This is a genomic window from uncultured Ramlibacter sp. (genome assembly GCF_936925435.1).
GTDB lineage: Bacteria > Pseudomonadota > Gammaproteobacteria > Burkholderiales > Burkholderiaceae_C > Ramlibacter.
The window spans coordinates 1-55,484 of the sequence record NZ_CAKZHQ010000050.1; the positions used below are offsets into that span (position 1 = coordinate 1).

54 protein-coding genes (1 of these 54 running past the window's edge) are annotated in these 55,484 nt (G+C 66.8%); 27 read left to right on the forward strand and 27 right to left on the reverse strand.

Going from position 1 to position 55,484, the window contains the following annotated elements; genetic code table 11:
* Nucleotides 1–268 precede the first annotated feature (268 nt).
* From Q0632_RS20290 to Q0632_RS20305, 4 genes are read right to left on the reverse strand one after another with little or no spacing between them, the layout of a single operon-like run.
* Nucleotides 269–1,309, reverse strand: coding sequence for a VWA domain-containing protein (locus tag Q0632_RS20290; RefSeq protein WP_298933867.1), 1,041 nt, complete (start codon nt 1,307–1,309; stop codon nt 269–271).
* 21 nt (nt 1,310–1,330) lie between these two features.
* Nucleotides 1,331–2,332 carry a DUF58 domain-containing protein gene (locus tag Q0632_RS20295; RefSeq protein WP_298933627.1) on the reverse strand — a complete coding sequence of 334 codons (1,002 nt, stop codon included), beginning with the start codon at nt 2,330–2,332 and terminating at the stop codon, nt 1,331–1,333.
* A complete protein-coding gene (locus Q0632_RS20300; protein WP_298933629.1) occupies nt 2,313–3,320 on the reverse strand; it encodes a MoxR family ATPase in 1,008 nt (335 codons plus the stop codon). The genes Q0632_RS20295 and Q0632_RS20300 overlap by 20 nt, the downstream gene beginning before the upstream one ends.
* Nucleotides 3,321–3,344: 24 nt before the next feature.
* Nucleotides 3,345–4,343: a trypsin-like peptidase domain-containing protein gene (locus Q0632_RS20305; protein WP_298933631.1), complete on the reverse strand. Its 999-nt coding sequence runs from the start codon at nt 4,341–4,343 to the stop codon at nt 3,345–3,347.
* Between the two features lie 98 nt (nt 4,344–4,441).
* Between Q0632_RS20305 and Q0632_RS20310 the strand changes: the two genes are divergently transcribed.
* Complete coding sequence (locus tag Q0632_RS20310) at nt 4,442–5,263, forward strand: TatD family hydrolase (protein WP_298933634.1); 822 nt, start codon at nt 4,442–4,444, stop codon at nt 5,261–5,263.
* Here Q0632_RS20310 and Q0632_RS20315 read toward each other — a convergent pair.
* Nucleotides 5,260–6,075 carry a mechanosensitive ion channel family protein gene (locus tag Q0632_RS20315; RefSeq protein WP_298933636.1) on the reverse strand — a complete coding sequence of 272 codons (816 nt, stop codon included), beginning with the start codon at nt 6,073–6,075 and terminating at the stop codon, nt 5,260–5,262. The genes Q0632_RS20310 and Q0632_RS20315 overlap by 4 nt on opposite strands.
* Nucleotides 6,076–6,150: 75 nt before the next feature.
* Here Q0632_RS20315 and Q0632_RS20320 point away from each other — a divergent pair, with 75 nt between their 5' ends.
* From Q0632_RS20320 to Q0632_RS20340, 5 genes are all read left to right on the forward strand, one after another.
* A complete protein-coding gene (locus tag Q0632_RS20320; protein WP_298933638.1) occupies nt 6,151–6,924 on the forward strand; it encodes a spermidine synthase in 774 nt (257 codons plus the stop codon).
* Nucleotides 6,924–8,723, forward strand: coding sequence for a GspE/PulE family protein (locus Q0632_RS20325; protein ID WP_298933640.1), 1,800 nt, complete (start codon nt 6,924–6,926; stop codon nt 8,721–8,723). Before Q0632_RS20320 ends, Q0632_RS20325 begins: the two co-directional genes overlap by 1 nt.
* A gap of 135 nt (nt 8,724–8,858) precedes the next feature.
* Nucleotides 8,859–9,347 carry a tripartite tricarboxylate transporter TctB family protein gene (locus Q0632_RS20330; RefSeq protein ID WP_298933642.1) on the forward strand — a complete coding sequence of 163 codons (489 nt, stop codon included), beginning with the start codon at nt 8,859–8,861 and terminating at the stop codon, nt 9,345–9,347.
* 13 nt (nt 9,348–9,360) lie between these two features.
* Complete coding sequence (locus tag Q0632_RS20335; protein ID WP_298933644.1) at nt 9,361–10,875, forward strand: tripartite tricarboxylate transporter permease; 1,515 nt, start codon at nt 9,361–9,363, stop codon at nt 10,873–10,875.
* Nucleotides 10,876–10,946: 71 nt separating this feature from the next.
* A complete protein-coding gene (locus tag Q0632_RS20340; protein ID WP_298933646.1) occupies nt 10,947–11,846 on the forward strand; it encodes a DMT family transporter in 900 nt (299 codons plus the stop codon).
* A 3-nt stretch (nt 11,847–11,849) separates the two neighbouring features.
* Here Q0632_RS20340 and Q0632_RS20345 read toward each other — a convergent pair whose 3' ends face one another.
* Together Q0632_RS20345 and Q0632_RS20350 are read right to left on the reverse strand one after the other, a co-directional pair.
* Nucleotides 11,850–12,770 (reverse strand): M48 family metalloprotease, encoded by a 921-nt coding sequence (locus tag Q0632_RS20345; protein WP_298933648.1) that lies wholly within the window; start codon nt 12,768–12,770, stop codon nt 11,850–11,852.
* Nucleotides 12,767–13,360, reverse strand: coding sequence for an SH3 domain-containing protein (locus tag Q0632_RS20350; protein ID WP_298933650.1), 594 nt, complete (start codon nt 13,358–13,360; stop codon nt 12,767–12,769). The genes Q0632_RS20345 and Q0632_RS20350 overlap by 4 nt, the downstream gene beginning before the upstream one ends.
* 48 nt (nt 13,361–13,408) lie before the next feature.
* Between Q0632_RS20350 and Q0632_RS20355 the strand changes: the two genes are divergently transcribed.
* Nucleotides 13,409–14,206, forward strand: a complete 798-nt coding sequence (locus Q0632_RS20355; RefSeq protein ID WP_298933652.1) for an SDR family oxidoreductase — start codon at nt 13,409–13,411, stop codon at nt 14,204–14,206.
* On the opposite strand, the gene Q0632_RS20360 is transcribed toward Q0632_RS20355, so the two are convergent.
* Nucleotides 14,200–15,105, reverse strand: coding sequence for a DMT family transporter (locus Q0632_RS20360; RefSeq protein ID WP_298933654.1), 906 nt, complete (start codon nt 15,103–15,105; stop codon nt 14,200–14,202). The genes Q0632_RS20355 and Q0632_RS20360 overlap by 7 nt on opposite strands.
* 99 nt (nt 15,106–15,204) lie before the next feature.
* On the opposite strand from Q0632_RS20360, the gene Q0632_RS20365 reads away from it, so the two are divergent.
* The 3 genes from Q0632_RS20365 (at nt 15,205) to Q0632_RS20375 (ending at nt 17,471) form a co-directional block, all read left to right on the forward strand.
* Nucleotides 15,205–16,188 (forward strand): quinone oxidoreductase, encoded by a 984-nt coding sequence (locus Q0632_RS20365; protein WP_298933656.1) that lies wholly within the window; start codon nt 15,205–15,207, stop codon nt 16,186–16,188.
* Nucleotides 16,185–16,997, forward strand: coding sequence for an NUDIX domain-containing protein (locus tag Q0632_RS20370; RefSeq protein WP_298933658.1), 813 nt, complete (start codon nt 16,185–16,187; stop codon nt 16,995–16,997). The genes Q0632_RS20365 and Q0632_RS20370 overlap by 4 nt, the downstream gene beginning before the upstream one ends.
* Before the next feature lie 93 nt (nt 16,998–17,090).
* A complete protein-coding gene (locus tag Q0632_RS20375) occupies nt 17,091–17,471 on the forward strand; it encodes a response regulator (protein WP_298933660.1) in 381 nt (126 codons plus the stop codon).
* A 12-nt stretch (nt 17,472–17,483) separates the two neighbouring features.
* Here Q0632_RS20375 and Q0632_RS20380 read toward each other — a convergent pair whose 3' ends face one another.
* The 4 genes from Q0632_RS20380 to Q0632_RS20395 form a co-directional block, all read right to left on the reverse strand.
* Nucleotides 17,484–19,142 (reverse strand): Na/Pi cotransporter family protein, encoded by a 1,659-nt coding sequence (locus Q0632_RS20380; protein ID WP_298933662.1) that lies wholly within the window; start codon nt 19,140–19,142, stop codon nt 17,484–17,486.
* A gap of 33 nt (nt 19,143–19,175) precedes the next feature.
* Entirely contained in the window at nt 19,176–19,679 is a 504-nt protein-coding gene (gene lspA, locus Q0632_RS20385) for a signal peptidase II (protein ID WP_298933664.1), read from the reverse strand.
* On the reverse strand, nt 19,679–22,528 hold the full coding sequence (gene ileS / locus Q0632_RS20390; RefSeq protein WP_298933666.1) for an isoleucine--tRNA ligase: 2,850 nt from the start codon (nt 22,526–22,528) through the stop codon (nt 19,679–19,681). Before ileS ends, lspA begins: the two co-directional genes overlap by 1 nt.
* 120 nt (nt 22,529–22,648) lie before the next feature.
* Nucleotides 22,649–23,647, reverse strand: a complete 999-nt coding sequence (locus Q0632_RS20395; protein WP_298933668.1) for a bifunctional riboflavin kinase/FAD synthetase — start codon at nt 23,645–23,647, stop codon at nt 22,649–22,651.
* 139 nt (nt 23,648–23,786) lie between these two features.
* Here Q0632_RS20395 and Q0632_RS20400 point away from each other — a divergent pair, with 139 nt between their 5' ends.
* Complete coding sequence (locus Q0632_RS20400) at nt 23,787–24,344, forward strand: HNH endonuclease (RefSeq protein ID WP_298933670.1); 558 nt, start codon at nt 23,787–23,789, stop codon at nt 24,342–24,344.
* A gap of 62 nt (nt 24,345–24,406) precedes the next feature.
* Here Q0632_RS20400 and Q0632_RS20405 read toward each other — a convergent pair whose 3' ends face one another.
* From Q0632_RS20405 to Q0632_RS20420, 4 genes are all read right to left on the reverse strand, one after another.
* Nucleotides 24,407–25,792, reverse strand: coding sequence for an alpha/beta fold hydrolase (locus tag Q0632_RS20405; RefSeq protein WP_298933673.1), 1,386 nt, complete (start codon nt 25,790–25,792; stop codon nt 24,407–24,409).
* 75 nt (nt 25,793–25,867) lie between these two features.
* Nucleotides 25,868–26,983, reverse strand: a complete 1,116-nt coding sequence (locus Q0632_RS20410) for an acyl-CoA dehydrogenase family protein (protein ID WP_298933676.1) — start codon at nt 26,981–26,983, stop codon at nt 25,868–25,870.
* A 22-nt stretch (nt 26,984–27,005) separates the two neighbouring features.
* A complete protein-coding gene (locus Q0632_RS20415; RefSeq protein ID WP_298933678.1) occupies nt 27,006–28,187 on the reverse strand; it encodes an acyl-CoA dehydrogenase family protein in 1,182 nt (393 codons plus the stop codon).
* 41 nt (nt 28,188–28,228) lie between these two features.
* On the reverse strand, nt 28,229–28,894 hold the full coding sequence (locus Q0632_RS20420) for a YceH family protein (protein WP_298933680.1): 666 nt from the start codon (nt 28,892–28,894) through the stop codon (nt 28,229–28,231).
* Nucleotides 28,895–28,911: 17 nt separating this feature from the next.
* Here Q0632_RS20420 and purN point away from each other — a divergent pair, with 17 nt between their 5' ends.
* The gene (gene purN / locus Q0632_RS20425; protein WP_298933682.1) at nt 28,912–29,493 is read left to right on the forward strand and encodes a phosphoribosylglycinamide formyltransferase; all 582 of its coding nucleotides are present in this window, start codon (nt 28,912–28,914) and stop codon (nt 29,491–29,493) included.
* A gap of 36 nt (nt 29,494–29,529) precedes the next feature.
* Here the strand turns inward: purN and Q0632_RS20430 are convergent, their stop codons facing one another.
* Complete coding sequence (locus Q0632_RS20430) at nt 29,530–29,769, reverse strand: DUF1653 domain-containing protein (protein WP_298933684.1); 240 nt, start codon at nt 29,767–29,769, stop codon at nt 29,530–29,532.
* A 42-nt stretch (nt 29,770–29,811) separates the two neighbouring features.
* Here Q0632_RS20430 and Q0632_RS20435 point away from each other — a divergent pair, with 42 nt between their 5' ends.
* Together Q0632_RS20435 and Q0632_RS20440 are read left to right on the forward strand one after the other, a co-directional pair.
* On the forward strand, nt 29,812–31,083 hold the full coding sequence (locus tag Q0632_RS20435; RefSeq protein ID WP_298933686.1) for an RsmB/NOP family class I SAM-dependent RNA methyltransferase: 1,272 nt from the start codon (nt 29,812–29,814) through the stop codon (nt 31,081–31,083).
* Between the two features lie 133 nt (nt 31,084–31,216).
* On the forward strand, nt 31,217–32,431 hold the full coding sequence (locus tag Q0632_RS20440; RefSeq protein WP_298933688.1) for a fatty acid desaturase: 1,215 nt from the start codon (nt 31,217–31,219) through the stop codon (nt 32,429–32,431).
* A gap of 73 nt (nt 32,432–32,504) precedes the next feature.
* Here Q0632_RS20440 and rpmG read toward each other — a convergent pair whose 3' ends face one another.
* The 3 genes from rpmG to trxB all read right to left on the reverse strand — a co-directional run bounded on the left by rpmG (nt 32,505) and on the right by trxB (nt 34,118).
* Nucleotides 32,505–32,675, reverse strand: a complete 171-nt coding sequence (gene rpmG / locus Q0632_RS20445; RefSeq protein WP_141510265.1) for a 50S ribosomal protein L33 — start codon at nt 32,673–32,675, stop codon at nt 32,505–32,507.
* An 11-nt stretch (nt 32,676–32,686) separates the two neighbouring features.
* On the reverse strand, nt 32,687–32,920 hold the full coding sequence (gene rpmB, locus Q0632_RS20450; protein ID WP_298933695.1) for a 50S ribosomal protein L28: 234 nt from the start codon (nt 32,918–32,920) through the stop codon (nt 32,687–32,689).
* Between the two features lie 250 nt (nt 32,921–33,170).
* The gene (gene trxB / locus Q0632_RS20455; RefSeq protein ID WP_298933699.1) at nt 33,171–34,118 is read right to left on the reverse strand and encodes a thioredoxin-disulfide reductase; all 948 of its coding nucleotides are present in this window, start codon (nt 34,116–34,118) and stop codon (nt 33,171–33,173) included.
* 174 nt (nt 34,119–34,292) lie between these two features.
* Here trxB and Q0632_RS20460 point away from each other — a divergent pair, with 174 nt between their 5' ends.
* The 3 genes from Q0632_RS20460 (at nt 34,293) to lolA (ending at nt 38,031) form a co-directional block, all read left to right on the forward strand.
* Nucleotides 34,293–34,967, forward strand: a complete 675-nt coding sequence (locus Q0632_RS20460; protein WP_298933701.1) for a Crp/Fnr family transcriptional regulator — start codon at nt 34,293–34,295, stop codon at nt 34,965–34,967.
* A gap of 39 nt (nt 34,968–35,006) precedes the next feature.
* On the forward strand, nt 35,007–37,337 hold the full coding sequence (locus Q0632_RS20465) for a DNA translocase FtsK (RefSeq protein ID WP_298933704.1): 2,331 nt from the start codon (nt 35,007–35,009) through the stop codon (nt 37,335–37,337).
* A gap of 61 nt (nt 37,338–37,398) precedes the next feature.
* The gene (lolA, locus tag Q0632_RS20470; protein ID WP_298933706.1) at nt 37,399–38,031 is read left to right on the forward strand and encodes an outer membrane lipoprotein chaperone LolA; all 633 of its coding nucleotides are present in this window, start codon (nt 37,399–37,401) and stop codon (nt 38,029–38,031) included.
* Here lolA and Q0632_RS20475 read toward each other — a convergent pair whose 3' ends face one another.
* A complete protein-coding gene (locus tag Q0632_RS20475) occupies nt 38,032–38,877 on the reverse strand; it encodes a GNAT family N-acetyltransferase (RefSeq protein WP_298933707.1) in 846 nt (281 codons plus the stop codon).
* 1 nt (nt 38,878) lies between these two features.
* Nucleotides 38,879–39,238: a hypothetical protein gene (locus Q0632_RS20480; protein WP_298933709.1), complete on the reverse strand. Its 360-nt coding sequence runs from the start codon at nt 39,236–39,238 to the stop codon at nt 38,879–38,881.
* Nucleotides 39,239–39,263: 25 nt separating this feature from the next.
* On the opposite strand from Q0632_RS20480, the gene Q0632_RS20485 reads away from it, so the two are divergent.
* The 5 genes from Q0632_RS20485 to Q0632_RS20505 all read left to right on the forward strand — a co-directional run bounded on the left by Q0632_RS20485 (nt 39,264) and on the right by Q0632_RS20505 (nt 44,403).
* The gene (locus Q0632_RS20485; protein ID WP_298933711.1) at nt 39,264–40,571 is read left to right on the forward strand and encodes a replication-associated recombination protein A; all 1,308 of its coding nucleotides are present in this window, start codon (nt 39,264–39,266) and stop codon (nt 40,569–40,571) included.
* Nucleotides 40,572–40,808: 237 nt separating this feature from the next.
* Complete coding sequence (locus Q0632_RS20490; RefSeq protein WP_298933713.1) at nt 40,809–41,738, forward strand: branched-chain amino acid ABC transporter permease; 930 nt, start codon at nt 40,809–40,811, stop codon at nt 41,736–41,738.
* Nucleotides 41,739–41,751: 13 nt separating this feature from the next.
* Nucleotides 41,752–42,855: an ABC transporter ATP-binding protein gene (locus Q0632_RS20495; RefSeq protein ID WP_298933715.1), complete on the forward strand. Its 1,104-nt coding sequence runs from the start codon at nt 41,752–41,754 to the stop codon at nt 42,853–42,855.
* A gap of 10 nt (nt 42,856–42,865) precedes the next feature.
* Nucleotides 42,866–43,690, forward strand: a complete 825-nt coding sequence (locus Q0632_RS20500) for an ABC transporter ATP-binding protein (protein WP_298933718.1) — start codon at nt 42,866–42,868, stop codon at nt 43,688–43,690.
* Complete coding sequence (locus Q0632_RS20505) at nt 43,687–44,403, forward strand: ABC transporter ATP-binding protein (RefSeq protein WP_298933720.1); 717 nt, start codon at nt 43,687–43,689, stop codon at nt 44,401–44,403. Before Q0632_RS20500 ends, Q0632_RS20505 begins: the two co-directional genes overlap by 4 nt.
* Nucleotides 44,404–44,408: 5 nt before the next feature.
* On the opposite strand, the gene Q0632_RS20510 is transcribed toward Q0632_RS20505, so the two are convergent.
* From Q0632_RS20510 to Q0632_RS20525, 4 genes are all read right to left on the reverse strand, one after another.
* Nucleotides 44,409–44,996, reverse strand: coding sequence for an outer membrane beta-barrel protein (locus Q0632_RS20510; protein WP_298933722.1), 588 nt, complete (start codon nt 44,994–44,996; stop codon nt 44,409–44,411).
* Nucleotides 44,997–45,164: 168 nt separating this feature from the next.
* Nucleotides 45,165–46,448: a glutamate carboxypeptidase gene (locus Q0632_RS20515; RefSeq protein ID WP_298933724.1), complete on the reverse strand. Its 1,284-nt coding sequence runs from the start codon at nt 46,446–46,448 to the stop codon at nt 45,165–45,167.
* Nucleotides 46,449–46,458: 10 nt separating this feature from the next.
* Nucleotides 46,459–47,430 carry a tripartite tricarboxylate transporter substrate binding protein gene (locus tag Q0632_RS20520; protein ID WP_298933726.1) on the reverse strand — a complete coding sequence of 324 codons (972 nt, stop codon included), beginning with the start codon at nt 47,428–47,430 and terminating at the stop codon, nt 46,459–46,461.
* 62 nt (nt 47,431–47,492) lie between these two features.
* Nucleotides 47,493–48,575, reverse strand: a complete 1,083-nt coding sequence (locus Q0632_RS20525; protein WP_298933727.1) for a CDP-6-deoxy-delta-3,4-glucoseen reductase — start codon at nt 48,573–48,575, stop codon at nt 47,493–47,495.
* Between the two features lie 49 nt (nt 48,576–48,624).
* Here Q0632_RS20525 and Q0632_RS20530 point away from each other — a divergent pair, with 49 nt between their 5' ends.
* Nucleotides 48,625–49,557: an SDR family oxidoreductase gene (locus Q0632_RS20530; RefSeq protein ID WP_298933728.1), complete on the forward strand. Its 933-nt coding sequence runs from the start codon at nt 48,625–48,627 to the stop codon at nt 49,555–49,557.
* A gap of 52 nt (nt 49,558–49,609) precedes the next feature.
* Here the strand turns inward: Q0632_RS20530 and Q0632_RS20535 are convergent, their stop codons facing one another.
* Complete coding sequence (locus tag Q0632_RS20535) at nt 49,610–50,626, reverse strand: S1C family serine protease (RefSeq protein ID WP_298933730.1); 1,017 nt, start codon at nt 50,624–50,626, stop codon at nt 49,610–49,612.
* A gap of 99 nt (nt 50,627–50,725) precedes the next feature.
* On the opposite strand from Q0632_RS20535, the gene Q0632_RS20540 reads away from it, so the two are divergent.
* The 4 genes from Q0632_RS20540 to Q0632_RS20555 all read left to right on the forward strand — a co-directional run.
* Nucleotides 50,726–51,949, forward strand: a complete 1,224-nt coding sequence (locus Q0632_RS20540) for a glycosyltransferase (RefSeq protein WP_298933732.1) — start codon at nt 50,726–50,728, stop codon at nt 51,947–51,949.
* Nucleotides 51,950–52,551: 602 nt separating this feature from the next.
* Nucleotides 52,552–53,256: a sugar transferase gene (locus Q0632_RS20545; RefSeq protein ID WP_298933734.1), complete on the forward strand. Its 705-nt coding sequence runs from the start codon at nt 52,552–52,554 to the stop codon at nt 53,254–53,256.
* Nucleotides 53,257–53,355: 99 nt separating this feature from the next.
* The gene (locus tag Q0632_RS20550; RefSeq protein ID WP_298933736.1) at nt 53,356–54,720 is read left to right on the forward strand and encodes a UDP-glucose/GDP-mannose dehydrogenase family protein; all 1,365 of its coding nucleotides are present in this window, start codon (nt 53,356–53,358) and stop codon (nt 54,718–54,720) included.
* A 158-nt stretch (nt 54,721–54,878) separates the two neighbouring features.
* Nucleotides 54,879–55,484: the 5' portion of a glycosyltransferase gene (locus Q0632_RS20555; protein ID WP_298933738.1), read on the forward strand. The gene runs 294 nt beyond the window's last position; only the first 606 of its 900 coding nucleotides appear in the window; it begins with the start codon at nt 54,879–54,881; its stop codon lies beyond the right edge, outside the window.

The following is a 55,484-nucleotide window of genomic DNA, read 5'->3' on the forward strand; positions in this document are numbered from 1 at the left end:
TCGTGCTCTGACTCACGGCGCTTGCTCGAACAGAGCGGCCTTAGGCGCTCTGTGAGTTGCGCCGTGCGGCCGGACTACCGTGCCAGCCCAGGGAAGCCGGGAGCAGAGCGCAGCGAGCGAGTGGCCGCCACACCAGCGCTCCGCAGCCCGCCCGCATGCGGCTGGGAGCGCGCCACGATGGATCCCGGATCAAGTCCGGGATGACAGAGATGGGCGAATTCGGAAGCCCTGGATCCCCGCCTTCGCGGGGATGACAAGGTGGGCCCGCTCAGAGGATGCGGTTGAACCAGAGCAGCGAGAGGCCGGCCGAGAGCAGGGCCAGGGCGGCGGCGGCCATGGCCAGCAGGGCGGAGACTTCGGTTTCCTTTTTCTCCACCGTCAGCCTGGAGCTGAGCGTCTCGTAGACCTTCTTCAGGTCGGCCGCGGTGCCGGCGTAGAAGTACTCGGCGGCGGTTTTGCTGGCCACGGCCTTGAGCGTCTCTTCGTCCAGGCGCACGCGCATGGACCAGCCCTCGAAGCCAATCGTCTCGCCGTCCACCGTGCCTATGCCCACGGTGTAGACGCGCACGCCGCGCTCGGCCGCCAGCTTGGCTGCCTCCAGCGGGTCGACACCGGTGGTGCGCTGGCCGTCGGTCAGCATGATGATGGCGGCCGAGGTGTAGGAGCCCGGCGGCACCGGCTTGAACTCTTTGAGCTCTTTCTTCTCGCCGTCGATGGCGAAGCCGCGCTGGCGGTCACGACCGCCTTGCAGCTGCTGCAGGTCGATGCCCGCGTCCGGGAACAGCGTGGCCAGCGAGATCACGATGGCGTTGCCCGTGGCCGTGGCGCGCTGCATCTGGAAGCGGTCGATGGCGGTGACCAGGTCTTCGCGGTTCACCGTGGGCAGCTGCGCCACCTGGGCCGAGCCGGCAAAGGCCACGATACCCACTTTCACATGGCGCGGCAGCTCGGTCAGGAAGGACTTGGCAGCGTTCTGCGCGGCGACCATGCGGTTGGGCTGCACGTCGGTGGCGCGCATGCTGCCCGAGACGTCCATCGCCAGGATGATGGTCTGCTGGGTGGAGGGCAGGGTGACCACCGCCACCGGCCGCGCCGCCGCCAGCAGCATGGCCACCAGGGCCAGCAGGAAGAGCACGGGCGGGATGTGGCGGCGCACAGACTGGCCCGGGCCCATGGCCTCGCGCACGATGGACAGCGAGGCAAAGCGCACCGCCATCTTCTTCTTGCGCCGCAGCAGCCAGACATAGAGCAGGACCAGCAGCGGCAGGGCCGCCATCAGCCACAGGGATTCGGGCCAGAGGAAGTGCATGGGCATGGTCGTTGTCCTTGGCTAGGCCGCCCGCAGGTGGGCCGGCAGGCCGCCGGCGCCCATGCGCGTGCGGCGCTTGCGCATCTCGGTGAAACGGACGATGGCTTCGACCAGGTCGCCATCGGTGGACAGCTCCAGCGTGTCGACGCCGGCGCGCACCAGGGCCTCGCGCAGTTCCGCTTCGCGCTGGGCGGCGATGCGGCTGAAGCGCTTGCGAAAGCCCGGGTCACCGGTGTCCACCAGCACCTGCTCGCCCGTCTCCGCATCGCGCAAGGTCAGCAGGCCCAGGTCGGGCAGCTGCAGCTCCAGCGGATCGAGCAGGCGCACGGCCACCACCTCGTGGCGCTGCGCCAGCAGGCCCAGCGACTTTTCCCAGCCGGGCTCGGTGATGAAGTCCGACACCACGAAGATGGTGGAGCGGCGCTTGACCAGATTGGCGGCCGAATCGAGCAGGTCGCGCAGGCGCGTGGTCTGGCCTTCCACGTGGGCGGGACGCGCCTGCATGCTGTGCAAGACGTGCAGCACATGGCGGCGGCCGCCGCGCGTGGGGATGACCGTGTCCACACCGGCGCCGTAGAGCATGGCGCCGATGCGGTTGCCGTGGCGGGTCAGCAGGCGGGCCAGCACGGCGGTGAACTCGGCCGAGACCGTGCGCTTGCGCTGCTCGCCCGAGCCGAAGTCCACCGAGGGGCTCAGGTCCAACAGGAACCAGGCCGCCATCTCGCGGTCTTCCGTGAAGACGCGCACATGGGGAATGTTCTGCCGCGCCGTGACGTTCCAGTCGATGTGGCGCACGTCGTCATGGTGCTGGTACTCGCGCAGGTCGGCCAGGTCCAGGCCGGCGCCGCGCAGCAGGGTGCGGTAGTCGCCCTGCAGCAGGCCGTCCAGGCGGCGGATGACAGTCCACTCCAGGCGGCGCAACACGCTCTCGGCCGCCGCAGCGGGAACCGGCAGCGGGATGGCCTGCGCCGGGCTGGCGGCTTCGCCGCCGCCGGCGCCGAATTTACGCAGCCAGTTTTTCATGTTCCAGCGGGCGCGCCGGCGCAGGGATCTTGGCCATGATCTTGCCGATCAGCGCGTCCGCGCTCAGGCCCTCGGACAGCGCTTCATAAGACAGCACCAGGCGATGGCGCAGCACGTCGGGCACCAGGTCGGTCATGTCTTCCGGCAGCGCATAGGTGCGGCCGCGCAGCATGGCCAGGGCGCGCGCGCCTTCCACCAGGTTGATGGTGGCGCGCGGGCTGGCGCCGAAGGTGATGTACTTGCCCATGTCCTTGATGCCGTGCTTTTCCGGCGTGCGCGTGGCCGAGACCAGCTTGACGGCGTACTGCGCCAGGGAGGGATCGACATAGACGCGGCGGCATTCCATCTGCAGGGCAGCCAACTGCTCGGTGGTGGCCACCGCTGACACGTGGACGGCCGGGCCGGTGACGCGCTCGACGATGACGTATTCCTCTTCGTCGGTCGGGTAGTCGACCAGCACCTTCATCATGAAGCGGTCGACCTGGGCTTCGGGCAGGGGGTAGGTGCCCTCCGTTTCGATCGGGTTTTGCGTGGCCATCACCAGGAAGGGACTGGGCACCTTGTGGGTCTCGCCGGCGATGGTCACCTGGCGTTCCTGCATCACCTCCAGCAGGGCGCTCTGCACCTTGGCCGGTGCGCGGTTGATTTCGTCGGCCAGCAGCAGGTTGGTGAACACCGGACCCAGCGAGGTGCTGAACTCGCCGTTCTTCTGGTTGTAGATGCGCGTGCCCACCAGGTCGGCCGGCACCAGGTCGGGCGTGAACTGGATGCGCTTGAACTGGCCGCGGATGGTGTTTGCCAGGGTCTTGACGGTCAGGGTCTTGGCCAGGCCGGGCACGCCTTCGACCAGCAGGTGGCCCTGCGCCAGGATGGCAACCATCACGCGCTCGAGAAAACGGTCCTGGCCGACCACCACGCGCTTGACCTCGTAGAGGATCTGTTCCATCAGCTTGGCGGTGTCACTGTCCTGGCGGGTGGTCTGGTCCATGGTGTCCTGTGGGGAGGTGGGGGTTTAGAAAGGCGGCAGGCCTGCCGCGGACGCGGCGTTCTCGATGGGCACGGCAAAGCCTATGCCCAGGAAGGTGCGGGCCGAGGTGGGGTTGAGGATGGCGGTGACGATGCCCACCACCTCGCCGTCCATGGTGACCAGAGGGCCGCCGGAGTTGCCGGGGTTGGCGGCGGCGTCGAACTGGATCAGGTTCTTCATCTCCTGCTTGCCCTCGGGTGAGCGGAACACGCGCTTGAGGCCCGAGACAATGCCGGCTGAAGCGGAGGGCCCGATGCCGAAGGGAAAGCCCACGGCCAGCACCTTGTCGCCGGGCGCCAGATCGCTGGTCGAGCGCATGGTGGCGGCGATCATGTCGTCGGGAATCTTCTGGGCCTGCAGCACGGCCAGGTCGTTCTCGGGCTGGGCGCCGGTGATGGTGGCCGTGGCCTCCAGGCCGTCGTGGAAGATGACCTTGATGCGGTCGGCGCCGGACACCACGTGCAGGTTGGTCAGGATCACGCCCTTGTCGATGATGACCACGCCCGTGCCCACGCCGTGCTCGACCTCGTCGTCCTCGCCGGCCTTGGCCACCTCCTGTGCTTCGGTCGGCTTGGGCTTGGCGCCGCCCTTGGGCAGGCCGGCCGCCTTCTCGGCCTCCTTGAGCCGGCTCTTCTTGACGTAGCTGATGACCCGCACCACCGAGGGCCGGATGTTCTCGTAGGCCCGCGCGTACTCCGAGGGCATGACCTGGGTTTCCATGGTCTTGAGAACGGCGGCGTTGATGTCGTCCTGGGTCAGCTTGCGCTGGCCCGTGCGCAGGCCCAGCGCAACGCTCACGGCCAGCAAGATGGCCAGCAGGGCGATGGCCGACCACAGAAGGCCGGGGCTGTTGGGGGAGATGCGGGGCAGGAAGCGCCAGCGGCGGGCCGGCGCGGCCGTGGTGGGACCGGGGTCTGCTGCCTGAGGGGGGGCCTCGGCCGCAGGGCCCGGGCGGCTGGAGCTGTAGAGGGCTGGCCTGCGCATCCGTTCACCTTGAAAAACTGCGGGGAAACAAGGGAAAGCGAAAGCGCACGGTAGCACGGTTTTCGCGGCCCTGCACGTCCTTGCGGCATCATCGCCGCATGACAGCCTGGATCGACACCCACTGCCACCTGGACGCGCCGGAATTCGACGCCGACAGGGCGGCTGTGCGCCACGCGGCGGCCGCCGCCGGTGTGGTCCATTGCGTGCTCCCGGCAGTGAATGCCGGCAATTTCGACGTGGTGCGGGAATTGGCCCACCAGAGCGACTACAGCTACGCGCTGGGCATCCACCCGCTGTGCACCGGCACGGCGCAGGAGTCAGATCTGGCGGTTCTCGATGGTCTGCTGGCCCGGCACAGGGACGACCCGCGCCTGGTGGCGGTGGGCGAGATCGGGCTGGACTACTTCGTGGCCGGCCTGGATGCCCAGCGCCAGGAACTTTTTTACCGCGAGCAACTGCTGCTGGCGCAGCGCCATGGCCTGCCGGTGATCCTGCATGTGCGGCGCTCGGCCGACCGCCTGCTCAAGCAGCTGCGCCAGATCCCGGTGACCGGCATCGCCCACGCCTTCAACGGCAGCGAGCAGCAGGCGCAGGAGTTCTTGCGGCTGGGCTTCAAGCTGGGCTTTGGCGGCACGGTGACCTATGAGCGCTCGCTGCAGATCCGCCGGCTGGCGTCCAGCCTGCCGCTGGACGCCATCGTGATGGAAACCGACGCGCCCGACATCCCGCCGCACTGGCTGTACCGCACGGCGCAGGAACGCGAGGCAGGCCGGCCCCAGGGCCGCAACGCACCCTCGGAGCTGCCTGCCATCGGCGCCGTGCTGGCCCAGCTGCGCGGCATCAGCGCCGGTGAGCTGGCGCAGGCCACCACCCGCAACGCGCTGGAAGCGCTGCCGCGCCTGCGCGCGCTGCTGGCCTAACGCTCCATGGAGCGCTGCACCGTCGGCGTTTCCGGCGTCGGGTAGCCGGCCGCGCCGAAGGTGTCGACGATGGCCTTGTGGGTGTCGAAATACACCTGCCAGTAGTGGCTGGTGTGGGTGTAGGGCCGCACGGCCAGCAGCGGCCCTTCCGGCGTGAACTGCAGGATCTCGATGTCCGGCGCGGGCGTCGCGGCCACGTTGGGGATCTTGGTGATGGCGCCCCGCAGCCGGGCCATGGCGTCATGCACATCGACGCCATTGGCCACCTTGGCCGTGGTGTCGACCCGGCGCGCCGGCAGGGTGCTGTAGTTCTGGATGTTGTCGGACCGCACCTTGTTGTTGGCCACCAGTACCGTCACGCCGTCGCCCGTCACCAAGGTGGTGCCGAACAGGCCCAGCTCGGTGACCTGGCCGCTGGTGCCGCCCACCATCACGATGTCGCCCACCTTGTAGGGCCGCAGCACCTGCAGGAAGACGCCGGCGGCAAAGTGGGTCAGCAGGCCGCCCCAGGCCGTGCCGATGGCCAGGCCGGCGCCGGCCAGCAGGGCCGCGAACGAGGTGGTCTTGACGCCGAAGATGTCCAGCAGGGCCAGCACCAGCAGCACGTTCAGGCCGATGCTGATGATGGACGCCAGGTAGATGATCAGCGTCTCGTCCAGCTTCTTGCCGCGCCGCATCCCCGCCTTGAGCAGCCGGCCGGCCAGGCCGATCGCCCAGCGGCCGACGATCCAGACGGCCAGCGCGCCCAGCACCTTGAGGCCGAAATCCACCCCTTGCGTGCTCAGGAAGGTCCAGACAACTTCGGTGTTCACAGCGTGCTCCGGGCAATGCAAAGGGCCGATTCTGCAGCAGGGGTCGGCCCGGCGCTGGCTACACTTTGCACATCCATGGCCCACAAATCCGCAAGCGCGCAGCGCCCGTCCCCGCTGCCCGAAGTCAATTTCTCGGACTATGGCGACATCCGCTACCTGCACCTGGGCACAGAATGGGTGCAGGGCTCGATGCTGCTGGATGCGCCTTATGACATCGAGCTCGAATACGTCCAGCGCATGATGGCCTGGCTGCTGTTCACCGAGCCGGCCGGCGTCGCCAAGCGGCATTCCATGCAGCTGGGCCTGGGCGCCGCATCCCTGACCAAGTTCTGCCGCAAGAAGCTGCGCATGAAGACCACCGCCATCGAACTCAATCCGCAGGTGGTGGCGGCCTGCAGGCTGTGGTTCAAATTGCCGGCCGACGACACCCTGCTGTCGGTGGTGCTGGGCGACGCCGCCGAAGTGGCGGCGCACACGCACTGGCGCGGCGCCATCGATGCCCTGCAGGTCGACCTGTACGACCACGAGGCGGCCGCGCCGGTGCTCGACAGCGAGGCCTTCTATGCCGACTGCCGCAGCCTGCTGACCGAGGACGGCTGCATGACGGTCAATCTGTTCGGCCGCTCCTCCAGCTACAGCAAGAGCCTGGACAAGATCGCCGCGGCCTTCGGCGAGGCATCGGTCTGGGCCTTCAAGCCGACGCGCGAGGGCAACACCGTGGTGCTGGCACTGCGCACACCGCAGCGGCCCACGCGCACCGAACTTGCCGAACGGGCGCAAACCATCCAGACTCGCTGGGGCCTGCCGGCCCCCAAGTGGCTGCGGGTCTTCAAACCCATGCAATCCTGATGACCGCCGTCAGCCAGCCCAAACCCAGGCCAGGTGCCCACGCCCCCTACCAGGGGCTGCTGGACTGGCGCCTGATGGTCCAGTGGCTGGCCGAGGACGGCGTGATCTCGGCCGAGGAAGCCAGGCGCACGGTGGCGCGCTGCTCGCAGGGCGAGAGCGCCCAGCACCCGCTGGTGCGGCTGGCCTCGGTGGCCATGGAGCGCGCCAGCGATGGCAAGCCGCTGGACATCGAGGCCCTGACCCAGTACGTCGCCGGCCGCGCCGGCCTGGAGTACATGCGCATCGACCCGCTGCGGGTGGACGTGGGCAAGGTGGCCGACATCATGACCGCGGTTTATGCCGAGCGCCGCCGAGTGCTGCCGGTGCAGGTCACGGGCTCGCAGGCGGTGGTGGCCACGGCCGAACCCTTCATCACCGACTGGGTCAGCGAAGTGGAGCGCCAGTCCAAGCGCAGCGTGCGCCGCGTGGTGGCCAATCCGCTGGACATCCACCGCTTCACCGCCGAATTCTTCGCTCTGGCCAAGTCGGTCAAGGCGGCCCAGAAAGGCGGCGGCAACGCGGCTGCCGCCAGCTTCGAGCAGCTGGTCGAGCTGGGCAAGAACAAGCAGCTCGACGCCAACGACCAGGGTGTGGTCAAGGTGGTGGATTGGCTGTGGCAGTACGCCTTCGACTCGCGCGCCAGCGACATCCACCTGGAGCCGCGGCGCGAGCAGGGCGTGATCCGCTTTCGCATCGACGGCATCCTGCACCCGGTCTACCAGATGCCCATCGGCGTGATGACGGCGATGACGGCGCGCATCAAGCTGCTGGGCCGCATGGACATCATGGAAAAGCGCCGTCCGCAGGACGGCCGCATCAAGACGCGCAACCCGCGCGGCGACGAGATCGAGATGCGCCTGTCGACCCTGCCCACCGCCTTCGGCGAGAAGATGGTGATGCGCATCTTCGACCCCGACACCGCCGTCAAGGACCTGGACGCGCTGGGCTTCGCGCCGCACGACGCGCAGCGCTGGGAGGCGCTGGTCAAGCGCCCGCACGGCATCATCCTGGTGACCGGCCCGACAGGCTCGGGCAAGACCAGCACGCTGTATTCGACGCTCAAGCGGGTGGCGACCGAGGAGGTCAACGTCAGCACGGTCGAAGACCCGATCGAGATGATCCAGCCGGCCTTCAACCAGACCCAGGTGCAGCCGCAGCTGGACTTCAACTTCGCCGAAGGCCTGCGCGCCCTGATGCGCCAGGACCCCGACATCATCATGGTCGGCGAGATCCGCGACCTGGCCACCGCCGAGATGGCGGTGCAGGCGGCGCTGACCGGCCACCTGGTGTTCTCCACCCTGCACACCAACGACGCGCCCTCGGCCATCACCCGCCTGATGGAGCTGGGCATTCCGTCCTACCTGATCAACGCCACCGTGCTGGGCGTGCTGGCCCAGCGCCTGGTGCGCACCCTGTGCAAGCAGTGCCGCGAAAGCGACCCCGAGGCTTCGCGCGCGGAGCTCGACGAGATCGTCAAGCCCTGGAAGATCAGCGGCAGCTACCGGCCCTTCAAGCCGGTGGGTTGCGTGGACTGCCGCATGACCGGCTTCATGGGCCGCATGGGCCTGTACGAGCTGCTCACGGTGACCGAGGCCTTCAAGGGCCAGATCACCAAGGAGCCTTCGATCGAGGCCTTGCGCCGCCAGGCCGTGGCCGACGGCATGCGGCCGCTGCGGCTGGCCGGCGCGTTGCGCGTGGCCGAAGGCACGACCGTTCTGGAAGAAGTGCTGACGGCGACACCGCCGCTCGAGCAAACCTAGGGTTTCCACCCGTGGTTTCCACATGGCGCAGGTCAGGGGCTGGTCAGCGCTGCTGGAATAGGTGAAATCCACATCGGCCCGGTGCGGCATCCCCGTGACAATCGCCCGTCGAAATCCTTTTCGAGGAGATAACACGTGAAAATCAAGAGCCAAAAGGACTTCTTCGCCGGGCTCATGTTCATGGCCACCGGCGTCGCATTTGCCTGGGGCGCCACCAGCTACAACATCGGCGAGGGCGCCCGCATGGGCCCCGGCTACTTCCCGCTCGTCCTGGGCATCCTGCTGGGCATCCTGGGCCTGGCCATCGTCTTCGAGGCGATGGTGGTGGAGACCGAGGACGGCGAAAAAGTCGGCACCCTCGCCTGGAAGCCCTTGGGCTTCATCATCGGCGCCAACCTGGCCTTCGGCCTGCTGCTGGGCGGCCTGCCCAAGATCGGTTTCCCCGCCTTCGGCCTGATCGCCGCCATCTACGCCCTGGTTTTCATCGCCAGCCTGGCCGGCGACCACTTCAAGCCCAAGGAGGTCGCGGTCCTGGCCACCATCCTGGCGGTGTTCAGCTACTTCGCTTTCATCTGGCTGCTCAAGCTGCAGTTCCCGGTGTGGCCTACCTTCATCACCGGTTGAGAGTCGCACCACCATGGATCTGATCAACAACCTTTCTATCGGCTTCGGCGCGGCGTTCACGCTGCAGAACCTGCTGTACTGCTTCATCGGCTGCCTGCTGGGCACGCTGGTGGGCGTGCTGCCCGGCATCGGCCCGGTCGCCACCATCGCCATGCTGCTGCCGGCCACCTACGCGCTGCCGCCCGTGGCCGCGCTCATCATGCTGGCCGGCATCTACTACGGCTCGCAGTACGGCGGTTCCACCACCGCCATCCTGGTCAACCTGCCGGGTGAGTCTTCTTCGGTGGTGACCGTGATCGACGGCTACCAGATGGCCAGACAGGGCAGGGCGGGTCCCGCGCTGGCGGCTGCCGGCATCGGCTCCTTCTTCGCCGGCTGCGTGGGCACGCTGATCCTGGCGGCGTTTGCGCCGCCGCTGACCGAGCTGGCCTTCAAGTTCGGCCCGGCCGAGTACTTCTCGCTGATGGTGCTGGGCCTGATCGGCGCCGTGGTGCTGGCCTCGGGCTCGCTGCTCAAGGCCATCGCCATGATCGTGCTGGGTCTGCTGCTGGGCCTGGTGGGCACGGACGTCAACTCCGGCGTGGCGCGCTTCTCGTTCGACATCCCGGAACTGACCGACGGCATCGGCTTCATCGTCATCGCCATGGGCGTGTTCGGCTACGGCGAGATCATCCAGAACCTGTCCAAGCCCGAGAGCGAGCGCGAAGTCTTCACCGCCAAGGTCGCGGGCCTGTTCCCGACCAAGGAAGACTTCAAGCACATGCTGCCGGCCATGCTGCGCGGCACGGCGCTGGGCTCGGCCCTGGGCATCCTGCCCGGCGGCGGCGCCCTGCTGGCGGCCTTTGCCGCCTACACGGTGGAAAAGAAGGTCAAGCTCAAGCCCGGCGAGATCGCCTTCGGCAAGGGCAACATCCGCGGCGTGGCCGGTCCCGAGTCGGCCAACAACGCCGGCGCGCAGACCTCCTTCATCCCGCTGCTGACGCTGGGCATCCCGCCCAACGCCGTGATGGCGCTGATGGTGGGCGCGATGACCATCCACAACATCCAGCCGGGCCCGCAGGTGATGACCAGCAACCCCACGCTGTTCTGGGGCCTGATCGCCTCGATGTGGATCGGCAACCTGATGCTCATCGTGCTGAACCTGCCGCTGATCGGCATCTGGATCAAGTTCCTGACCATCCCCTACCGCTGGCTGTTCCCGGCCATCGTGCTGTTCTGCGCCATCGGCGTGTACTCCACAAACAACAACACCTGGGACATCTGGATGGTGGCGCTGTTCGGCGTGATCGGCTATGCCTTCATCAAGCTGGGCTGCGAGCCGGCGCCACTGCTGCTGGGCTTCATCCTGGGGCCGATGATGGAAGAGAACCTGCGGCGGGCCCTGCTGCTGTCGCGCGGCGACTGGAGCGTGTTCGTCACCCGTGGCCTGTCGGCCAGCCTGTTGGCGGCCGCCGCCGTGCTGGTGATCATCGTGCTGTTGCCTGCCGTCAAGAGCAAGCGCGAGAACGTCTTCCACGAAGAAGAGTGACCTCGCCAGACGGCATGGCCTTCAAGAGCGGCGCCCACGGGCGCCGTTTTCTTTTCCGGGACAATGCGGCGATGGACAATGACAAGGGACGCCGCGCCACCGGCCTGCTGCTGGCGGTGCTGGGCGCCATTGCCTTCAGCGGCAAGGCCATCATCGTCAAGCTGGCCTACCGCCACGGCGTGGATGCGGTCACGCTCATCATGTACCGCATGCTGTTCGCGCTGCCGCTGTTCGTGGCCATGGCCTGGTGGGCCGGCCGCGGAAAGCCACCGTTGACGGGCAAGGACTGGCTGGGCGTGGCCGGACTGGGTTTCAGCGGCTACTACCTGGCCAGCTTCCTGGACTTTGCCGGCCTGCAGTACATCAGCGCCTCGTTGGAGCGGCTGATCCTGTATCTCAACCCCACCCTGGTGATGCTGTTTGGCTGGTTCCTGTACCGCAAGACCTTCACTGCCATGCAGTTGGCCGGCATGGCCATCAGCTATGCCGGCGTGCTGCTCGTCTTCGGCCACGAGGTGGGGATGGTGGGGCCGGACACGGCCCTGGGCGCCTTGCTGGTGTTCGCCAGCGCGGTCAGCTACGCCGTCTACCTGGTCTACAGCGGCCAGATGGTGCAGCGCCTGGGCTCGCTGCGCCTGGTGGGCCTGGCCACCACCATCGCCTGCCTGTGCTGCCTGCTGCAGTTTGTGGTGCTGCGGCCCATCGGATCAGCCCTGGACGTGGCGCCCCAGGTGATCTGGCTGTCGGTGCTCAACGCCACGCTGTGCACCGCCGTGCCGGTGCTGGCGGTGATGATGGCCATCGAGCGCATCGGCCCCTCGCTGGCCGCGCAGACAGGCATGATCGGCCCGCTCTCGACCATCGCCATGGGTGCCATCCTCCTGGGCGAGCCCTTCACCGCCTGGATCGCGGCCGGGACGGTGCTGGTGATCGCGGGGATTTTTGTTTTTACCCGCGGGGGGAAGAAGTAGCGGCTAGCGCCGCTTTCCCTGCACCCGCTGCGCCACGCTGACCGAGGGTTTGCCGGACAGCGCATCCAGGCGGTTGCCCATCGCCTGCTCCAGCAAATCCAGCCGCTGCTGCGCCGGCGGATGGGTGGCCAGCGACAGGGTGAACAACGGGTTGTCGGGCGTGGCGGTGCGCAGCTGCTGCAGCACCGAGGCCAGGCCATAAGGGTCGAAGCCGGCGCGCGCGGCCAGGGCCACGCCGCGGCGGTCGGCGTCGAACTCGTCGTCCTGGTCCAGGCCGCTGGAATACAGGTTGCGGCCCAGCGACAGCATCTGCTGCGAGACAAAACCGCCCAGGTTGTTGCGCAGCTGCGAGCCGATCAACTGCGTGGCGATGCCGGCGCGGGCCTTGGCGCGCAGCGCGTTCAGGTGGTGCCGCTCAGTCACGTGGCTGATCTCGTGGGCCAGGATGCCGGCCAGCTCGGCCTCATCCACGCTGTCGACCAGGCCCTTGGTGACGAAGACATAGCCGCCCGGCGCGGCAAAGGCGTTGAAGCCCGGGTCGTCGATGACGGCAAAGCTCCAGGGCAGTTGCGGTCGGCTCGACTGCAGGCTGATCCAGCGACCCAGCTGGTTGACGTAGCGCTGCAGCGCCATGTCCGGTGACAGCGGCTTGCTGCCCAGCAGCACGGCGGCCAGCTGGCGGCCGATCTCGACCTCCTTGGCCTCCTCGATCTCGCCGCTGGCCTGCGACAGCAGGTCCAAAATGCTGTCGCCGCCGCTGCGCGGCGCGGCGGCCTGCGGCGCCAACAGCACGCCCAGCGGGCTCGCGCCCGGCTGGCCGCCGACCAGGGAGTTCAGCAGGTTCAGCGTCTTGTTCTGCGCCATGGCGCTTGGGGCCAGCAGGACCAGGCAGGCGCAAGCAAGCAGGGTGTTCAAGCGCTTCATGGCAGTTGCTCCGCATTGCGCGCCGCGCCGCCGGCCGGCCGCACCGGCGCCGGCAGGGGCTGCACATTCACCTGGGCCAGGGATGCGTCACGTGCGAACTCGCGGGCCTGGCCTTCGCTTTGCCGCAGGCCTTCCATCTGGGCCACGGCCGCCGCGTTGGGCTGGGCCTGGGCCAGATCTTCCGCGCCCAGGCCGCGGATGCCGATGGTCGATGTGGGGGTGGTGGCCGTGCGCTGCGTGCCGCCCTTGCTGAACAGGCTGGTGATGCCGCGCAGGGCGCCGGTGGCGGCATTGCCGCTGTTGCTGCCAGCGCCGCCGCTGGCCGGACCGACGTCGAACAGATGGACCCAGCCGGTGGCGCCGGCTTCGCTGCGCACCTGCACCCAGGGCCCCTGGCGGCCGCCCAGGCGGGTGATGGGCGCCTGGGCCGGCAACGCGGCCAGGCTGCGGCCGGTCTCGGCCGGCGTCTCGCGCAGGTCGGCGGCGCGCTTCATCACGGCTGCTTCTTCCGGTGTTTGTGCTTGTGCCTGGGCCGTGCCGCAGGCCAGCAGCGCCGCCAGCCAGAGCCCCCTCCAGGCCCGTAGTGCCATCCCTGCATTTATCATGGTCGCGATCTTTCAAGCAAGACTGGAAATTGTATGGACTTGGGCATTGCGGGCAAATGGGCTTTGGTGTGTGGGGCGAGCAAAGGGCTGGGCTTTGGCTGCGCCCAGGCCCTTGTCCGTGAAGGAGTTCACGTCATCCTGGTGGCGCGCGGCGCCGAGGCGCTGGAGGCTGCAGTGACCACGCTGCTGGCCGACCCGGCGCGTCCAGCCGACACGGCCGTGCAGCATGTGGCGGCCGACATCACCACCGAAGAGGGCCGCGCCGCGGTCTTTGCCAAGCGCACGGAGTTCGACATCGTCGTCACCAACGCCGGCGGCCCGCCGCCGGGCGACTTCCGCGACTGGGACCGCGAGGCCTGGATCAAGGCGGTGGACGGCAACATGCTCACGCCCATCGCGTTGATCAAGGCCACGGTCGACGGCATGGCGGCGCGCGGCTTCGGGCGCATCATCAACATCACCTCCAGCGCGGTGAAGGCGCCGATCGACATCCTGGGCCTGTCCAACGGCGCGCGCAGCGGCCTGACGGGCTTTGTCGCCGGCGTGGCGCGCACCAGCAAGCTGGCCTCGGCCAACGTCACCATCAACAACCTGCTGCCCGGCGCCTTCGACACCGACAGGCTCAAGGGCACGATGGCCGGCGCCGCCAAGAAGACCGGCAAGCCCATCGAGGAGATCATGGACGCGCGCCGCAAGACCATTCCGGCCCAGCGTTTCGGCACGCCCGAGGAGTTCGGCGCGGCCTGCGCCTTCCTGTGCAGCATGCACGCCGGCTACATCACCGGCCAGAACGTGCTGACCGACGGCGGCGCCTACCCCGGCACCTACTGACTCCGCCGCGAGGACACCACGATGCCGCCGACGATGAGCAGGAAGGCGACGGCGTGGTACAGGTGGGGCAGCTCGCCCAGGAAGGCCGCCGACAGGATGGCGGCGAACAGCGGCGTGAGGTTGGCAAAGAAGCCGGCCACGGTGGGGCCGGCGCGTTGCACGCCCATGCCCCAGCAGCGGTAGGCCAGGATGGCCGGGCCCACGGCAAAGAACAGCAGGGCCGCGGCCAGCGGCCAGCCCCACTGGATGTGCGCATCGGTGAGCGCCCATTCGCCAGCGGCGAACAGGGCCGACCAGACCAGGCCCAGCACCACCTGGGCCAACAGGAAGGCCGCCCAGTCGCCGCGGATGCGCGGCGGGTCGTTGGGGTTGACCAGCAGCCAGCTGTAGACCGCCCAGGCGGCGGTGGCCAGCAGCACGTAGAAGTCACCGGCCACCAGGTGCACCTGCAGCAGGGCGGCCGGCTCGCCGCGCGAGAGCACCAGCAGCACGCCGGCGATGGACAACACGGCGCCGGCCAGCTGGCGGCCCGAGACGCGCTGGCCGAACCACAGGCGGCCCACGCCCAGCATCCAGGCCGGTGCGCTGGCCGCCACCAGGGTCACGTTCAGCGGGGTCGAGGTCTGCAGGGCCAGGTACTGCAAGGCGTTGTAGCAGCCCACACCCAGCAGGCCCAGCAGGGCAAAGCGCTTCCAGTGGGTCCACAGGCCGCTGCCCGGGCGCAGCACCCAGCCGGCCAGCGGCAGCAGCAGCGCGAAGGCCAGGCCCCAGCGCAGGAAGTTCAGCGTGATCGGCGGCACCAGGCCGCTGACGAGGCGGCCGGTGACGGCGTTGCCGGCCCACAGCAGGGGCGGCACGACCAGCAGGGCGGCCGTGGAGAGGGTCAGGCGTTGTTGCATGGGGAGGGCCAACTGTAGCGGCACGGGCAAAAGCCCGCGGCGGCGCGGCCCTGCGTTTCATGGCAGGATGCGCGCCTGATTCGCGTTGAGGAGAACACCATGAGCAGAGCCATCCAGATTGCCCGCAACGGCGGCCCCGAGGAACTCAAGATCGTCGACGTCAGCGTCGGCGCGCCCGGCCCGGGCGAGATCCGCATCCGCCACAAGGCCATCGGCCTGAACTTCATCGACGTCTACCACCGCACCGGCCTGTACAAGATGGCCATGCCGCTGCAGCTGGGCATGGAGGCCTCGGGCATCGTCGAGGCGGTGGGCGAGGGCGTGACGCACCTGAAGGCGGGCGACCGCGCCGCTTACGCCAGCCAGCCGCCCGGCAGCTACTGCGAGGAGCGCGTCATGCCGGCCAAGACGGTATGCAAGCTGCCCGACGCGATTGACTTCGAGACCGGTGCGGCCATGATGCTCAAGGGCCTGACGGCCCAGTACCTGCTCAAGCGCACCCTGCCGCAAGGCGGGCTCAAGGAGGGCGACTTCGTGCTGTTCCATGCCGCCGCCGGCGGCGTCGGCCTGATCGCCTGCCAGTGGGCCAAGGCCCTGGGCCTGCAATTGATCGGCACGGCCGGCTCGGACGCCAAGTGCGCGCTGGCCAGGGAGCATGGCGCGGCCCACGCCATCAACTACAGCACCGAGGACTTCCAGGCCCGCGTCAAGGAGATCACCGGCGGCCGCGGCGTCAAGGTGGTCTACGACTCGGTCGGCAAGGACACCTGGGACAAGTCGCTGGACTGCCTGCAGCCCTTTGGCCTGATGGCCAGCTTCGGCGCCGCCTCCGGCCCGCCGGAGCCCTTCTCGGCCGGCATCCTGGCGACCAAGGGCTCGATCTACGTGACGCGCCAGACCCTGTTCACCCACATCGCCACGCGCGAGGTCTGCCAGGAGATGGCCGACGACCTGTTTGCCGCCGTCACCAGTGGCAAGGTCAAGATCCGCATCGACCAGCGCTACCCGCTGGCCGACGTGCAGCAGGCCCACCGCGACCTGGAAGCGCGCAAGACCACCGGCTGCACCATCATCACGTTGTGAGCTTGCTGGCGGGCCATGGCGATTGGCTGGCGGCGCTGCGTGCCGGCGCCGACCAGCCGCCGCGCCGGCCGCGCCTGCCGCTGTGGTGGCAGGACCATGCCATTGGCACGGTGGAACCCGGTTTTCTCGATCAAATCGGGCTGTACCCCCCGTCCAATGGACCTGAGGCGCTACAAAAAGCAGAGCGAAACGGGCTCTCAGGCTGGCTGCTGCAAGGCGATTTGACGGCCAGCCTCGGCCAATTGGCGCTGGCCCTGCGCGCCGCCGGTCTGGCCCACACCTGGCGCGACGAGCAGTTGGGCGTGCACGACGGCCAGGGCCGCATGCTGGGCACGGTGGAGCGCGCCGTCGTGCGCGTGCTGGGCATCAGCACCCATGCCGTCCACCTCATGGCTACGGCGCCCCATGGTGGCCACTGGCTGCAGCAGCGCGCTTTCAACAAGCCGAACGACCCGGGCCTGTGGGACACGCTGATGGGCGGCATGGTGCCGGCCAGCGACAGCCTGGCGCAGGCGCTGGAGCGCGAGACCTGGGAAGAGGCGGGCCTGCGGCCGGCCCAGCTGGACGGCCTGGTGCACGGCGGGCGCTTCCTCACGCGGCGGCCGGCCGGTGACGGCCAGGAGGCGGGCTATGTCGTCGAGTTCATCGACTGGTTTCGCTGTGAGCTGGCCGAGGGTGTGGTGCCGAGCAACCAGGACGGCGAGGTGCAGGAGTTCCGCCTGATGGCGCCCGCTGAGGTTGTGCAGCGCCTGCTGGCTGGGCAATTCACCACCGAAGCGGCGCTCATCCTGGCCGATTGCGGCCTGTAGCGGCCTCTCCTACAGTCCATCGGCTCACCCGCTTGCAAGGCCACGCTGCTGGCCGCACTAGGCTGAACGCAACAGAATCCTGGGAGACAGGCCATGACGTTCAGAGCCTACATCGTCGAAGACAGCGCAACCATCCGCGACAACCTCATTGAAACCCTGCAGGAGCTGGCCCTGGTGGAGGCCGTGGGCGTGGCCGAGACCGAACACGAGGGCAAGGCCTGGCTGTCGCAGAACGACGGCACCTGGGACCTGGCCATCATCGACCTGTTCCTGCGCGAGGGCAGCGGCCTGAACATCCTGGAGTCCTGCCGGCACCGCCGGCCCGGCCAGAAGATGATTGTGTTGAGCAACCACGCGACCAACGACGTGCGCTGGCGCTGTGCCCAGCTGGGCGCCGACGCGGTGTTCGACAAGTCCACCGAGATCGATGCGCTGGTGGACTACTGCGTCAAGGCCCGCTCGCAGCTGCACTGAGAGCGTGCTGCTTTAGCCCTGGTCGACGAGCGCCTGCTGGCGCAGGCGGCTGGGAGCCAGCGCACCGGCCGAATCCAGGATGGGATAGGCGATCGAGCAGATGTGCGAGTTGATGCGCTTGAGGTCGCTGATCAGGTCGATGTGCAGCGAACTGGTTTCGATGCTCTGCACCGTGTTGTCGGTCAGGCGCACCAGGTGGGTGGCGGCGTAGGCGCGCTCCAGGTCGCGAAAGCGCGCCTTTTCTTCCAGCAGCTTTTGCGCGTCGCGCACGTTGCCGTTGAGGAAGACGCTCATGCCCAGGCGCAGGTTGTCGATCAGGCGGGCGTGCAGTTCGCAAATCTCGGCCATGCCGGCTTCGGAGAAGTTGCGGCCCTTCTTGATCTTCTTGTCCTCGATGTCGATCAGCACGCGCTCGACGATGTCGCCGATCTGTTCCATGTTGATGGTGAAGCTGATGATGTCGGTCCAGCGCCGGCTTTCCTCCTCGGCCAGGGCCTCGCGCGAGATCTTGGTCAGGTAGTACTTGATGGCCGAGTACAACTCGTCGACCGAGTCGTCGAGCTTGCGCAGGTCTTCGGCCAGCTTGAGGTCGTTGTTCTTGATCACCGCCAGCATGCCCACCATCATGTTCTCGACGATGTCGGCCTGGTGCAGGGCCTCGCGGGCCGCGCAGGAGATGGCCAGCGAGGGCGTGGCCAGGGCCGAGGGGTCCAGGTGGTGCGGGCGGCCCGCCACCATGCTCTTGTCGGCCTTGGGCAGCAGGCGCTCCACCCAGCCGGCCACCAGCCGGATCAGGAAAATGAAGATCAGGGCCACCACCACGTTGAAGCTCAGGTGGAACAGCACGACCAGGGTGGCTGCATCGGCCACATAGGGCTTGGCGTAGCGCAGCCATAGCGCCGCCAGCGGCGCGGCGATGAGCACGCCCAGCACCTTGAACACCAGGTTGCCCATGGGCACCTGGCGCACCTCGATGGACGACCTGGCGGTGGTCAACACGGCCAGCAGGCCGCTGCCCAGGTTGGCGCCCAGCACCAGGCCGATCGCCATGTCCAGCGAGACCACGCCGGAGGCGGCCAGGGTGGCGGTGAGCAGGACGATGGCCAGGCTGGAGTACGAGACCACGGCCAGCACGGCGCCGACGGTGATCTCCATCAGCATGTCGCTGCGGATCGAGTCCAGCAGGGCCTTGACCACGGGTGACTGGGTCAGCACGCCGGTCGACGCCGACACCAGGCGCAGCGCCAGCAGCATCAGGCCCAGGCCGATCAGCACGCGGCCGACGCGGCCCACCATGGTCTGCTGGCGTGAGATGAACAGCACCACGCCGACGAAAATGAACAGCGGCGACAGCCAGGACAGGTCGAAGGAGAACACCACGGCCATCAGGCTGGTGCCCACGTCGGCGCCCAGCATCACGGCCAGCGCCAGCGGCAGGCTCACCAGGCCCTGGCCGACGAAGGCCGAGACGATGAGGGCGGTGGCGGTGCTGGACTGGACCAGGGCGGTGACGCCCACGCCCGAGAGGGCGGCGGTGTAGCGGTTGCTGGTGCTGCGCGCCAGGATGTGCCGCAGGTTGGCACCGAACACCCGCAGGATGCCGGTACGAACGAGATGGGTGCCCCAGACGAGCAGCGCGATCGCTGCCAACAGATTCAACAGATGCTTCATGCTTGAAGCACCATGATAACCCCGGGTAAGGGGCTATTTCGTGCGGCGCACGCGCAAGAGTTCATCCAGGATCAGGCAGACCGCGCCGACGGTGATGGCGGCGTCGGCCACGTTGAAGGCCGGGAAGTACCAGCCGCCGTAGTGGAACTGCAGGAAGTCCACGACGTAGCCGTGCACCAGGCGATCGACCACGTTGCCCACCGCGCCTCCCAGGATGCAGGCCAGGGCGAAGGAGAACAGCTTCTGGCCGGCGTGCGAGCGCAGCATCCAGATGATGAAGACGGTGGCGGCCACGCCGATGGCGGTGAAGAACCAGCGCTGCCAGCCCGAGGCCCCGGCCAGGAAGGAGAAGGCCGCGCCGGTGTTGTGGGCCCGCACCAGGTTGAAGAAGCTGGTCACGTAGGTGCTGTCGCCCAGGCGGTAGGCGCCCAGCACCAGCACCTTGGTGAACTGGTCGGCGATCAGCAGGATCAGGGCCAAGCCCAGCCAGGGCAGCCAGCCGCTGGAGCCGCTGTTGGAGCCGTTGCGGCTGGCCATCAGGCCACCTTCCGGTCTTCGCCGGCGCCGTGCAGGTTGCTCACGCAGCGGCCGCAGATGGCCGGGTGGGCCGCGTCGCTGCCGACGTCGGCGCGCCAGTGCCAGCAGCGCTCGCACTTGGTGTCGGCCGAGGCCTGGACCTCGATCGCGAGCTCGCCAGTGCCGGTTTCCACCTGCGCCTTCGAGGTGATGAGAACGAACTTCAGGTCCTCGCCCAGCGCGCGCAGCAGGGCGGCGTCGTCCTCGCCCGCACGCAGGACCACGTTGGCCTGCAGCGAGGAGCCGACAGCGCCGGCGGTGCGCACGGCCTCTATGTCCTTGTTCACCAGGTCGCGGATCTCGCGGATGCGGTTCCACCTGGCCAGCAGCGCCTCATCGGGCCCGCCGATCTTGGCGTACTCCTCCAGGAAGATGGACTCGGAGTCGCCGAAGATGGCCCAGGCCTCCTCCGCCGTGAAGCTCAGGAAGGGCGCCATCCAGCGCAGCATGGCGTGGGTGATGTTCCACAGCGCGGTCTGGGCGCTGCGCCTGGCCAGCGACTTGGGCGCCGTGGTGTACAGGCGGTCCTTGAGAACGTCCAGGTAGAAGCCGCCCAGGTCCTCGGAGCAGTACAGCTGCAGCTTGGCCACCACCGGGTGGAACTCGTAGATCTCGTAATGGGCCAGCACCTCGGCCTGGAACTGGGCCGCCCGGCTCATGGCGTAGCGGTCGATTTCCAGCATGTCGGCCAGCGGCACGGCGTCCTTGGCCGGGTCGAAGTCGCTGATGTTGGCCAGCAGGAAGCGCAAGGTGTTGCGGATGCGGCGGTAGCCGTCGACCACGCGGGCCAGGATCTTCTCGTCGCCGGCGATGTCGCCGGAGTAGTCGGAGGCCGCCACCCACAGGCGGATGATCTCGGCGCCCAGCTTCTTGGACGTCTCCTGCGGGTCGACGCCGTTGCCCATGGACTTGCTCATCTTGCGGCCCTGGCTGTCCACCGTGAAGCCGTGGGTGAGCAGGCCGCGGTAGGGCGCGCGGCCATACATGGCGCAGGCCGTCAGCAGCGAGGAATGGAACCAGCCGCGGTGCTGATCATGGCCTTCCAGGTAGAGGTCGGCCTCGGGGCCGCTCTCGTGGGCGGCGCCGGCGTGCGACTTGCGCAGCACCGTGGTGTGGGTGGTGCCGGAGTCGAACCAGACTTCCAGGATGTCGCTGCTCTTTGTGTACTGCGGTGCATCGCCAGCCGCACCCACCTTGGCGAAGATGTCCTCGGTCGTGGCCTTGCTCCAGGCCTCGATGCCGCCCGCATCGACCATGTCGGCGGCGATGTCCAGGATCTCCATGGTGCGCGGATGCAGCTCGCCCGAGTCCTTGTGCAGGAACAGCGGCAGGGGCACGCCCCAGCTGCGCTGGCGGCTGATGCACCAGTCGGGCCGGCCGGCGATCATGTCGCGCAGCCGGGTCTTGCCGTTCTCCGGGAAGAAGCTGGTTTCCTCGATGGCGGCCAGGGCCAGGTTGCGCAGGGTGTCGGGCGCCTTGTCCTTGGTGAACACGCCTTCGCCTTCGTCCATGCGGATGAACCACTGGGCGGCGGCACGGAAGATCACCGGCGTCTTGTGGCGCCAGCAATGCGGATAGCTGTGCGTGATCGTTTCCGTGGCGAACAGGCGGCCGGCCTCGCGCAGCGTTTCGATGATGACTGGCGCGGCCTTCCAGATGTTCTGGCCGCCGAACAGCGGCAACTCGGGCGCGTAGCTGCCGTTGCCTTGCACCGGGTTGAGGATGTCGTCATAGGCCACGCCGTGGGCCACGCAGCTGTTGAAGTCGTCCACACCGTAGGCGGGCGAGGAATGGACCAGGCCGGTGCCGTCGTCGGCCGTGGCGTAGTCGGCCAGGTAGACCGGTGACAGGCGGCGGTAACCCGCATCCACGTCGTACAGCGGGTGGCGGAAGTTCAGGCCGTCCAGTTGCTTGCCGGCCACCGTGGCCAGCACCGTGCCCTTGAGGCCAAAGCGCTCCATGCACTTGTCGACCAGGGAGGCGGCCAGCACCAGCAGGCCGCGCTCGGTCTCGACCAGGGCGTAGTCCAGCTCGGGGTTCAGGTTGAGCGCCTGGTTGGCCGGGATGGTCCAGGCCGTCGTCGTCCAGATCACGGCGTAGGCTTTGAGGCCCACAGGCAGGGCGGCCAGGCCGAAGGCCTTGGCCAGCGCCAGCGTGTCGTCGGCCTCGAAGCCCACGTCCAGGGTCTGGCTCTTCTTGTCGGCGTATTCGATCTCGAATTCGGCCAGCGAGGAGCCGCAGTCGAAGCACCAGTAGACCGGCTTCAAGCCTCTGTAGACGAAGCCGCGCTCGACCACCCGCTTGAAGGCGCGGATTTCCTCGGCTTCGTTGACGAAGTCCATGGTGCGGTAGGGATGGTCCCAGTCGCCCAGCACGCCCAGGCGCTTGAAGTCCGCCATCTGCAGGCCGATCTGCTCGGTGGCGAAGGCCCGGCTCTTGGCCTGCATCTCATCGCGCGGCAGGCTGCGGCCGAACTTCTTCTCGATGGCGTTCTCGATCGGCAGGCCGTGGCAGTCCCAGCCGGGGATGTAGGCGGCGTCCAGACCCTTGAGTTGGCGCGCCTTGACGATCATGTCCTTGAGGATCTTGTTGACCGCGTGGCCCATGTGGATCTGGCCGTTGGCGTAGGGCGGGCCGTCGTGCAGCACGAACTTCTCGTGGCCGCAGCGGGCGGCGCGCAGCTTCTTGTACAAGCCTTCGTCCTCCCACTTCTTGACCCAGCCCGGCTCGCGCTTGGGCAGGTCGCCGCGCATGGGGAAGGGCGTGTCGGGCAGGTTGAGCGTGGCGCGGTAGTCGGTCTTGTCGGTCATGGAGATGCCTTGGGTGTCATTCCGGGCTTGACCCGGAATCCAGGATGTTTTGCCAGCAGGAGGTGCGGATTGCGGCGGATTCGAAGGACCCCTCCGGGATCGGTCCGCAATGACAGCCAGTCAAATTCGGTCGCGCGTGGTCTGGCGCCGGGTGGAGGCGAAGAACGCGCGGGCGTCATCGCAGTCTTTGCGGATGCCCTGGGTGAGGGCGTCCAGACTGTCGTATTTGAGCTCGTCGTGCAGTTTGTGCAGCAGGTCCACGCGGATGATTTTACCGTACGCCCCCTCGGCGCCCAGACTGTCGGGCCATTCCAGGCAGTGGGTTTCCAGCAGCACGCGGCCGCCGTTGATGTCCTGCGGGTCCAGCGAGGGCCGCACGCCCAGGTTGGCCACGCCGGGCAGGGGCGCAGCGGCCAGGCCATGGACCTGGACGGCAAAGATGCCGGATGCGGCCGGCTTCCAGTGGGCGAAGCGCAGATTGAGGGTCTTGAACCCGAGTTCGCGGCCCAGTTTGCGGCCATGGACCACGTGGCCGCTGATGCTGTAGGGCCGGCCCAGCAGGGCTGCGGCGGCTTCCATGTCGCCGCGGCCCAGGGCTTCGCGCACCGCCGAACTGGACACGCGCAGCTTGTGGACCTCGTAGCTGTTCATGCGGGCCACGTCGAAGCCCTGGGCCTGGCCGGCCGCGTCCAGCACGGCGTAGTCGCCGGAGCGCTTGGCGCCAAAGCGGAAGTCGTCGCCCACCAGCACGTACTTCGCGCCCAGGCCGTGCAGCAGCACCTGGTCGATGAAGTCCTGGGGGCTCTGGCCGGACAGGCTGGCATCGAAGGGCAGGACCACGCACTGGTCGACGCCGCAGCGGGCCAGCTCGGTGAGCTTGTCGCGCAAGGTGGCGATGCGCGCCGGCGCCAGTTCGGGCTTTTTGTGCAGGCCGGCGAAGTAGTCGCGCGGGTGCGGCTCGAAGCTCAGCACGCAGCTGGGCAGGCCGCGGTGCCGCGCCTCGTTGTTCAACAGCGCCAGCATGGCCTGGTGGCCGCGGTGCACGCCGTCGAAGTTGCCGATGGTCAGGGCACAGGCCGGCGCGATGTCGGGATGGTGGAAGCCTCGGAAGATCTGCATCGGCCTGGTCAGTTTTTGATAGCGTGTTGCCCCCGCCGCGCAAGGGCCACGGGGCGGGTCGTCACTGAAACAAGGTATATTGTGCTGTAGAGCGCGGAGGTTCCGTTCAGTGGTTCGCCATCGTTAAAGGAGGCGTGTCTTGAAGGTCTTGAAGCTGTCGGCCCAGGGGCTGCCCCAGTCGTGGATTTCGCTGGAGCAGGCCGTGCTGCATTACGCAGCGGACGAGGTGCGCTGGGAAGTGGGCGCCCAGGTGGCGCTGTTTCGCGGCGGCCACAACGCGCTGACGGGCGAGCAGTCGACCATCACGGTCAACAGCATCATCGGCACCAAGGGCGTGCCCAACATCAATCCCTTCGACCTGCGCCCCAGCCTGACCAACAGCAAGCTGTTCGCCCGCGACCGCAACGTCTGCGCCTACTGCGCCAACCGCTTCCACGAGGAAGAACTCACGCGCGAGCACATCATCCCCTTCGCCCAGAACGGCAAGGACCACTGGATGAACGTGGTCACCGCCTGCTGCGCCTGCAACCACCGCAAGAGCAGCCGGACGCCCGAGCAGGCCCGCATGCCGCTGATCTACGCGCCCTACATCCCCAGCCTGTGGGAAGACTTCATCCTGCGCAACCGGCGCATCCTGGCCGACCAGATGGAGTTCCTGATGGCCCATCTGCCGCGCAGCTCGCGACTGCATATCTAGCGCTGTTCGCGCCGCAAAACAAAAGGCCGTCGCGAGACGGCCTTTTTGCTTGGTAACGCGACTCAGTAGCTCAGTTCCAGGATGCTCAGGTGGTTGGACGCGGCCGGCCAGCTGCGGCCGGTGACGCGCTCTCCGTTGAACTGCGCCGTCAGGCTGCGCGGCGGGCCTTCGGGCTTGAGCCTGGAGCTGGCCACGCCGGCACCCGGCACGGTGCCCGGCGGCGGGCTCTTGCCGTCGAAGGCCATGGTGTCGCGGGTGGGGTCCAGGTAGCCGCGCGGCCGCGTCATGGTCACCACGGCCGGCGCGCCCTTGTCGGCGTCGGCAATGCGCTCAGCCCGCAGGTGGATGAGCTTGCTCGAGCGCGGGAAGGGGCTGCGGTAAATGTGGGTGATGGCGTAGCCCGGCGCGCTGACGACGAATTCATAGGGCGTGGCCGCTTGCGCGGTGAAGGGCCCCCACAGGCCGTCGGCAGCCACGGTTTTGGCATAGGCGGCCGCGCCACGGCGCTCGCCGGTGGCGGCATCGACGGCGTAGATCTCCAGCTGCGCGCCCGGCAGCGGCAGGTTGTTGCTGTAGTTGCCGCTGGCCGGGTCGGTCGGCGTCAAGCCCAGGCCGGTGACCTTGCCACGCAAGACGGCCGTCGACTCGGCCACCACGCCGCTGGTCTGCGGCGCCTTGCCGGTGATGAAGCGGTAGGCCGCCTCGAAGGCGGCCGGCGCGAAGGCCGTTTCGCGGTGGTCGATGCGCGGGATCACCAGGTTGGTCGCGCCCTTGAGCTCGGGGCCGGCAAACGTGACGTTGGTGGCCGTGCCCTTGGCGCCTATCCACAGGCCGTCGGGCTGGGCGTACTTGTCGTTGTTGTCCGAGCGGATGGTCAGCCACCTGACCGGACCGGTGACCTCGTCGCCGATCGTGTTCTTGGGCGCGTTCAGCGCCGTCATCACGGGGCTGAGGGCGGAGAACTCGTTGCCTTCGCGGAAGCCCTTGATGGCCCAGATGCCGTGGTTGGGCGTGCCGCCCAGGATGGCGTGGCTGACGGTCCTGTCGCCACCACCGTTTTGCACGTAGTTGCGGATGGCGATGCCGCCGCGCGAGTTGCCGAACAGCACGACCTGGCGCGCGCCGGTGGCCTGCAAGACCTTGTCGACCTCGGCCTGGAGAAAGGCCATGTGCTCGGCGGCCGAGGTGCGGCCCGGCTGGGGCTTGCTGTCGTCGTCGCGGTTGAGCGGGTAGGGCAGGTCGATGGCGTGCAGGCGTTCGCGCGGCCAGCCGTTGGACTCGAAGCGCCACAGCGTGGTCTGCCAGACCGAGGCGCTGTCGCCGTTGCCGTGGACGAAGACGATGGGCGGGGCTTCGATCATGGAGGGGGTGGAGGCGGTGGAGGCGCAGCCGGCGGCAAGCGCGGCGGCAGCGGTGGCCATGCCCAGGAACATGCGGCGGGATGTCATCTTGTCTCTCCTGTGGAATAAAAAAGGCCCGCAGCCCCCGTTAAATGGGCGCGGGCCGCTATCAAAAGCGAAGCGTCAAGCAAACACGCCGGCCGTGTCCTGCATGCGTCCCGACACTTCGCCCAGGTGGTGCAAAGTGTCGCCGAAGCTCAGTTCCAGCTGGGTCAGCTTCTTGAAGTAGTGGCTGCCGATGTACTCGTCGGTCACGCCGATACCGCCGTGCAGTTGCACCGAGTTCTGGCCGATGAAGCGCATGGACACGCCCAGCTGGTACTTGGCGCGGGCCAGGGCGCGGCGGCGCTCATCGGCCGGTGCATTGAGCTTGAGCGCGGCGTAGTAGCTCATGGAGCGGGCCAGCTCCAGCTGCATCTTCATGTCGGCGACGCGGTGGCGCAGGGCCTGGAAACTGGCCAGGGTGGCACCGAACTGTTTGCGCGTGTTCATGTACTCCACGGTGACGGCCATGGTCTTGTCCAGCACGCCCACGGCTTCGGCGCAGGTGGCGGCGATGCCGATGTCCACCGCATGTTCCAGCGCGCTCAGGCCGTCGGCCGTCACCAGGGTGGCGGGCGCCTTGCTGAACACCACTTCGGCGGCGCGGCTGCCGTCCTGCGTGCCGTAGCCGCTGGCCTGGACGCCGCTGGCCTTGGCTTCCACCAGGAACAGGGCGATCTTGCCGTTGGCCTGGGCCGGCACCAGGAAGGCGTCGGCCTTGTCGCCGGCGGCGACGATGCTCTTGGTGCCGCTGAGGGTCCAGGCGGAGCCCGACTGGCTGGCCGTGGCTTCGCACACACCCAGGCGGTAGCGCGCCTTGCGCTCCTGCTGGGCCAGCACCACCAGGGCCTCGCCGCTGGCCACCTTGGGCAGCCAGGCGGCCTTGAGCGCATCGGGCGCATAGCCGGCCAGGGTGCCGCCGGCGATCAGGGCCTGGGACAGGGGCTCGAGCACCATGCCGCGGCCCAGTTCTTCCATGGCCACCATGGCCTCGACCGGGCCCATGCCCATGCCACCCTGGTCGTCTGGCACGTACAGGCCGGTCAGGCCCAACTCGGCCAGCTCGGTATAGGCCGCGCGGTCGAAGCCGCCGGCAGCCACGGCCTTGCGGCGGCGCTCGAAGTCATAGCCCTTGTCGACCCATTTGCGCACCGCGTCGCGCAGCTGTTCCTGGTCGTCGGAAAAATCGAAATCCATTTGAGATGTCCTGTTCGTTTTTTTAGCCGAGAACCGTCTGGGCCACGATGTTGCGCTGCACTTCGTTGGAGCCGCCGTAGATGGTGGTCTTGCGCAGGTTGAAGTAGGTGGCGGCCAGCGGCGCGTTGCCCACCATGGCGCCGGGGAAGTCGCCCTGCCAGCCCGCTTCCATGGCCTCCTGGATGAAGGGCACGGCATAGGGGCCGGCGGCCAGCATCATCAGCTCGGCGTAGCGCTGCTGGATCTCGCTGCCCTTGATCTTGAGCAGGCCGGCGATGTCCAGCGAGTTCTTGCCCGACTTCTCGGCCGACAGCACGCGCAGCACCAGCATCTCCAGCGCCACCACGTCGACTTCCAGCCTGGCGATCTCGTCGCGAAAGCGCGGGTCGTCATAGACGCCTTCGGCCTTGGCGATGCGCTTGAGGCGTTCGAGCTCGCGCTTGGCGCGGTTCACGTCGGCGATGTTGGTGCGCTCGTGCGACAGCAGGTGTTTGGCGTAGGTCCAACCCTTGTTCTCCTCGCCGATCAGGTTCTCGGCCGGCACCTCGACGTTGTCGAAGAAGACCTCGTTCACCTCGTGGCCGCCGTCGAGCATGATGATGGGGCGCACGCTCAGGCCCGGCGACTTCATGTCGATCAGCAGGAAGGAGATGCCGGTCTGGGGCTTGCCCTCGGTGCTGGTGCGCACCAGGCAGAAGATCCAGTCGCCGTACTGGGCCAGGGTGGTCCAGGTCTTCTGGCCGTTGACGATGTACTTGTCGCCCTTGCGCTCTGCGCGGGTCTTGACCGAAGCCAGGTCCGAGCCCGAGCCCGGTTCGCTGTAGCCCTGGCTCCACCAGACCTCGCCGCTGCTGATGCCGGGCAGGAAGCGCTGCTGCTGCTCGGGGTTGCCGAAGGCCATGATCACCGGCGCCACCATGACGGGGCCGAAGGGGATGATGCGCGGCGCGCCGGCCAGCGCGGTTTCTTCCTCGAACAGATGCTTTTGCACCGCGTTCCAGCCCGGTCCGCCGAACTGCTTGGCCCAGCCATAACCCAGCCAGCCTTTCTTGCCCAGGATCTTGGCCCAGCGCTGCATGTCGTCGCGCGTCAGGTGCAGGGCGTTGTGCACCTTGTGCGAGATCTCCTGGGGCAGGTTCTCGCGCACCCAGGCGCGGACCTCTTCGCGGAATTTCTGTTCTTCAGGGGTGAAAGCCAAATCCATTGCATGTCTCCAAAGCTGCGCCGATTATCCGCACGACCGTGCTAGTTTGCGTGTCCAGGTTGTGACATCTGGAGCTGCTCCAGCAGGTTTTGCACAGTGGAACGCAGCTGGGCAACCTCGCTTTCCAGTGCCTCGATGCGATCCTCCAGGGCAGAGCGTGGCGCGGCCTGCGCTGCGGGGGCGCTCTGGGCCGGCAACTCGGGTTCACCGCACAGCAGATGGGCCCAGCGGGGCTCGCGGGCGCCGGGCGCGCGCGGCAGCAGGACCACCAGGGGGCCGCCCTTGTCGGGGGAGCGGTCCTGCAATTCGTCCAGGAAGGCCTCGACCGAGGAGATGTCGGCAAAGCGGTGCCAGCGCTCGGCATTGATGCGCAGCTCGCCGGCGGTCTGCGGGCCGCGCAGCACCAGCAGGCCCAGCAAGGCCGCGGATTGCTCGGGCACGCCCAGCACGCGCTGGAAGTTGTGCTCCCAGCGCGTGACGCGGCCGCCGCTGGTCTCGAACACCAGGCTCAGCTGCTTGAGTGCGTCCAGCGCCTCCTGCGCCTGGCCGGGCGTCACTTCCATCAGCGGCTCGCGGCTGGTCTTCTGGTTGCAGCCCGCCACCAGGGCGTTGAGCGTCAGCGGATAGCTGTCGGGCACGGTGCGCGCCTTTTCCAGCAGCGTGCCCAGCACGCGCGCCTCGGTCGGTGTCAACAGTCGCAAAGCCATAATCCCCCGGGACAAAAATGAAAAACATCGTCATTCTCATCTCCGGCGGCGGCTCCAACATGGCGGCCATCGTGCGAACGGCCCGGCAGGACGGCTGGCGCCAGCGTTATGGCGCCCAGGTGGCCGCCGTCATCAGCAACAAGGACAGTGCCGGCGGCCTGGCGTTTGCGCGCGAGCAGGGCATCGCCACCGAGGTGGTCGACCACAAGCAGCACGCCACCCGCGAGGCCTTCGACGCGCAGCTGGCAGCCGCCATCGACAGTCATCAGCCGGCCCTGGTGGTGCTGGCCGGCTTCATGCGCATCCTCACGCCCGGCTTTGTCGAGCGCTATGCTGGCCGCCTGCTCAACATCCACCCCTCGCTGCTGCCGGCCTTCCCCGGCCTGCACACCCACCAGCGCGCCATCGACGCGGGCTGCAAGTTGGCCGGCGCCACGGTGCACCAGGTGACGGCCGAACTGGACCACGGGCCCATCCTGGCGCAGGCCGCCGTGCCGGTGCTCGCTGGCGACACGGCCGACACTCTGGCGGCCCGGGTGCTCAGCCAGGAACACCTGGTCTATCCCCGCGCGATCGCCGATCTGCTATCAAAAATATAGCTTCTCAGGTCGATTTAACGGGGGCTGGAGGCCGATTCAGTCCCCGATGCGGGTGAAACGGGGCTGCCGCAGGCCGTCGATCACCACCTCCTCGTTGAACATGGCGGCTGGCCGCACCCACAGGCCGCGCTGGCCGTACAGGGCGCGGTACAGCGTCATCGGCTCCAGCGTCTCGCTGTGCCGCACCGTGCCCACCACCTCGTACTCCATGCCCTTGTAGTGGCGGTAGCGCCCGGTGGGCGTCTCGATCAGGGGCGGCAGGTCGGTGTCGGACATGGTGCTTCGGGTCGCGCAGGCGCGGGGTGGGACAATCGGGGCATGCATCCTAAAGCCCTGCTTGACGCCTGTGCCGAACTCGTCAAGCTCAGTCTCAAATTCGAACACCCCGCCGACATGGTCGTGTCACGCTATTTCCGCGACAACCGCTCGCTGGGCCCGCGCGAGCGCGCCACCCTGGCCGAGACGGTTTACACCGTGCTGCGCAAGAAGCAGCTGTTCGACCATTTCGCGCCCTCGGGGAGCGGTCCCAAGGAGCGGCGCCTGGCCATCCTGGGCTTCCACGGCCCGCGCGACTTCCTGGCCAGCGCCCTGAGCGACCAGGAAAAGAACTGGCTGGCGCAGTGCGACGCCGTCAAGACCGACGACCTGCTCGAGCGGCATCGCCACAACCTGCCCGAATGGCTGGTCCAGCCCCTGAAGGACCAGCTGGGCGGCGAGTTCTGGGCCCTGGTCGACAGCATGAACCAGCCGGCTTCGCTGGACCTGCGCGTCAACACCTTGAACGACAAGCGCGAGGAGGTCCAAAAGGAGCTCAAGGCCGCCGGCCTGCAGGCCAAGTCCACGCCGTACTCGCCCTGGGGCCTGCGGCTGGCCGACAAGCCGCCCCTGACCAAGTACGACGCTTTCGCCCGTGGCGCCATCGAGGTGCAGGACGAGGGCTCGCAGCTGCTGGCCATGCTGCTGGATGCCAAGCGCGGCGAGATGGTGGTGGATTTTTGCGCCGGTGCCGGCGGCAAGACCCTGGCCATCGGCGCCTGCATGCGCAACACCGGCCGGCTCTATGCCTTCGACACCTCGGCCCACCGGCTCGACGCCCTCAAGCCGCGGCTGGCGCGCAGCAAGCTGTCCAACGTGCACCCGGCGGCGATCGCCCATGAGCGCGACGATCGCGTCAAGCGCCTGGCCGGCAAGATCGACCGGGTCATCGTCGATGCGCCCTGTTCGGGCCTGGGCACGCTGCGCCGCAACCCCGACCTCAAATGGCGCCAGTCGCTCCAGGCAGTGCAGGAGATGACGGTCAAGCAGGCTGCCATCCTGCAAAGCGCGGCCCGCCTGCTCAAGCCCGGTGGCCGCTTGGTTTACGCCACCTGCAGTCTGCTGCCGGCGGAGAACGAGGCGATTGCCCAGGCTTTTGGCGCCGCCAACCCCGATTTCAGCGTTTTGCCCGCCCTGGGCGTGCTCGAGCAGCTGAAAGTGGCCAATGCCGCCGGCCTGTGCAGTGGCGGCGAGCAAGGCGGCGATTTCCTGCGTCTGTGGCCGCATCGGCATGGCACGGACGGCTTCTTTGCCGCCATCTGGGTAAAAAATTAACGACTGGCAGGGCAAATGCCCCCTGGCTGTGCTTATCCACAGCTTGTTTTTGGACCCCACGCCTTAAAATGTCAGTTGCACAGGGCCAGGGCCCTGCCTTGAGACGTCGTTTTTAAAAGAGAGACACCCTTACATGATGCTTCCCGACTGGGCCGTGCTGAACGCGGCAATCGACTGGCTCAGCAACGGGCTGTGGAACCTCGCCTGGTGGCAGATCCTGCTGTACACCCTGGTGACCACCCACATCACCATCGCCGGCGTGACCATCTTCCTGCACCGCTCGCAGGCGCACCGCGCCCTCGACCTGGGCCCCATCCCCTTCCACTTCTTCCGTTTCTGGATGTGGCTGGGCACCGGCATGGTGACCAAGGAATTCGTCGCCATCCACCGCAAGCACCACGCCAAGGTCGATACCGAAGAAGATCCGCACAGCCCGCAGACCCGCGGCCTGAAGAAGCTGCTGCTCGAGGGCGTGGAGCTGTACCGCGCCGAGTCCAAGAACATGGAAACCATGGTCAAGTACGGCGCGGGCACGCCCGACGACTGGCTTGAGCGCAACCTGTACACCCGCTACAGCTGGCAGGGCGTGGGCCTGATGCTGATCCTGAACGTGGCGCTGTTCGGCGTCATCGGCCTGGCCGTGTGGGCAGTGCAGATGGCCTGGATCCCGGTCATGGCCACCGGCATCATCAACGGCATCGGCCACTACTGGGGCTACCGCAACTTCGAGTCGCCCGACGCCAGCACCAATGTCAGCATCTGGGGCATCATCATCGGCGGCGAAGAGCTGCACAACAACCACCATACCTACCCGACCTCGGCCCGCTTCTCGGTCAAGCCGTACGAGTTCGACATCGGCTGGTTCTACATCTCGCTGATGGAGAAGATCGGCTGGGCCAAGGTCAAGAAGACCGTGCCCAAGCTGCAGCTGGGTGCTATCAAGCCGGTGGCCGACGAGAAGACCCTGGAGGCGCTGATCGCCAACCGCTACGAGGTGATGGCCGGTTATGCGCGCGAAATGCGCCACGCCTGCAAGACCGAGCTGGAACTGCTTCAAGCCAAGGGCGCCGACCTGTCGCCGCTGAAGGCGGCCCGCCGCTGGCTGCACCGCGACGACGACAAGGTGCCGGCCGCCGCCCGCCCGCACCTGGCCCAGGCCCGTGCCGCCCACCCGGTGCTCGACAAGATGGTGACCATGCGCGAAGAGCTGCGCCAGATGTGGCTCAACACCTCGCACTCGCGCGAGCAACTGGCTGCCGACCTGCAGGCCTGGTGCCACCGCGCCGAGGAAAGCGGCATCGCCCAACTGCAGCAGTTCTCCAGGAAGCTGCGCGCCGCCCACGCGTAACGTGCGCACGGGGCTGCGGCCCCAATGAAAAAAGCCCCGCGGTGCGGGGCCTTTTTCATGCAGGGTGCGAAGCTTACTTGAGCTTCGTTTCCTTGTACTCGACGTGTTTGCGAGCCTTGGGATCAAACTTCATGATCGCCATCTTCTCGGGCATCGTCTTCTTGTTCTTGCTGGTGGTGTAGAAGTGGCCGGTGCCCGCTGTGGACTCCAGCTTGATCTTTTCGCGTCCGCCTTTGCTTGCCATGGTGCTGCTCCTTAAGCTTGGCCGCGTGCGCGCAGGTCTGCGAGCACGACGTCAATGCCGTTCTTGTCGATGAGGCGCAGGCCGGCGTTGGAGATGCGCAGGCGCACCCAACGGTTTTCGGTCTCCACCCAGAAACGGCGGTATTGCAGGTTCACCTGGAACCGGCGCTTGGTTTTGTTGTTGGCGTGGGAAACGTTGTTCCCGACCATCGGGCCCTTGCCCGTGACTTCGCAGACGCGTGCCATAAGCACTCCTTGAAACCGGCGGGGAACGAACGCAAACGCGCAGTGTTTGCTCCAAGCCCCGCCTCACCTCGCCCTGACGGGGGCGGTAACCGGCCGGCGCAACGCCAGCAAAGCCAAAGATTATAACCTGAATGCCAACCCGGCCTGCCGGGACCGCCGTGCCTGATTCAGGGCAACCGCGGATCCGGCTTTGCCGGTCCGCTGGTTGCGCCCCCTTGGGGAGGCGGCCGTCAGGCCGCTTCGGGGGGGGTTACTCGCTTTCGAGGAAGCGCTGGGCGTCCAGGGCGGCCATGCAGCCGGTGCCGGCGCTGGTGATGGCCTGGCGGTAGATGTGGTCCTGCACGTCGCCGGCGGCGAACACGCCGGGCACGCTGGTCATGGTGGCAAAGCCCTGCAGGCCGGACTTGGTGACGATGTAGCCGTCCTTCATCTCCAGCTGGCCCTGGAAGATCTCGGTGTTGGGCTGGTGGCCGATGGCGATGAAGCAGCCCTTGAGCACCAGGTCCTCGGTCTCGCCGGTCTTGCTGTCCTTCAGGCGCACCCCGGTCACGCCGGTGTCGTCGCCCAGCACCTGGTCCAGGGTCTTGAACAGCTTGAGCTCGATCTTGCCGGCCTTGACCTTGTCCATCAGCTTGTCGATCAGGATGGGCTCGGCCTTGAACTTGTCGCGCCGGTGGACCAGGGTGACCTTGCTGGCGATGTTGGACAGGTACAGCGCTTCTTCCACGGCGGTGTTGCCGCCGCCGATGACGCAGACCTCCTGCTCGCGGTAGAAGAAGCCGTCACAGGTGGCGCAGCCGGAGACGCCCTTGCCCATGAAGGTCTGCTCGGAGGGCAGGCCCAGATACTTGGCCGAGGCGCCGGTGGCGATGATCAGCGAGTCGCAGGTGTAGCCGCCGCTGTCGCCCTTGAGCGTGAACGGGCGCCTGCTGAAATCGACCGTGTTGATGTGGTCGAACAGCACCTCGGTCTTGAAGCGCTCAGCGTGCTCCAGGAAGCGCTGCATCAGCTCCGGTCCCTGCACGCCGTGGACGTCGGCCGGCCAGTTGTCGACCTCGGTGGTGGTCATGAGCTGGCCGCCTTGGGCGATGCCGGTGACCAGCACCGGGTTGAGGTTGGCGCGTGCGGCATAGACGGCGGCGGTGTAGCCGGCGGGGCCGGAACCGAGGATCAGGACTTTGGCGTGTTTGGTGGTCATGGTGGAGAAACCTGTGTGGGAAACGCGACAGGCCGGTGTACATTTCGGGCCAGACCGGCAAGTATCAACCGTGCGGGACGCAGGTCGGGCTTGCCAATCTCAATCCTTGTGATTGTAAGAACCCATCGTCGGCGCCGCAGGCCCTCTGCAGGCGGCCACACTGGAGGGATGTAAATGTCGATGCTGTCCAATCTGGAGCTGATACGCCGCGTGCCGCTGTTCGCGCTGCTGACGGCGATCCAGGCCGAGGCGGTGGCCGAGGCGGTCACCAAGCGCCGCTTCAAGCGCGGCGAGATGATCGTGGAGCAAGGCACGAAGTCCAACACCCTGTTCATCATCCTGACCGGGCGCGTGCGCGTGATCACTTCCGACAAGCGCGGCCGTGAGGTCATCCTGGCCACGTTGCAGCCGGGTGACTACATCGGCGAGATGAGCCTGATCGACAACGAGGCGCATTCGGCCACGGTGCGCGCCGAGGTGCAGACCGACATGCTGGCCCTGGGCCGAGCCGAGTTCGCGCGCTGCCTGCCCGAGAACAGCTCGATGGCCTACGCCATCATGAAGGGCCTGGTGCAGCGCCTGCGCCAGGCCGACCGCAAGATCGAGTCGCTGGCCCTGATGGACGTGTACGGCCGCGTGGCCCGCGCCCTGCTGGAGTTCGCCACGCCCGACCGCGACGGCCTGATGACCATCCGCGACCGCATTTCGCGCCAGGACATCGCCAAGATGGTCGGCGCCTCGCGCGAGATGGTCAGCCGTGTGATGAAGGACCTGGAAGACCGCGGCTTCATCGAGACCCGTGAGGACGGTTCGATGCATATCAAGGACAGGCTCACCACCCTTGGGTGAGCGGGCTGCGGTGCGCGCTGCGGTAAGCTTGGCCGCTGGATGACTTACTCGCTCAACACCTTGAACAAAACCGCTGGCGGCGCTGCGCCGCCACGTACGGGTCTGGGACGTTTTGTCCACGAATTCGGCCTGGTGCTGGGCCTGGTGGGCCTGGTGTTCTGGCTGCTGGCGCTGGTCAGTTATTCGGCCAACGATCCCGCCTTCTCCACCTCGGGTACCGGCGCGCCGGTGAGCAACTGGGGCGGCCGGCTGGGCGCCTGGATGGCCGATGCCAGCTACTTCCTGCTGGGGTTCTCGGTCTGGTGGTGTGTCGCCGCCGGCGTGCGAGCCTGGCTGGCCACGCTGGTGCGATGGATGCACGGCAGCGTGGGCGAGCCGGCCGACCGCAGGCGCCTGACGCGCACCCGCCTGGCCTTCTGGATCGCCCTGGCCTTGCTGCTGCTGGCCAGCAGCGCGCTGGAATGGTCGCGCCTGTACCGCTTCGAGGCCCGCCTGCCGGACCACGCCGGCGGGGCCCTGGGCTACCTGGCCGGCCCGGCTGGCGTGAAGTGGCTGGGCTTCACCGGCTCGGGGCTGGTCTTTGTCGCCCTGGCGGTGCTGGGTGCGGCCGTGGTGTTCCGCTTCTCCTGGAGCCAGCTGGCCGAGACCATCGGCGCACGCATCGACGGCTTCATTGCGTCGCGCCGCGAGAAGCGCGAGATCGCCCAGGACCTGGCTTTCGGCCAGCAGGCTGCGCGCGAGCGCGAAGAGATCGTGCTGGAAGAGCGCATTGAGATCGAGGAGCACCATCCCACGCCGGTGCTGATCGAGCCGCAGCTGGTGGTGGACCTGCCGCGCAGCGAGCGCGTCGCCAAGGAGCGGCAAAAGCCCCTGTTCACCGAGATGCCCGACAGCAAGCTGCCCCAGGTCGACCTGCTCGATGGCCCGCAGGGCCGGCAGGAAACGGTCTCCCCCGAGACCCTGGAGATGACCAGCCGCCTGATCGAGAAAAAACTCAAGGACTTCGGCGTCGAAGTCCGCGTGGTGCTGGCCCAGCCGGGACCGGTGATCACGCGCTACGAGATCGAGCCGGCCACCGGCGTCAAGGGCTCGCAAATCGTCAACCTGGCCAAGGACCTGGCACGCTCGCTGTCGCTGGTCTCGATCCGGGTGGTCGAAACCATCCCCGGCAAGAACTACATGGCGCTGGAACTTCCCAACGCCAAGCGCCAGTCGATCCGCCTGTCCGAGATCCTGGGCTCGCAGGTGTACAACGAGGCCAAGTCCATGCTGACCATGGGCCTGGGCAAGGACATCATCGGCAACCCCATCGTTGCCGACCTGGCCAAGATGCCGCACGTGCTGGTGGCCGGCACCACCGGCTCGGGCAAGTCGGTGGGCATCAACGCCATGATCCTGTCGCTGTTGTACAAGGCCGAGGCGCGCGACGTGCGCCTGCTGATGATCGACCCCAAGATGCTGGAAATGTCGGTCTACGAGGGCATCCCGCACCTGCTGGCGCCGGTGGTGACCGACATGCGCCAGGCCGCCCACGGCCTGAACTGGTGCGTGATGGAGATGGAGCGCCGCTACAAGCTCCTGAGCAAGATGGGCGTGCGCAACCTGGCCGGGTACAACCACAAGATCGACGAAGCCAAGGCCAAGGAACAGTTCATCTACAACCCCTTCAGCCTGACGCCCGACAGCCCGGAGCCGCTGGACCGCCTGCCCCACATCGTGGTGGTGATCGACGAGCTGGCCGACCTGATGATGGTGGTGGGCAAGAAGATCGAGGAGCTGATCGCCCGGCTGGCGCAGAAGGCCCGCGCCGCCGGCATCCACCTGATCCTGGCCACCCAGCGGCCCAGCGTGGATGTGATCACCGGCCTGATCAAGGCCAACATCCCGACCCGCATTGCCTTCTCGGTGGGCTCCAAGATCGACAGCCGCACCATCCTCGACCAGATGGGCGCCGAGGCCTTGCTGGGCATGGGCGACATGCTGTACATGGCCAGCGGCACGGGCTTCCCGGTCCGCGTGCACGGCGCCTTCGTCAGCGACGAGGAGGTGCACCGCGTGGTGGCCTATCTCAAGGAGCAGGGCGGCGAGCCCAACTACATCGAAGGCGTGCTCGAGGGCGGCACCGTCGATGAAGACGGCGACGTGCTGGGCGAGGGCGGCTCCGCGGGCGAGAAGGACCCGATGTACGACCAGGCGGTGGAAGTGGTGCTGAAGAACCGCAAGGCCAGCATCTCCCTGGTCCAGCGCCACCTCAAGATCGGCTACAACCGCGCCGCGCGCCTTGTGGAAGACATGGAAAAAGCCGGCCTGGTCAGCGCCATGAGCGGCGCCGGCCAGCGTGAGATCCTGGTGCCCAGCCGGGCGGAATAAAAGTTACGTTTTGCCACCTGGGCTTGACCCACGGACCGGCCGCGCATGCCACGATAGACCCATGCATCAACTCATCGCTCCTTTTTTAATAGCGTTATACGTCCAATCGGCGGGGGCTACGGGCATGGAAAGCCTGGAAAACTTCGTCAAGTCGGCAAGCAGCGGGCGCGCCGAGTTCAGCCAGGTGGTGACGGCCCCGGCGCGCGACGGCCAGGCCGCGCGCAGCAAGACCTCCAGCGGCAGCTTCGAGTTCGCCCGGCCCAACCGCTTCCGTTTCATCTACAAGAAACCTTTCGAGCAGACCATCGTGGCCGACGGCCAGACCCTGTGGCTGCACGACGTGGACCTCAACCAGGTGACGGCGCGCAAGCAGGCCCAGGTGCTGGGCTCGACGCCGGCGGCCCTGATCGCCTCCGCGCCTGACCTGGGCGCCCTGCGCAAGGACTTCAACCTGGAGGCCGTGGCGGACAAGGACGGCCTGCAATGGGTGCAGGCCACGCCCAAGGCCAAGGACGGCCAGCTGGCCAGCGTGAAGGTGGGGTTCCGTGGCAACGAGTTGGCGGCGCTGGACATCCTGGACAGCTTCGGCCAGCGCTCGCTGATGACCTTCAGCAAGATGGAAACCAATGTCGCCGTGCCGGCCGAAGCCTTCCAGTTCAAGCCGCCGCAGGGCGCGACTGTCGTCAAACAGTAGCTAGCCCAGCTCGAAGCTGGTGATGCCGTACATGCGGTCTAGCGGCAGCACGGGCGGTGAGCCGGTGTACATGCGGGCCGTCTCGAACACCTTGGTCATGCCGTGCCGGCGGGCCAGCGCCAGGGCCGCGGCATTGGGTTCGGCGATGTCCAGGTAGAGCGGGTCCTGCGCCGGCACGCTGGTGGCCAGGGCCAGGTACAAGGCCTGGGCGGCCGCCTCGCTGTCCGCGAACAAGGGGCCGATCTTGTGGCCGCTGCGGCAGGGCCGCACCAGACCGTAGCCCTGCAGACTGCCGTTGTTCACGAAGCCCAGCGCGCAGGCCTGGGGCTGTGCGATCCAGTCGCGCAGGAATTGCGCGCGGTCGTCCGGAAAGAAGGGCGCGTCGTAGCCGCGCACGGTCTCGAACGGCAGGCTGTCCAGCGGCACGATGCGGGGGTCGATGGCCGCACCGGCCAGGCCTCGGCCCTCATAGCGCGCATTGCGCCAGGCCATGCGAAAGCCCGACTTGCGGTAATTGGCCTGCTGCGCCGGCACGCCGTCCAGGCCGACCTGACGCCCCGCCAGCCTGGCCATGCCGGCTTGCCACAGCTGCCAGCCCAGGCCCTGACCACGCACGTCCGGCAGCACGATGTACAGACCCAGGAAGCCGGCGCCGGTGCCATAGCGCACCACCGAGATGGCGGCCACCGGCCGGCCGCCCTGCTCACCCACCAGAAAGCCTTCGGGGTCGGCGGCGTGGAAGGTCTGACCATCGTGCAGGCCGGGATTCCAGCCTTCCTGCGCCGCCCACTCGATGGCCTGCGCCATGTCCGCGCTGCCCATGGTCCGGATGCGCAGCGGCGCCATCTCAGATCTCGCGGGTGATCTTCTCGAGCTGCTTGCGCTCGATGAATTCGTCCATGCGCGAGAGCAGGCGCCACCATTCGCTGCCGTCCTCGCGGTAGACCCGCATGGCGCCGGCGCGCACCAGGATCTTGCGCAATTCGTCGTCTTCAAAGCCGCCCAGGTGTGCCCTGAGGGTCTCGAAGGAGCGGTCGGTGAAGCTCTTGTGGCTGAGGAAATGCCGGGCGGTGGACTCCGCCATGAACTCGGTCTTGTGCTGCTGCTCCAGCATGCGCTGCTGGTGGGCGAACTGCTGGCGATTGAGCAGAAAGCTGATGCCGCCGCCGATCAAGGCGCCCAGCAAGGCGGAGAGGGCTGATTCCATGATGGCCGGACTATAAACTCAGCACGTGGCGAAGTCCTCCCCCTCTACCCATCCCCCCCTGGCCGAACGCCTGCGCCCCCAGACCCTGGGCGAGGTGATCGGCCAGCAGCACCTGCTGGGCGAGGGCATGCCGCTGCGCATCGCCTTCGAGTCCGGCCAGCCGCACAGCTGCATCCTGTGGGGGCCTCCGGGCACCGGCAAGACCACCATTGCGCGCCTGATGGCCGATGCCTTCGATGCCCAGTTCATCACCATCAGCGCGGTGCTGGGCGGGGTCAAGGACATCCGCGAGGCGGTGGAGCAGGCCCAGGTGGCGCAAGGGATCATGGGATCCGAAGGCCGACGCACCATCGTCTTCGTCGACGAGGTCCACCGCTTCAACAAGAGCCAGCAGGACGCCTTCCTGCCGCATGTGGAGTCGGGGCTGTTCACCTTCATCGGCGCCACCACCGAGAACCCGTCCTTCGAGGTCAACTCCGCCCTGCTGTCGCGCGCCGCCGTCTATGTGCTGCAGCCGCTGGCCGAGGAGGACCTCAAGCAGATCGTCGCCAAGGCCCAGGCCATCGACGCCGTGCCGCCCATCGAGGCGTCGGCGATCGACCGGCTGGTGGCCTATGCCGACGGCGATGCCAGGCGTTTGCTCAACACGCTGGAGACCCTTGCCGTCGCCGCCAGCAGCGAAAAGCTGGCCGAGGTGACGGATGTCTGGCTGCTGCGCGTGCTGGGCGAGCGCATGCGCCGCTACGACAAGGGCGGCGAGCAGTTCTACGACACCATCAGCGCCCTGCATAAAAGCGTGCGCGGTTCCGACCCCGATGCATCGCTGTACTGGTTTGTGCGCATGCTCGACGGCGGTGCCGATCCGCGCTACATGGCGCGCCGCCTGGTGCGCATGGCCAGCGAGGACATAGGCCTGGCCGATCCGCGTGCTCTGCGGCTGGCGCTGGACGCGGCCGAGACCTACGAGCGCCTGGGCACGCCCGAGGGCGAGCTGGCCCTGGCGCAGTGCGTGCTCTATCTGGCGGTGGCGCCCAAATCCAACGCGGCCTACACCGCCTTCAACGAGGCCAAGGCCCTGGTCAAGAAGGATGGCACGCGGCCCGTGCCCATGCATCTGCGCAATGCGCCCACCAAGCTGATGAAGGACCTTGATTACGGCAAGGACTACCGCTATGCCCACAGCGAGGAGGGTGGTTTCGCGGCCGGCGAAAACTATTTCCCCGAGGGCATGGCCGCGCCGCAGTTCTACCGGCCGGTCGAGCGCGGCCTGGAAATCCGCATCGCCGACAAGCTGCGCGAACTCAAGCGGCTCAACGGCCAGCAGGACCGGTAAAGCAGAGACGCCTCTCTAAAACTGCGCGAAGAGGGAAAACCCCGCCAAGGGAATGCTTTTGCAGTCAGTTCCCGTCGCTACAATCGCCCCCACAAACCCGCCCATGGAGCAGCTTGGCGGGTTTTTTGCTAGCTGGATGGGGGATTCATGAGATCCGCCGCCGGCGACAGGGCCGGGGTCAACAGCGCCCCGGGCCAACCTGGCTGGCAAGGCCGGTCAAAAACACGGAGAAGCAATATGGAAATCCTGCTGCAACAGATCATCAACGGTCTGGTTCTCGGCAGCATGTATGCCTTGGTAGCGTTGGGCTACACCATGGTGTACGGCATCATCAACCTGATCAACTTTGCGCACGGCGAGGTGCTCATGGTGGGTGCGCTCACCAGCTGGGCGATCATCGTGACCATGCAGGAGGCCATGCCCGGCGCGCCGGGCTGGATCATCCTGATCATCGCGATGGTGATCGCCTGCGTGGTCGCCGCGGCGCTCAATTTCGTCATCGAGAAGGTGGCCTACCGGCCGCTGCGCAACAGCCCCAAGCTGGCGCCATTGATCACCGCCATCGGCATGTCCATCCTGCTGCAGACGCTGGCCATGATCATCTTCAAGCCCAACTACAAGCCCTATCCCACGCTGCTGCCAGCTGCGCCCCTGAACATCGGCGGTGCGGTGATCACGCCCACCCAGATCATGATTCTGGGCCTGACGGCGGTGTCGCTGGCCGTCCTGATGTACCTGGTCAACTACACCAAGCTGGGCCGAGCGATGCGCGCCACCTCGGAGAACCCGCGGGTGGCCGCGTTGATGGGCGTCAAGCCCGACACGGTGATCTCGGCCACCTTCATCATTGGCGCGGTGCTGGCCACCATCGCCGGCGTGATGTACGCCTCCAACTACGGCACGGTGCAGCACACCATGGGCTTCCTGCCCGGCCTCAAGGCCTTCACCGCGGCGGTGTTCGGCGGCATCGGCAACCTGGCCGGCGCGGTGGTCGGCGGCATCCTGCTGGGGCTGATCGAGTCGATCGGCTCGGGCTACATCGGCTCGCTGACCGGCGGGGTGCTGGGCAGCCACTACTCCGACATTTTCGCTTTCATCGTGCTGATCATCATGCTGACCCTGCGCCCCTCGGGCTTGCTGGGTGAGCGGGTGGCGGACCGGGCTTGAGGAGGACATCACCATGATGAATTTCATCAACAAGCAAAACAAGTATGTGGTCTACGCGCTGGGCGCGCTGGCCCTGGCCATCCTGCCGCTGCTGCTGCAGGGCATGGGCAACTTCTGGGTGCGCATCGCCGACATGGCGCTGCTCTACGTGCTGCTGGCCCTGGGCCTGAACATCGTGGTCGGCTATGCCGGCCTGCTGGACCTGGGCTTCGTCGCCTTCTTCGCCATCGGCGCCTACATGTACGGCCTGCTGGCGTCGCCGCACCTGGCCGAGAGCTTCGCCTGGATCGCAGCGAGTTTTCCCGCGGGCTTGCATTTGCCGATCTACCTCGTGATCCCGGCCGCGGCCTTGCTGGCCGGGGTGCTGGGCATCCTGCTGGGTGCGCCGACCCTCAAGCTGCGCGGCGACTACCTGGCCATCGTGACCCTGGGCTTCGGCGAGATCATCCGCGTCTTCCTGAACAACCTGGACCATCCGGTCAACATCACCAACGGGCCCAAGGGGCTCAACCAGATCGACTCGATCAAGTTCTTCGGCCTGAACCTGGGCAAGCCGCTGGAGATCGGCAGCTACACGCTCAACTCGGTCACGCAGTACTTCTACCTGTTCCTGGCCCTGGTGCTGGTCAGCGTGGTCATCTGCCACCGGCTGGAGCGCTCGCGCATCGGCCGCGCCTGGATGGCCATCCGCGAGGACGAGATCGCCGCCAAGGCCATGGGCATCAACACCCGCAACATGAAACTGCTGGCCTTCGGCATGGGCGCCACCTTCGGCGGCGTCTCCGGCGCCATGTTCGCGGCCTTCCAGGGCTTCGTCTCGCCCGAGTCGTTCAGCCTGATGGAGTCGGTGATGATCGTCGCCATGGTGGTGCTTGGCGGCATCGGCCACTTGCCCGGCGTGATCCTGGGCGCGGTGCTGCTGTCGGCCCTGCCCGAGGTGCTTCGCTGGGTCTCCGGCGTGTTCGACCTGCAGTTGCTCACGGGCGGCCGGCTCGACGCCTCCATCCTGCGCCAGCTGCTGATCGCGCTGGCCATGATCATCGTCATGCTGCTGCGTCCGCGCGGCCTGTGGCCGGCGCCGGAACACGGCAAGTCGCTGCAGCCCGCCGCCAAGTAAGGAGAACACCATGGCAGAAACAGTTCTCCGCGTCGCCGGAATCTCCAAGCGCTTCGGCGGCCTGCAGGCCTTGTCGGACGTGGGCCTGACCATCGAGCGTGGCCAGGTCTACGGCCTGATCGGCCCCAACGGCGCCGGCAAGACCACCTTCTTCAACGTCATCACCGGCCTGTACACGCCCGACAGCGGGACTTTCGAGCTGGCGGGCAAGCCCTACAAGCCCACGGCTGTGCACGAGGTGGCCAAGGCCGGCATCGCCCGCACTTTCCAGAACATCCGCCTGTTCTCGGACATGACGGCGCTGGAAAACGTGATGGTCGGCCGCCACATCCGCACCCACTCGGGCCTGCTGGGCGCCATCTTGCGCACCCCCGGCTTCAAGAAGGAAGAGGCGGCCATTGCCAAGCGCTCGCAGGAGCTGCTGGACTACGTGGGCATCGGCAAGTACGCCGACTACAAGGCCCGCACCCTGTCGTACGGCGACCAGCGCCGCCTGGAGATCGCCCGCGCCCTGGCCACAGACCCGCAGCTGATCGCGCTGGACGAGCCGGCCGCCGGCATGAACGCCACCGAGAAGGTGATGCTGCGCGAGCTGATCGACCGCATCCGCAAGGACAACCGCACCATCTTGCTGATCGAGCACGACGTCAAGCTGGTGATGGGTCTGTGCGACCGCGTCACCGTGCTCGACTACGGCAAGCAGATCGCGCAAGGCACGCCCTATGACGTGCAGAAGAACGAGAAAGTCATCGAAGCCTACCTGGGACAAAACCACACCCAGGCGGCCGGCGCCGGCGGCCCGGCCGCGGCAGCCCTGAGCGGAGAAGAACAATGAGCAAGATCCTGCTGAAAGTCAGCGGCCTGAAGGTCGCCTACGGCGGCATCCAGGCCGTCAAGGGTGTGGACTTCGAGGTCCGCGAAGGCGAGCTGGTCACCCTGATCGGCTCCAACGGTGCCGGCAAAACCACCACCATGAAGGCCATCACCGGCACCCTGGGCGTGGCCCAGGGCGACATCGAATACCTGGGCCAGAGCATCAAGGGCAAGGGTGCCTGGGACCTGGTCAAGCAGGGCCTGGCGATGGTGCCGGAAGGCCGCGGCGTGTTCACCCGCATGACCATCACCGAGAACCTGCAGATGGGCGCCCACATCCGCAACGACAAGCCCGAGATCGCGGCCGACATGGACAAGGTGTTCACCATCTTCCCGCGGCTCAAGGAGCGCAAGGACCAACTGGCCGGCACCATGTCGGGCGGCGAGCAGCAGATGCTGGCGATGGGCCGCGCCCTGATGAGCCGACCCAAGGTACTGCTGCTGGACGAGCCCTCGATGGGCCTGTCGCCCATCATGGTCGACAAGATCTTCGAGGTGGTGCGCGAGGTCTATGCCCAGGGCGTGACGGTGCTGCTGGTGGAGCAGAACGCCAGCCGCGCGCTGCAGATCGCCGACCGTGGCTATGTGATGGAGTCGGGCCTGATCACCATGTCGGGCGAGGCCAAGGCCATGCTCAGCGATCCCAAGGTTCGGGCAGCCTACTTGGGCGAATAGGCTTTCTAGTACCTGTAGCGCAGGCCCAGGCTGGTCGAGCGCACCGCGTCGCGGCCGCTGCCGGCAAATCGCAGGTCGTGGCTGTCCCAGCCCAGGGTGGCCGACAGCTTGGGTGTGAAGTCGTAGCTGACACCGGCGCCGTAGGACAGGCCGAAACCGTTTTCCGAGCCGCCGGCCGCGCCGCTGCCGGCGGCCGTCGAAGAGTCTGTGAAGCCATAGGTTGTGCCCAGCTTGCCGAACACGCCGAAGGCGCTGCCGCCCAAGGGCGCATTGCCCACCAGGCTGAGGTTCAGGCCCTGGACCTTGGTGCTGCCGCCGGCGCGGTCGACCCGGCCCATGTTGATGTAGCCCAGTTCCACACCCCAGAAGTTGCCCAGCATGCTGCCGGCATAGAGGTTGACCGAGTTGTCCTTTTCGTCGCAGGGGAACAGGGTGTTGCCGCAGCCGACGCGGTAGTCGGACTGGCCCAGGCTCAAGCCCAGGTAGCCGCGGCTCAACGCCGGCCAGGCGGTGTTGGCTTCGCTCTGGGCCCAGGCGGGCGTGCCAGCGAGCAAGGCAAGGACACAACACAAGGCATGACGCTGCTGGGGCATGGCGTACTCCCGTGGACGGATGTCACCACTGTACGCCCTGCTTACACGCTCAGCTGTCAGAAAACCGCACAGCCAGCACAGCTTGTGGTGCCGGGGCGCTCCTTTTTCAGGAGCGCCTGGGGCAATCAAGACGGGGGCTGAGGGCCGAAAACCCCTGGAAACTGGGTTTTACAGGGCTTTGCCGGAGGCGATTTCCATGACCATGCGTGTTGCCAGATACAGACGCGGCTGGATGGAGTCGATCAGCACGTACTCGGCGTTGGTGGAATGGGCGCCGAAACCCCGCAAACCAAAGCGTTCAATCACCGGCGCCTTGGTCTGCAATGCGGCAAACGCCGCGTCGGTGCCGCCGCCTTCGGGCTCGGGGTCGACCACCAGGTTCATGGCCAGTTCCTTGTAGATGCGCTGGGCGTGCACGGCCAGGGCGCGCGAGGCGGCCGTGGCTTCCAGCGGCGGGCGCCGGTTCTCGATGGTCACCGTGACTTCCGACTCGGGCAGCAGCTTGGTCTTGATGCGTTCGGCGATCTGCTTTTCCAGGCCGGCCAGATCGGCCACCTTGAGCAGGCGGATGTCGGCCCAGGCCTGGGCGCCCGGCGGGATCATGTTGCGCACCACACCGGCCCTGGACATGGTCCAGTTCATCTTCAGGCCGCGCGCCGGCACCGACAGGTCGCGCAGTTGCAGCAGCTGGTGCGATAGCTCATACAAGGCATTGACGCCGTGTTCGGGCGCGCCGCCCGCGTGCGAGGCCCGGCCCTTGACGCTGAGCGTGGCCAGGGCGATGCCGCTGGTGGCCAGGGCGATCTTGTCGGACTCGGTGCGCGAGGCCTCGAAGGACATCACGGCATCGTGCTCGGCGCCGGCCTGGGACAGCCACTTGCGCGCGGCCGGCGAGCTGATCTCCTCGTCGCCGTTGACCATCACCGTGAGCGTGCCGTAGTCGCGCACGTTCAAGGCCTTGAGCATGGCCACCGTGTGCAGGATGACGGCCACGCCCTGCTTGTCGTCCGAAATGCCCAGTCCGTAGGCCTTGTTGCCGTCGATGCGCCAGGGCTGCTGGGCCAGCATGCCGGCCGGGTAGACCGTGTCCATGTGGGCGATCAGCAGGATCTTCTTCGTGCCCGTGCCCTTGAAGCTGGCGCGCACCGTGCGGCCGATCGCCTCGGGCTTTTCCGGCGTGTCCTCCATGCGGTAGGTGTCGGCAGCGGTCGGCTCCATGAACACCACTTCGGCGCCCAGGGCCTTGAGGCGTTCGGCGATGAAGGTCGAGGCCTTGTCCAGGCCGGCGCGGTTGGTGCTGCCGGTCTCGATTTCGACCAGGGTCTTGAGGGTCTCCAGCAGCTTGGGTTGCTCGCTGGCTGCCAGGGTCTGCACCGGGGCAACGGGCTGGGCGAAGCTGGCGGCGCAAAAGGCCAGGGCAGCCAGGGGCAGGGCGATGTGTTTGACGTGCATGTGTTCTTTCTCAGTCCACCTTGGCGCCCGAGGCCTTGACGACCTTCTCGTACTTGGCCAGTTCGGCCTTCATGAAGGCAGCGAACTCCTCGGGCGTGCTGGTCACCGGCTCGGCCAGCAGCGTGGCGAAGCGGCTCCTGGCCTCGGGCGACTGCAGTGCCGCCACGAAGGCCTGGTTGAGTTTGGCCACCACCGCCGGCGGCGTGCCTGCCGGCGCCACCAGGCCCCACCAAGTGTCGATGGAAAAGCCCTTGAGCGTGGCCGCCACCGGCGGCACGCCCGGCAGGCTGGGCGACGCGCCCAAGGTGGTGACGGCCAGTGCCTTGAGCTTGCCGCTGCGGATGTTGGGCGCGGCCGTGGCCAGGTTGTCGAAGTTGAAATCGACCTGGCCTGCCAGCAGGGCCAGCTGGGCCGGGTTGCCGCCGTTGTAGGGGATGTGCAGGGCGAAGATGCCGGCATCGCGCTTGAACATCTCGCCGGCCAGGTGGCCGGCGCTGCCGTTGCCGCCGCTGCCGTAATTGAGCTTGGCCGGGTTGGCCTTGGCGTAGGCGATCAGGTCGGCCAGGCTGTTGATCTTCAGGCGCGTGGCGGTCTCGGCGTTCATGACCAGCACGTTGGGCACGCGCACCATCTGCGTGATGGCAGCGAAGTCCCTGGTGACGTCGTAGGGCATCTTGCTGAACAGCCAGGGATTGATGGCATGGGTGGCAACCGCAGAGATTCCAATGGTCAGGCCGTCCGGCGCTGCCTTGGCCACCATGTCGGCGCCGATGTTGCCGCCACCGCCGGGCTTGTTGTCGATGATGACGGGCCCCAGCGAGTCCTTGACCCGCTCGGCCAGGATGCGGGCCGTGACGTCGATCGGGCCGCCGGCGCCGTAGGGAACGACCAGGCGGATCGGCCGCTGCTGCGCCCAGGCGCCGGTGGTCAGGAACACGGCCGCGGCCGCGACGGAAGTCAGGAAGGTGTTTCTGCGGTTCATGCCCCAATTGTCCCGATTCGGCCGGCCGGCGCAGTGTGGTTGTCCCTTACCTGCTGCGCGCTTCAGCCGTCCTTGTGCTTGTCGGCTTCGGTGGTGAAGGCGTCGGCGTAGAACTCTTCGGGCGGCAGCTTGCCCGCCGCGCTGTACTCGGCGCGGGCCGAGTCGACCACGATGGGGGCGCCGCAGGCATAGACCTGGTGGCCCGACAGGTCGGGGAAGTCTTCCAGCACCGCCTTGTGGACAAAGCCGGTGCGGCCGGTCCAGTTGTCCTCGGGCAGGGCGTTGGAGATCACCGGCACGTAGTGCAGGTTGGGCATCTCGGCCAGGCGCTCCTGCACCCAGTCATCGAGGTACAGGTCGGCCGGGCGGCGGCCGCCCCAGTACAGCGTGGCCGGCCGGGTGATGCCCTTGAACTGCATGTGCTCGATGACGGCCTTGATGGGGGCGAAGCCCGTGCCCGAGGCCAGCAGCACCATGGGCTTGTCCGAGTCTTCGCGCAGGAAGAAGCTGCCGTAAGGGCCTTCCACGCGCAGGATTTCCTTTTCCTTCATCGCGTTGAACACATGGTCGGTGAACTTGCCGCCCGGCATGTGGCGGATGTGCAGCTCGATACCGTTGCCGGTGGGCTGGGCCTCGGTCTTGACCAGGGTGTGGGGTGCGCTGGCCATGGAATAGCTGCGCCGCGCGTTGTCGCGCAGGATGAACTCCACGTACTGGCCTGCGTGGTAGCGCAGGGTATCGTTGGCGGGCAGCTGCAGCTTGATGACCATCACGTCGTGCGACTTCTTCTCCAGCGAGATCACGCGGGATGGCATCTTCTTGATGGGGAAGGCGCTTTCGTCGGTGACCTGGCGCGACTCCAGCACCACGTCCGTCAGCGGCAGGGCGCTGCAGGTGAGCACGTAGCCGGCGGCTTCCTCTTCGGCCGACAAGGCCTTGCTCTGGTGCGGGCCGTGGGCGACATCGCCTTGCAGCTTTTTGGATTTGCAGGATCCGCAGGCGCCGTCCTTGCAGCCATAGGGCAGGCCCACACCCTGGCGGATGGCGGCGGCCAGGATGGCCTCACCCTCGTTGACACTGAAGCTGCGGCCGCTGGGCTGGACCGTGACCTGGTAAGGGCCCGCGGGGGCCTGGGCGCTCGTCATGTTTTATGTATCCTCGGGCTGTCGTTTTTTGCGTGACCGCCCCCCGATTTTGCCCTCAAACCAAAGCCCCCTTGGCGCGCTGCCGGCGCGCTTTCGCCGCGAGCGTGTGCTCATCGTCGGTTGTGGTGACATTGGCCTGCGCGTGGCGCGTGGTCTGCAAGGCCGTGTGGCGCTGCGCGCGCTGACCTCCTCACCCGGCCGGGCCGCCGAGCTTCGCGGGCAGGGCATCGTGCCGCTGCAGGGCAATCTGGACCAGCCGGCCAGCCTGCGCCGTCTGGCCGGCTTGGCGACCCGCGTGCTGCACCTGGCGCCGCCGCCGGGGGAGGGCCAGACGCAATGGTGGCGCGACCCGCGCACCGTCGCCCTGTTGCGCGCCCTGCGCCTGCGCAGCGCACCGCGGTCGCTGGCCTATGGTTCCACCAGCGGTGTCTATGGGGATTGCGCTGGCGCGCGGGTGGATGAGACCCGCGCGGTGCGGCCGGCCACGCCGCGGGCCCAGCGGCGTGTCGATGCCGAGAAAGCGGTGCGCCACTTCGGCCGCGCCGCCCATGTGCGCGCCAGCATCCTGCGCATCCCGGGCATCTACGCGCCCGACCGCGAAGGCGGCACTCCGCGCGAACGCCTGCGCAAGGGCACGCCGGTGCTGCAGGCGCGCGACGACGTCTACACCAACCACATCCATGCCGACGACCTGGCGCGCGCCCTGAGCGCGGCGCTGTGGCGCGGCAAGCCTCAGCGGGTGTTCAACGCCAGCGACGACACCGAGCTGAAGATGGGCGATTACTTCGACCTGGCGGCCGACCTCTATGGCCTGCCGCGCCCGCCACGCATCGCCCGTGCGACGGCGCAGGATGAACTGCCGTTGGTCTTGCTCAGCTTCATGGGCGAGTCGCGCCGGCTGGACAACGCCCGGCTGAAAAAGGAACTGCGCCTGCGCCTGCGCTACCCCACGGTGGAATCCGGTTTGCTCCCGATTCGATAGCGCCTTAGGTCCATTGGACGGGGGCTACAGCCCGATTTTCGAATGATGCAGGCTAGATGCCAGCCGGTTTGGCCATGGTGCTCATGCGGTCCACCGCCTTGAGCGTGATGGTCTTGATGTCGGCGCCCTGCAGCACCGTGAGCTGGACCTCGTCGTCCGGGTTGGCGTGGGCCCACAGGCGCTTGTAGAACTCTTCCAGGCTGCTCACTTTGCTGCCGTCCACGGCCAGCACCACGTCGCCGGGCTGCAGGCCGGCGGCCTCGGCCGGGCTGTCCTTGTTGGTCCGCACGATCTGCACCCGGCCGCCCTGCTCGCTGGAGGTCAGGCCCAGCCAGGGGCGGCGGCTTTGCTTGCTGCTGCCGGTGCGCTGCATCTCTGCCAGGATGGGTTTGAGCAGGTCCACCGGCACGAACATATTGCCTGGCAGGCGGCGGCTGTCACCCAGCGCATCGCCGACGAACAGGCTGCCGATGCCCAGCAGCTCGCCGCGCTGGTTGAACAGCGGCGCGCCGCTGTGGTTGCCGATGGGCGGACTCGTGAACAAAGCCGCATCAATGTGATATTCCCAGTAACCGGAGAAAGAACGCTTGCTGACCAATTGCGTCATGGCCACGTCGCCGTCCTCGCCGCCGGTGGCGGCCATCAGCGCATCGCCGGCCTTGACGTCGGCCTGGCTGCCCAGTGGCACCGGACTGACGCCGCGCAGCGGCAGCAGCGGGCGCAGCAGGCCAAAGCCGGTGGCCAGGTCATAGGCCACTGCGCGCGCCGGCAAGGTCTTGTTGTCCTGGGTGACGATCTGGATGGTGTCGGCCTCCAGCATCAGGTAACCGATGGTCAGCACCAGGCCGTCGGCCCCGATCACCACGCCCGAGCCGCTGCGGTCCTTGCCCAGGGACTCGGCCGAACGCGCCCCTGGTGTCGCCGTGACTTGCACGCCCACCACCGCGGCGTTGGCCCGTGTGAGGGCGTCGATGACGGCCTGGGCGGCTGGGGTGGTGGGAGTGGCGGCTTGCGCCAGTGTGGACAGAAGAACCAGGAACGCGAACCACAGGCGTGAGGGCTTGGACATGGTGAAGCTCCTGGTTGGGCCGACGGGTATTCAAGAATGCTCCCAAACCGCCGTCTCTACAACACCCCCGCATGATTCCCGCGCGCTCAGCGCATGCATATGCAAAGAATCCTCTTCATCCACCAGAACTTCCCCGGCCAGTTTGTCCACGTGGCGCAGGAACTGGCGCGCCAGGGCGCTGAAGTGGTGGCGCTGGGGATCGAGGGCAGGCCCGTGCCCGGCGTCAAGTTCCTGCGCTACCAGGTGAGCGTCCCGGCCCAGGCCAGCCAGGTGCCGGGCGTGGCCGACTTCGAAGTCAAGGTGCTGCGCGGCAGGGCCTGCCTGGCGGCGATGGCCAAGCTCAAGGCCGGCGGCTTCAGGCCCGACCTGATCGTGGCCGATCCCGGCTGGGGCGAGGCCCTGTTCTGCAAGGACGCCTGGCCGGCGGTGCGGCTGGTCATGTTTGCCGAGTTTTTCTACCAGGCCGAAGGCGCGGATTGCAGCTTTGATCCGCAATTGAGCACCGACACGCTGGAGGGGCGCGCCCGCTTGCGTTTAAAAAACACCGTCCACCTGCATGCATTGGCCGCGGCCGACGCCATCTACACGCCGACTCATTGGCAGAAAAAACAGCTGCCGCCGCAATACCAGAAGAAGACCGCCGTCATCTTCGACGGCATCGACACCGATTTGGTCAAGCCTGATGCCGGCGCGTTCATCACGCTGCAGCGTGACAACCTGACTCTAAAGGCCGGCGATGAGGTGCTCACTTTCGTCAACCGCAACCTCGAGCCTTACCGGGGCTTCCATGCCTTCATGCGGGCGCTGCCGGAGATCCTGGCCCAGCGTCCCAAAGCGCGTTGCCTGATCGTGGGCGAGGACTCGGTCAGTTACGGCGCGCCGCCCGCCGCCGGCGGCACCTGGCGGCAAGCCATGCTCAAGGAAGTAGGGGGCCGCCTGCCGTTGGAGCGCGTGCACTTCCTGGGGCGCCTGAAATACGCCGACTACCTGCGGGTGCTGCAGGTGTCGGCCTGCCATGTCTACCTGACCTATCCCTTCGTGCTGTCCTGGAGCTGCCTGGAGGCCATGAGCGCGGGCTGCACGGTGCTGGCCAGCGCCACTGCACCGGTCAAGGAGGTGATCAAGGACGGCGAGAACGGGCTGCTGTTCAACTTCTTCGACACCCAGGAACTGGTGCGCAAGGCGATTGGCATTCTGGACGGCTCGGCAGCCCAGAAGTCCATAGGCAAGAACGCCAGACAAACTGTCGTGGATAGCTACGACCTGCGAACTGTTTGCCTGCCCAGGCAGCAGGAGTTTTTGCAGCAGGCGATCCAGGCCTGAACGGCGCGCGTGGTGGCTCGGCTGAGCCCGCGCAGTGTGCGCGCATCGTTTTATGCCTCGGTCGTGATGTATTGCCTGCTACGGCTTCTTTCGCCTTGGATGGAAACCGTTTTCCCTGCCCAAATCGGGCAAGCTGCTGACTCTGGTGCGTGGCTGGCATCTCGTATCTGCTGATATGTGCGTTTGCGGCGCTGGTCTTTCTGTGCCGGATTCGAGTGATCGTGTTCGAACGGACGCGGCAGCATCGTGTCCGGAGGCTGCGGCCCATCCCCGAGCTTTGAGGCGGCGTCAGAGGCGCCCTCCTTAAGTGCAAGCTCAAAACATAGAAGTGAGTGAATACTCCCTTCGATGGCGGCATACGGCTTGAAAAGGAAACCTCCCGGCTGGCGTTACCGAAGGATTAACGTTCTGAAACTACTGTAACGAGTTTGTCGACAATCTTGGTCAATACGCCAGATGGAGTACTCGTGTTTGCGAATATTTCACTAGTTTTGAGCTTGTAACCAAAACTGTACGTTGTGTAACATCGGCGCCTCAGCCAATCAGTTATTGTGCTGTGCAGCAATTTCGCTTCTGATAGGTCATTTACGGGAGTCATAGCCATGTACCGGCAAGATTTAGAGGACTCGCATACCGTGCTAAATGCCTCGCAGTGGGTTGCTGGCGACAAGTACTCTGCGCCGAAACGCAGCCCGCTGGCCCTGGCGGCAAAGCGCGCGATTGATATTTTCGGCGTGCTGGTGTTTGTCACCCTGTTTTTGCCCGTGTACCTGGCTGTGGCCTTGGGCGTGCGGCTCTCGTCTCGTGGCCCTGTCCATTATTTTCAGGACCGCGTCGGCCGCGACGGGAAGTTGTTCCGTTTCTACAAATTTCGCTCCATGGTGCCGAACTCGGAAGAAATTCTGACTTCCTTTCTGCATAGCGACCCGCAAGCGAAGTCGCAATGGGATACCCACCAGAAGTTGGAGCGGGATCCACGCATCACGCCCTTTGGCCGCTTTATCCGCCGCACCAGCCTGGACGAGTTGCCGCAAATGTGGAATGTGCTGATGGGTGACATGAGTCTGGTGGGGCCACGGCCTTGCATGCCTGGCCAGGAAAAGTATTACGGCAAGTACTGGCGCACTTACTGCGCCGTCAATCCGGGGCTGACGGGGTTGTGGCAAGTCAGCGGGCGCAGCAAACTCAGCTTTGAGGACCGGGTCCGGCTGGAGGCGCGTTACGTGCGGGAATGGACTCTGCTGGGCGACTTCAAAATCCTGCTCAAAACCGTCAAAGTGGTTCTTTGGGCCGATGGCTCGCATTGACGAGCAATTTCCTCCTTATCGTCCGGGCGTGGCATGCCCCATGCCAAAATTCGCCCATCATTCTCAGGCGCGTCGCGCCACAAATAGACGGACTGACACATGAATTTGACAGTGGTGGGAACGGGCTATGTCGGCCTGGTAACGGGGGCATGTTTCGCCGAGATGGGCAACTCGGTCACTTGCGTCGATGTCGATGAACGCAAGGTTGAAGCCCTCAAAAAGGGCGTCATCCCGATCTACGAGCCAGGCCTGGAGGGAATTGTCGTCTCCAATGCTGCCGCTGGCCGCCTGCTTTTCACCACCGACCTCGGTGAGGCAATGGCCCGTTCGTCGCTGATCTTCATCGCTGTCGGTACACCTTCAGGCGAGGACGGTTCCGCCGATCTCACGCACGTGAAGGCCGTCGCCTCCCAGATCGGGCAACGGCTCACCCAGCGCAGCGTGGTGGTCAACAAATCGACGGTGCCCGTCGGTACTGGCGACCTGGTTCGCGATGCGGTGCAAGCCGAATTGGACCGGCGCGGTGCAAAGGTGGAGTTCGATGTGGTCTCCAACCCAGAATTCCTGAAGGAGGGCGCGGCGGTCGCTGACTTCATGAGCCCCGACCGCATCGTCATCGGCAGCAGCACCGGCTGGGCGCGCGAAGTCATGAGCGATTTATATGCTCCCTTCGTGCGCAATCATCCGCGCATTGTCCATATGAGCGTGCGCGATGCAGAGATGACCAAGTACGCGGCCAATGCCATGTTGGCCACAAAAATCTCGTTCATCAACGAGATCGCCAATCTCTGCGAGCACCTGGGCGTCGACGTCGAGAATGTCCGCCTGGGCATCGGCAGCGACCAGCGCATCGGGTTCCATTTCATTTACCCCGGCGCGGGTTACGGTGGCTCCTGCTTCCCCAAGGATGTCAAGGCCTTGGTCAACATGTGCGAGAAGCAGGACTTCGAGCCTGTGGTGCTCAGGGCGGTCGAGCAGCGCAACGCCGAGCAAAAGCGTGTGCTGTTCAAGAAGATCGAGAAGCGGTACGGCGCGCAGCTGACGGGGAAAAAGGTGTGTGTCTGGGGCTTGTCGTTCAAGCCCGGAACTGATGACATGCGCGAGGCGCCCAGCAAACCGCTCATCGAGGCGCTGCTGGCGGCCGGCGGGACAGTCGTTGCCTTCGATCCGGTGGCGATGGAGGCTGCCCGTCCCTTGTTCGCTGAGGAGGCATTCGCCTCGGGCAGACTCAGCTTCGCAACGGACCAGTACGAGGCGGCTGAGCGCGCCGACTTGCTGGTGCTGGTGACCGAATGGAAGCCTTTCCGCCATCCGGATTTCAGCAAACTGTCTCAGTCCATGTCAGGGCGCGTCATCTTTGACGGACGGAACCAATACGACCCAACGCAGCTAGCGGCGCTGGGCTTCGAATACCACGGCATCGGGCGTGAAGAACGAGGTGCTGCAGCGAGCATTGGCGCATGAATTGCATGTCTATCGTGGACTTTCTCCGCGTATTAGCCAGCATCTGCTTGGGATCGGGGGCGTTGGTGAGCCTGTCGAAGCGGGACACAATTGACGCTAACGGGGTTGCCTTCATTCCGCCTTTGACAGATCGTGTGCGCACAGATGGATGTTGATTGATGGCTGACGTGAGCGTGGTTATTCCCTGCTTCCAGGATGCGGGTGGGCTTGTTGTATGCCTTGACGGGCTGTTGGCGCAGAAAGACGCTGGTTCACTTCAGATCATCGTCGTGGACAACGGGCAGACGCCGTCGATCCAGCTACCTGAGACTTACCGAGAGCGTGTCACGCTGCTGCATGAGCCGCGCCCCGGGTCTTATGTCGCGCGTAATGCGGGGATCGCCGCTGCGACGGCTTCCGTGGTTGCATTCACCGATGCGGACTGCTTGCCGCAGGTGGATTGGGTGGCACGTGCCCTTGCGTTTTTCCGCGAGAATCCTTCAGTCGATTTGGTCGCTGGCCGCGTCACGTTGTTCACCCAAACAGGTGCGCCACCGCGCACCTGTGCGGAACTGTATGAGAACCATTTCGCCTTCCGGCAAGAAGATAATGTGAAGGCGGGGTATGCGGTTACGGCCAACCTATTCGTGCGCCGGCAGGTGTTCGACCGAGTGGGGGCCTTCGACCCCGTCACCTATTCGGGTGGAGATGCGGAGTTCACGCGCAGGGCCGTGGCAGGGGGGAGCCGACTCGCGTATTGTGGTGATTCGGTCGTCAAACATGCA

Coding starts and splice junctions, on each gene's coding strand:
- Q0632_RS20290 (WP_298933867.1), bottom strand. CDS start 1,309: ATGCACTTCCTCTGGCCCGAATCCCTGTGGCTGATGGCGGCCCTGCCG.
- Q0632_RS20295 (WP_298933627.1), bottom strand. CDS start 2,332: ATGAAAAACTGGCTGCGTAAATTCGGCGCCGGCGGCGGCGAAGCCGCC.
- Q0632_RS20300 (WP_298933629.1), bottom strand. CDS start 3,320: ATGGACCAGACCACCCGCCAGGACAGTGACACCGCCAAGCTGATGGAA.
- Q0632_RS20305 (WP_298933631.1), bottom strand. CDS start 4,343: ATGCGCAGGCCAGCCCTCTACAGCTCCAGCCGCCCGGGCCCTGCGGCC.
- Q0632_RS20310 (WP_298933634.1), top strand. CDS start 4,442: ATGACAGCCTGGATCGACACCCACTGCCACCTGGACGCGCCGGAATTC.
- Q0632_RS20320 (WP_298933638.1), top strand. CDS start 6,151: ATGGCCCACAAATCCGCAAGCGCGCAGCGCCCGTCCCCGCTGCCCGAA.
- Q0632_RS20325 (WP_298933640.1), top strand. CDS start 6,924: ATGACCGCCGTCAGCCAGCCCAAACCCAGGCCAGGTGCCCACGCCCCC.
- Q0632_RS20335 (WP_298933644.1), top strand. CDS start 9,361: ATGGATCTGATCAACAACCTTTCTATCGGCTTCGGCGCGGCGTTCACG.
- Q0632_RS20340 (WP_298933646.1), top strand. CDS start 10,947: ATGGACAATGACAAGGGACGCCGCGCCACCGGCCTGCTGCTGGCGGTG.
- Q0632_RS20345 (WP_298933648.1), bottom strand. CDS start 12,770: ATGAAGCGCTTGAACACCCTGCTTGCTTGCGCCTGCCTGGTCCTGCTG.
- Q0632_RS20350 (WP_298933650.1), bottom strand. CDS start 13,360: ATGGCACTACGGGCCTGGAGGGGGCTCTGGCTGGCGGCGCTGCTGGCC.
- Q0632_RS20355 (WP_298933652.1), top strand. CDS start 13,409: ATGGACTTGGGCATTGCGGGCAAATGGGCTTTGGTGTGTGGGGCGAGC.
- Q0632_RS20360 (WP_298933654.1), bottom strand. CDS start 15,105: ATGCAACAACGCCTGACCCTCTCCACGGCCGCCCTGCTGGTCGTGCCG.
- Q0632_RS20365 (WP_298933656.1), top strand. CDS start 15,205: ATGAGCAGAGCCATCCAGATTGCCCGCAACGGCGGCCCCGAGGAACTC.
- Q0632_RS20375 (WP_298933660.1), top strand. CDS start 17,091: ATGACGTTCAGAGCCTACATCGTCGAAGACAGCGCAACCATCCGCGAC.
- Q0632_RS20380 (WP_298933662.1), bottom strand. CDS start 19,142: ATGAAGCATCTGTTGAATCTGTTGGCAGCGATCGCGCTGCTCGTCTGG.
- lspA (WP_298933664.1), bottom strand. CDS start 19,679: ATGGCCAGCCGCAACGGCTCCAACAGCGGCTCCAGCGGCTGGCTGCCC.
- ileS (WP_298933666.1), bottom strand. CDS start 22,528: ATGACCGACAAGACCGACTACCGCGCCACGCTCAACCTGCCCGACACG.
- Q0632_RS20395 (WP_298933668.1), bottom strand. CDS start 23,647: ATGCAGATCTTCCGAGGCTTCCACCATCCCGACATCGCGCCGGCCTGT.
- Q0632_RS20405 (WP_298933673.1), bottom strand. CDS start 25,792: ATGACATCCCGCCGCATGTTCCTGGGCATGGCCACCGCTGCCGCCGCG.
- Q0632_RS20410 (WP_298933676.1), bottom strand. CDS start 26,983: ATGGATTTCGATTTTTCCGACGACCAGGAACAGCTGCGCGACGCGGTG.
- Q0632_RS20415 (WP_298933678.1), bottom strand. CDS start 28,187: ATGGATTTGGCTTTCACCCCTGAAGAACAGAAATTCCGCGAAGAGGTC.
- Q0632_RS20420 (WP_298933680.1), bottom strand. CDS start 28,894: ATGGCTTTGCGACTGTTGACACCGACCGAGGCGCGCGTGCTGGGCACG.
- purN (WP_298933682.1), top strand. CDS start 28,912: ATGAAAAACATCGTCATTCTCATCTCCGGCGGCGGCTCCAACATGGCG.
- Q0632_RS20430 (WP_298933684.1), bottom strand. CDS start 29,769: ATGTCCGACACCGACCTGCCGCCCCTGATCGAGACGCCCACCGGGCGC.
- Q0632_RS20435 (WP_298933686.1), top strand. CDS start 29,812: ATGCATCCTAAAGCCCTGCTTGACGCCTGTGCCGAACTCGTCAAGCTC.
- Q0632_RS20440 (WP_298933688.1), top strand. CDS start 31,217: ATGATGCTTCCCGACTGGGCCGTGCTGAACGCGGCAATCGACTGGCTC.
- rpmG (WP_141510265.1), bottom strand. CDS start 32,675: ATGGCAAGCAAAGGCGGACGCGAAAAGATCAAGCTGGAGTCCACAGCG.
- rpmB (WP_298933695.1), bottom strand. CDS start 32,920: ATGGCACGCGTCTGCGAAGTCACGGGCAAGGGCCCGATGGTCGGGAAC.
- trxB (WP_298933699.1), bottom strand. CDS start 34,118: ATGACCACCAAACACGCCAAAGTCCTGATCCTCGGTTCCGGCCCCGCC.
- Q0632_RS20460 (WP_298933701.1), top strand. CDS start 34,293: ATGTCGATGCTGTCCAATCTGGAGCTGATACGCCGCGTGCCGCTGTTC.
- Q0632_RS20465 (WP_298933704.1), top strand. CDS start 35,007: ATGACTTACTCGCTCAACACCTTGAACAAAACCGCTGGCGGCGCTGCG.
- lolA (WP_298933706.1), top strand. CDS start 37,399: ATGCATCAACTCATCGCTCCTTTTTTAATAGCGTTATACGTCCAATCG.
- Q0632_RS20475 (WP_298933707.1), bottom strand. CDS start 38,877: ATGGCGCCGCTGCGCATCCGGACCATGGGCAGCGCGGACATGGCGCAG.
- Q0632_RS20480 (WP_298933709.1), bottom strand. CDS start 39,238: ATGGAATCAGCCCTCTCCGCCTTGCTGGGCGCCTTGATCGGCGGCGGC.
- Q0632_RS20490 (WP_298933713.1), top strand. CDS start 40,809: ATGGAAATCCTGCTGCAACAGATCATCAACGGTCTGGTTCTCGGCAGC.
- Q0632_RS20495 (WP_298933715.1), top strand. CDS start 41,752: ATGATGAATTTCATCAACAAGCAAAACAAGTATGTGGTCTACGCGCTG.
- Q0632_RS20500 (WP_298933718.1), top strand. CDS start 42,866: ATGGCAGAAACAGTTCTCCGCGTCGCCGGAATCTCCAAGCGCTTCGGC.
- Q0632_RS20505 (WP_298933720.1), top strand. CDS start 43,687: ATGAGCAAGATCCTGCTGAAAGTCAGCGGCCTGAAGGTCGCCTACGGC.
- Q0632_RS20510 (WP_298933722.1), bottom strand. CDS start 44,996: ATGCCCCAGCAGCGTCATGCCTTGTGTTGTGTCCTTGCCTTGCTCGCT.
- Q0632_RS20515 (WP_298933724.1), bottom strand. CDS start 46,448: ATGCACGTCAAACACATCGCCCTGCCCCTGGCTGCCCTGGCCTTTTGC.
- Q0632_RS20520 (WP_298933726.1), bottom strand. CDS start 47,430: ATGAACCGCAGAAACACCTTCCTGACTTCCGTCGCGGCCGCGGCCGTG.
- Q0632_RS20525 (WP_298933727.1), bottom strand. CDS start 48,575: ATGACGAGCGCCCAGGCCCCCGCGGGCCCTTACCAGGTCACGGTCCAG.
- Q0632_RS20535 (WP_298933730.1), bottom strand. CDS start 50,626: ATGTCCAAGCCCTCACGCCTGTGGTTCGCGTTCCTGGTTCTTCTGTCC.
- Q0632_RS20540 (WP_298933732.1), top strand. CDS start 50,726: ATGCAAAGAATCCTCTTCATCCACCAGAACTTCCCCGGCCAGTTTGTC.
- Q0632_RS20545 (WP_298933734.1), top strand. CDS start 52,552: ATGTACCGGCAAGATTTAGAGGACTCGCATACCGTGCTAAATGCCTCG.
- Q0632_RS20550 (WP_298933736.1), top strand. CDS start 53,356: ATGAATTTGACAGTGGTGGGAACGGGCTATGTCGGCCTGGTAACGGGG.